Annotated in this window: 54 protein-coding genes, 1 tRNA gene and 2 riboswitches (2 of these 57 running past the window's edge); of the genes, 29 read left to right on the plus strand and 26 right to left on the minus strand. The window is 39.9% G+C overall.

Features of this window, described 5'->3' with window-relative positions:
• Together P162_RS16640 and P162_RS16645 are read right to left on the minus strand one after the other, a co-directional pair.
• On the minus strand, positions 1–206 hold the 5' portion of the coding sequence (locus tag P162_RS16640; RefSeq protein WP_051908128.1) for a hypothetical protein. Its footprint begins 715 nt before the window's first position; only the first 206 of its 921 coding nucleotides appear in the window; the start codon lies at positions 204–206; its stop codon lies off the left edge, out of view.
• 71 nt (positions 207–277) lie between these two features.
• The gene (locus tag P162_RS16645) at positions 278–1,489 is read right to left on the minus strand and encodes a patatin-like phospholipase family protein (RefSeq protein WP_031429013.1); all 1,212 of its coding nucleotides are present in this window, start codon (positions 1,487–1,489) and stop codon (positions 278–280) included.
• Positions 1,490–2,214: 725 nt separating this feature from the next.
• Positions 2,215–2,312: riboswitch (SAM-I-IV-variant riboswitch) on the plus strand.
• A gap of 48 nt (positions 2,313–2,360) precedes the next feature.
• Between P162_RS16645 and P162_RS16655 the strand changes: the two genes are divergently transcribed.
• Positions 2,361–3,662 (plus strand): Na+/H+ antiporter NhaC family protein, encoded by a 1,302-nt coding sequence (locus P162_RS16655; protein ID WP_031429017.1) that lies wholly within the window; start codon positions 2,361–2,363, stop codon positions 3,660–3,662.
• Between the two features lie 134 nt (positions 3,663–3,796).
• Here the strand turns inward: P162_RS16655 and P162_RS16660 are convergent, their stop codons facing one another.
• Entirely contained in the window at positions 3,797–4,396 is a 600-nt protein-coding gene (locus P162_RS16660; RefSeq protein ID WP_031429019.1) for a DUF6642 family protein, read from the minus strand.
• 359 nt (positions 4,397–4,755) lie between these two features.
• Here P162_RS16660 and P162_RS16665 point away from each other — a divergent pair, with 359 nt between their 5' ends.
• The 6 genes from P162_RS16665 (at position 4,756) to P162_RS16690 (ending at position 9,529) form a co-directional block, all read left to right on the plus strand.
• Positions 4,756–5,316 carry a DUF4494 domain-containing protein gene (locus P162_RS16665; protein ID WP_031429020.1) on the plus strand — a complete coding sequence of 187 codons (561 nt, stop codon included), beginning with the start codon at positions 4,756–4,758 and terminating at the stop codon, positions 5,314–5,316.
• A 504-nt stretch (positions 5,317–5,820) separates the two neighbouring features.
• Positions 5,821–6,432 carry a DEAD/DEAH box helicase gene (locus P162_RS16670; protein ID WP_031429021.1) on the plus strand — a complete coding sequence of 204 codons (612 nt, stop codon included), beginning with the start codon at positions 5,821–5,823 and terminating at the stop codon, positions 6,430–6,432.
• Positions 6,433–6,512: 80 nt separating this feature from the next.
• Complete coding sequence (locus tag P162_RS16675) at positions 6,513–7,157, plus strand: thiamine phosphate synthase (protein ID WP_035917591.1); 645 nt, start codon at positions 6,513–6,515, stop codon at positions 7,155–7,157.
• A gap of 290 nt (positions 7,158–7,447) precedes the next feature.
• A complete protein-coding gene (locus tag P162_RS16680) occupies positions 7,448–8,032 on the plus strand; it encodes a TetR/AcrR family transcriptional regulator (protein ID WP_031429025.1) in 585 nt (194 codons plus the stop codon).
• Between the two features lie 27 nt (positions 8,033–8,059).
• On the plus strand, positions 8,060–8,692 hold the full coding sequence (locus P162_RS16685; RefSeq protein WP_031429027.1) for an NAD(P)H-dependent oxidoreductase: 633 nt from the start codon (positions 8,060–8,062) through the stop codon (positions 8,690–8,692).
• Between the two features lie 159 nt (positions 8,693–8,851).
• The gene (locus P162_RS16690) at positions 8,852–9,529 is read left to right on the plus strand and encodes a type 1 glutamine amidotransferase domain-containing protein (protein ID WP_031429029.1); all 678 of its coding nucleotides are present in this window, start codon (positions 8,852–8,854) and stop codon (positions 9,527–9,529) included.
• Positions 9,530–9,619: 90 nt separating this feature from the next.
• On the opposite strand, the gene P162_RS16695 is transcribed toward P162_RS16690, so the two are convergent.
• The 3 genes from P162_RS16695 to P162_RS16705 all read right to left on the minus strand — a co-directional run bounded on the left by P162_RS16695 (position 9,620) and on the right by P162_RS16705 (position 12,004).
• The gene (locus P162_RS16695) at positions 9,620–10,165 is read right to left on the minus strand and encodes a 2'-5' RNA ligase family protein (protein WP_031429031.1); all 546 of its coding nucleotides are present in this window, start codon (positions 10,163–10,165) and stop codon (positions 9,620–9,622) included.
• Positions 10,166–10,303: 138 nt separating this feature from the next.
• Positions 10,304–11,041 carry an SDR family oxidoreductase gene (locus P162_RS16700; RefSeq protein WP_031429033.1) on the minus strand — a complete coding sequence of 246 codons (738 nt, stop codon included), beginning with the start codon at positions 11,039–11,041 and terminating at the stop codon, positions 10,304–10,306.
• 69 nt (positions 11,042–11,110) lie between these two features.
• Positions 11,111–12,004 (minus strand): AraC family transcriptional regulator, encoded by an 894-nt coding sequence (locus tag P162_RS16705; protein ID WP_031429035.1) that lies wholly within the window; start codon positions 12,002–12,004, stop codon positions 11,111–11,113.
• Between the two features lie 223 nt (positions 12,005–12,227).
• Between P162_RS16705 and P162_RS16710 the strand changes: the two genes are divergently transcribed.
• A complete protein-coding gene (locus tag P162_RS16710; protein WP_031429037.1) occupies positions 12,228–13,334 on the plus strand; it encodes a Gfo/Idh/MocA family protein in 1,107 nt (368 codons plus the stop codon).
• A gap of 113 nt (positions 13,335–13,447) precedes the next feature.
• Here the strand turns inward: P162_RS16710 and P162_RS16715 are convergent, their stop codons facing one another.
• The 3 genes from P162_RS16715 to P162_RS16725 form a co-directional block, all read right to left on the minus strand.
• Positions 13,448–14,125, minus strand: a complete 678-nt coding sequence (locus P162_RS16715) for a metal-dependent hydrolase (RefSeq protein ID WP_031429038.1) — start codon at positions 14,123–14,125, stop codon at positions 13,448–13,450.
• A gap of 115 nt (positions 14,126–14,240) precedes the next feature.
• Positions 14,241–14,726, minus strand: a complete 486-nt coding sequence (locus tag P162_RS16720) for an HAD domain-containing protein (protein ID WP_051908129.1) — start codon at positions 14,724–14,726, stop codon at positions 14,241–14,243.
• A gap of 36 nt (positions 14,727–14,762) precedes the next feature.
• Positions 14,763–15,107 (minus strand): hypothetical protein, encoded by a 345-nt coding sequence (locus tag P162_RS16725; protein WP_031429043.1) that lies wholly within the window; start codon positions 15,105–15,107, stop codon positions 14,763–14,765.
• A gap of 283 nt (positions 15,108–15,390) precedes the next feature.
• On the opposite strand from P162_RS16725, the gene P162_RS16730 reads away from it, so the two are divergent.
• The 5 genes from P162_RS16730 (at position 15,391) to P162_RS16750 (ending at position 20,059) form a co-directional block, all read left to right on the plus strand.
• Positions 15,391–15,633 carry a hypothetical protein gene (locus P162_RS16730; protein ID WP_031429045.1) on the plus strand — a complete coding sequence of 81 codons (243 nt, stop codon included), beginning with the start codon at positions 15,391–15,393 and terminating at the stop codon, positions 15,631–15,633.
• Positions 15,634–15,832: 199 nt separating this feature from the next.
• Entirely contained in the window at positions 15,833–16,438 is a 606-nt protein-coding gene (locus P162_RS16735; RefSeq protein WP_051908131.1) for an NTP transferase domain-containing protein, read from the plus strand.
• On the plus strand, positions 16,377–17,234 hold the full coding sequence (gene fdhD, locus P162_RS16740; protein WP_241077819.1) for a formate dehydrogenase accessory sulfurtransferase FdhD: 858 nt from the start codon (positions 16,377–16,379) through the stop codon (positions 17,232–17,234). The genes P162_RS16735 and fdhD overlap by 62 nt, the downstream gene beginning before the upstream one ends.
• Before the next feature lie 116 nt (positions 17,235–17,350).
• Positions 17,351–17,725, plus strand: a complete 375-nt coding sequence (locus P162_RS16745; protein ID WP_031429049.1) for a DUF7009 family protein — start codon at positions 17,351–17,353, stop codon at positions 17,723–17,725.
• A 9-nt stretch (positions 17,726–17,734) separates the two neighbouring features.
• The gene (locus P162_RS16750; RefSeq protein ID WP_031429050.1) at positions 17,735–20,059 is read left to right on the plus strand and encodes an FdhF/YdeP family oxidoreductase; all 2,325 of its coding nucleotides are present in this window, start codon (positions 17,735–17,737) and stop codon (positions 20,057–20,059) included.
• A 93-nt stretch (positions 20,060–20,152) separates the two neighbouring features.
• On the opposite strand, the gene P162_RS16755 is transcribed toward P162_RS16750, so the two are convergent.
• The 5 genes from P162_RS16755 to dapF all read right to left on the minus strand — a co-directional run bounded on the left by P162_RS16755 (position 20,153) and on the right by dapF (position 24,003).
• Positions 20,153–20,347 (minus strand): cold-shock protein, encoded by a 195-nt coding sequence (locus tag P162_RS16755; RefSeq protein ID WP_031429052.1) that lies wholly within the window; start codon positions 20,345–20,347, stop codon positions 20,153–20,155.
• Positions 20,348–20,858: 511 nt separating this feature from the next.
• Positions 20,859–21,503, minus strand: a complete 645-nt coding sequence (locus P162_RS16760; RefSeq protein WP_031429053.1) for a hypothetical protein — start codon at positions 21,501–21,503, stop codon at positions 20,859–20,861.
• A gap of 166 nt (positions 21,504–21,669) precedes the next feature.
• Entirely contained in the window at positions 21,670–22,713 is a 1,044-nt protein-coding gene (gene mltG, locus P162_RS16765; protein WP_031429055.1) for an endolytic transglycosylase MltG, read from the minus strand.
• Positions 22,703–23,242, minus strand: a complete 540-nt coding sequence (locus P162_RS16770; protein ID WP_031429057.1) for a GNAT family N-acetyltransferase — start codon at positions 23,240–23,242, stop codon at positions 22,703–22,705. The genes mltG and P162_RS16770 overlap by 11 nt, the downstream gene beginning before the upstream one ends.
• Complete coding sequence (gene dapF, locus P162_RS16775; RefSeq protein ID WP_031429058.1) at positions 23,233–24,003, minus strand: diaminopimelate epimerase; 771 nt, start codon at positions 24,001–24,003, stop codon at positions 23,233–23,235. Before dapF ends, P162_RS16770 begins: the two co-directional genes overlap by 10 nt.
• Positions 24,004–24,141: 138 nt before the next feature.
• Between dapF and P162_RS16780 the strand changes: the two genes are divergently transcribed.
• The 7 genes from P162_RS16780 (at position 24,142) to P162_RS16810 (ending at position 33,436) form a co-directional block, all read left to right on the plus strand.
• Positions 24,142–25,539, plus strand: a complete 1,398-nt coding sequence (locus tag P162_RS16780; RefSeq protein ID WP_031429060.1) for a trypsin-like peptidase domain-containing protein — start codon at positions 24,142–24,144, stop codon at positions 25,537–25,539.
• Between the two features lie 295 nt (positions 25,540–25,834).
• Positions 25,835–27,040, plus strand: coding sequence for a DUF748 domain-containing protein (locus tag P162_RS16785; protein WP_031429062.1), 1,206 nt, complete (start codon positions 25,835–25,837; stop codon positions 27,038–27,040).
• 105 nt (positions 27,041–27,145) lie between these two features.
• Positions 27,146–27,745 (plus strand): hypothetical protein, encoded by a 600-nt coding sequence (locus tag P162_RS16790; protein ID WP_031429064.1) that lies wholly within the window; start codon positions 27,146–27,148, stop codon positions 27,743–27,745.
• 158 nt (positions 27,746–27,903) lie between these two features.
• Entirely contained in the window at positions 27,904–28,578 is a 675-nt protein-coding gene (trmD, locus tag P162_RS16795; protein ID WP_031429066.1) for a tRNA (guanosine(37)-N1)-methyltransferase TrmD, read from the plus strand.
• Between the two features lie 217 nt (positions 28,579–28,795).
• Entirely contained in the window at positions 28,796–29,152 is a 357-nt protein-coding gene (gene rplS, locus P162_RS16800) for a 50S ribosomal protein L19 (protein ID WP_031429067.1), read from the plus strand.
• An 894-nt stretch (positions 29,153–30,046) separates the two neighbouring features.
• On the plus strand, positions 30,047–32,269 hold the full coding sequence (locus P162_RS16805) for an NADP-dependent isocitrate dehydrogenase (protein WP_031429069.1): 2,223 nt from the start codon (positions 30,047–30,049) through the stop codon (positions 32,267–32,269).
• A gap of 132 nt (positions 32,270–32,401) precedes the next feature.
• Complete coding sequence (locus P162_RS16810) at positions 32,402–33,436, plus strand: AI-2E family transporter (protein WP_031429071.1); 1,035 nt, start codon at positions 32,402–32,404, stop codon at positions 33,434–33,436.
• A 194-nt stretch (positions 33,437–33,630) separates the two neighbouring features.
• On the opposite strand, the gene P162_RS16815 is transcribed toward P162_RS16810, so the two are convergent.
• The 3 genes from P162_RS16815 to P162_RS16825 form a co-directional block, all read right to left on the minus strand.
• On the minus strand, positions 33,631–34,650 hold the full coding sequence (locus P162_RS16815) for an acyl-CoA dehydrogenase (protein WP_031429073.1): 1,020 nt from the start codon (positions 34,648–34,650) through the stop codon (positions 33,631–33,633).
• Positions 34,619–35,206 (minus strand): nicotinamide riboside transporter PnuC, encoded by a 588-nt coding sequence (gene pnuC / locus P162_RS16820; protein WP_031429074.1) that lies wholly within the window; start codon positions 35,204–35,206, stop codon positions 34,619–34,621. The genes P162_RS16815 and pnuC overlap by 32 nt, the downstream gene beginning before the upstream one ends.
• Before the next feature lie 71 nt (positions 35,207–35,277).
• A riboswitch (TPP riboswitch) is annotated at positions 35,278–35,391 on the minus strand.
• Between the two features lie 226 nt (positions 35,392–35,617).
• On the minus strand, positions 35,618–36,034 hold the full coding sequence (locus P162_RS16825; protein ID WP_031429076.1) for a BLUF domain-containing protein: 417 nt from the start codon (positions 36,032–36,034) through the stop codon (positions 35,618–35,620).
• Between the two features lie 803 nt (positions 36,035–36,837).
• On the opposite strand from P162_RS16825, the gene P162_RS16830 reads away from it, so the two are divergent.
• Positions 36,838–37,359, plus strand: coding sequence for a DUF421 domain-containing protein (locus tag P162_RS16830; protein ID WP_031429078.1), 522 nt, complete (start codon positions 36,838–36,840; stop codon positions 37,357–37,359).
• Between the two features lie 150 nt (positions 37,360–37,509).
• Entirely contained in the window at positions 37,510–37,671 is a 162-nt protein-coding gene (locus P162_RS16835; protein ID WP_031429080.1) for a DUF1328 family protein, read from the plus strand.
• A gap of 130 nt (positions 37,672–37,801) precedes the next feature.
• On the opposite strand, the gene P162_RS16840 is transcribed toward P162_RS16835, so the two are convergent.
• From P162_RS16840 to P162_RS16850, 3 genes are all read right to left on the minus strand, one after another.
• Entirely contained in the window at positions 37,802–38,956 is a 1,155-nt protein-coding gene (locus tag P162_RS16840; RefSeq protein ID WP_031429081.1) for a DUF2254 domain-containing protein, read from the minus strand.
• Positions 38,956–39,783 carry a bacteriorhodopsin gene (locus P162_RS16845; RefSeq protein WP_051908133.1) on the minus strand — a complete coding sequence of 276 codons (828 nt, stop codon included), beginning with the start codon at positions 39,781–39,783 and terminating at the stop codon, positions 38,956–38,958. The genes P162_RS16840 and P162_RS16845 overlap by 1 nt, the downstream gene beginning before the upstream one ends.
• 364 nt (positions 39,784–40,147) lie before the next feature.
• Positions 40,148–41,476, minus strand: coding sequence for a GIY-YIG nuclease family protein (locus P162_RS16850; RefSeq protein ID WP_051908134.1), 1,329 nt, complete (start codon positions 41,474–41,476; stop codon positions 40,148–40,150).
• Positions 41,477–41,535: 59 nt separating this feature from the next.
• On the opposite strand from P162_RS16850, the gene P162_RS16855 reads away from it, so the two are divergent.
• Positions 41,536–43,599 (plus strand): ATP-dependent helicase, encoded by a 2,064-nt coding sequence (locus tag P162_RS16855; RefSeq protein WP_081868484.1) that lies wholly within the window; start codon positions 41,536–41,538, stop codon positions 43,597–43,599.
• 426 nt (positions 43,600–44,025) lie between these two features.
• Here the strand turns inward: P162_RS16855 and P162_RS16860 are convergent.
• The 4 genes from P162_RS16860 to P162_RS16875 form a co-directional block, all read right to left on the minus strand.
• Positions 44,026–44,099 (minus strand) — tRNA-Arg (locus P162_RS16860).
• A 192-nt stretch (positions 44,100–44,291) separates the two neighbouring features.
• Complete coding sequence (locus P162_RS16865) at positions 44,292–45,674, minus strand: alanine/glycine:cation symporter family protein (RefSeq protein WP_031429089.1); 1,383 nt, start codon at positions 45,672–45,674, stop codon at positions 44,292–44,294.
• 95 nt (positions 45,675–45,769) lie between these two features.
• Entirely contained in the window at positions 45,770–46,720 is a 951-nt protein-coding gene (locus P162_RS16870) for a phosphoribosylaminoimidazolesuccinocarboxamide synthase (RefSeq protein WP_031429090.1), read from the minus strand.
• A 128-nt stretch (positions 46,721–46,848) separates the two neighbouring features.
• The gene (locus P162_RS16875) at positions 46,849–47,802 is read right to left on the minus strand and encodes a PhoH family protein (protein ID WP_031429092.1); all 954 of its coding nucleotides are present in this window, start codon (positions 47,800–47,802) and stop codon (positions 46,849–46,851) included.
• Positions 47,803–47,912: 110 nt separating this feature from the next.
• Between P162_RS16875 and P162_RS16880 the strand changes: the two genes are divergently transcribed.
• The 6 genes from P162_RS16880 (at position 47,913) to P162_RS16905 (ending at position 54,524) form a co-directional block, all read left to right on the plus strand.
• Positions 47,913–48,743 (plus strand): S-adenosyl-l-methionine hydroxide adenosyltransferase family protein, encoded by an 831-nt coding sequence (locus P162_RS16880; protein WP_031429093.1) that lies wholly within the window; start codon positions 47,913–47,915, stop codon positions 48,741–48,743.
• 27 nt (positions 48,744–48,770) lie between these two features.
• Positions 48,771–49,067, plus strand: a complete 297-nt coding sequence (locus P162_RS16885; RefSeq protein ID WP_031429095.1) for a putative quinol monooxygenase — start codon at positions 48,771–48,773, stop codon at positions 49,065–49,067.
• A gap of 30 nt (positions 49,068–49,097) precedes the next feature.
• Positions 49,098–49,805 carry a gliding motility-associated ABC transporter permease subunit GldF gene (gldF, locus tag P162_RS16890; protein WP_031429097.1) on the plus strand — a complete coding sequence of 236 codons (708 nt, stop codon included), beginning with the start codon at positions 49,098–49,100 and terminating at the stop codon, positions 49,803–49,805.
• The gene (gene gldG / locus P162_RS16895; RefSeq protein ID WP_031429098.1) at positions 49,806–51,488 is read left to right on the plus strand and encodes a gliding motility-associated ABC transporter substrate-binding protein GldG; all 1,683 of its coding nucleotides are present in this window, start codon (positions 49,806–49,808) and stop codon (positions 51,486–51,488) included. It abuts the gene before it with no gap.
• A gap of 189 nt (positions 51,489–51,677) precedes the next feature.
• Positions 51,678–52,796, plus strand: a complete 1,119-nt coding sequence (gene dnaN, locus P162_RS16900; RefSeq protein ID WP_031429100.1) for a DNA polymerase III subunit beta — start codon at positions 51,678–51,680, stop codon at positions 52,794–52,796.
• Between the two features lie 438 nt (positions 52,797–53,234).
• Positions 53,235–54,524 (plus strand): serine hydrolase domain-containing protein, encoded by a 1,290-nt coding sequence (locus tag P162_RS16905; protein WP_051908136.1) that lies wholly within the window; start codon positions 53,235–53,237, stop codon positions 54,522–54,524.
• 149 nt (positions 54,525–54,673) lie between these two features.
• On the opposite strand, the gene P162_RS16910 is transcribed toward P162_RS16905, so the two are convergent.
• Both P162_RS16910 and gltB read right to left on the minus strand, forming a co-directional pair.
• A complete protein-coding gene (locus P162_RS16910; RefSeq protein ID WP_031429103.1) occupies positions 54,674–56,140 on the minus strand; it encodes a glutamate synthase subunit beta in 1,467 nt (488 codons plus the stop codon).
• Position 56,141: 1 nt separating this feature from the next.
• Positions 56,142–57,671, minus strand: partial view of a glutamate synthase large subunit gene (gene gltB / locus P162_RS16915; RefSeq protein WP_031429104.1) — the 3' portion only. 2,979 nt of this gene lie beyond the right edge of the window; the window shows 1,530 of its 4,509 coding nt (coding positions 2,980–4,509); its start codon lies off the right edge, out of view; it ends in the stop codon at positions 56,142–56,144.

A 57,671-nucleotide genomic window follows, 5' to 3' on the forward strand; every position in this document is an offset into this window, starting at 1 on the left:
TATAATTCTTGTCCACTAATATCATTTTCTGGACAATAACACTGAAAAGCCTTACCTGAATTAAGAGTGAATCCTTCGATACCTAAATCACCATTTGCATCTGGCATTTTTTGATAATTTTCTTTCTTGTAAGAAATTTTAAAAGCCAGTTGACAAGTTTCCTCCCAAGTGTCTGGATTGAACTCACCGTAATTCGTTTTAAACATAGAATTGAATTCTTTTATATCTTTTTAACCTGGGAAAATATTTAAGGAATAGAAATTTTAAATTAATAGCGTCAATAATTATCCCAACCTATCCACCTATCCATTCCCTCCTGATACTGTAAATATCCTTCCAAGGCCACTACGTCATTATCTCGCTCTACTTTGAATTCTAATGGCTGGTTGTATATGTGACCGGCTTTCCAGGCTTTAAAACAGTCATGAAGGGCTTTTATGTCTTTATCTTCGGTCAAGTCCATATCAAGTGAGTATAATTGCTGTATCAATGGGATAATCTCTAATGCTGTACCGTTGTCGTAATGTATTAATGGCGAAAGTCTTAGTATATTATCCTGTGAATCCCGACCCGTAGTGGCTTTTAGGAACATCATTGCAATATAATTGGCCGTGTCTGGTGGTTGGTATAGGATGGTTTTGGCCTGATTGAGGACGGTATCTTTAAAGAAATTAAATTGTGAGGTCAATTTACCCAGGGCCCATTTCTTCCTCCTGAACCTAACCGCTGTTTGTTTCCTTTCCCAAAATTTTTTTTTGGTGTCGGCTGACATTAAAGAATTGCTGGTGCCGAGTGATACTACCCTAATATCCTTAAAATCTATCCCGAGCTTAAAGGCTTCTATGATTCCTGCTAAAACAGGATTATTGAAGCCGCCCAAAGCTCCATCCCAAAGTTCAAAGAAAATATCGCTTTTCTTAGCTTTAAAGCGCACAGGGAAATCGAAGTATTGTACCGGAGCATTAGAAGAGCCGTTGATGGCTTCCGTTAACTTAATCGAATCAAATTCCTTTTTGTTTGCACCGTACGACTTAAAGAATTTTGCGCGGTTGTTTAAGGCATCGTAGGTGCAGACCACAATTTTAAGGGACTCCTTACCTATCTTTGCCGGAATTTCGGTCATTTGTACCTCATGGATGTTTGGGAATAAATTTATAAAAGCTTCCTTTTTCTTTTTGCTACTGTATTTAGGCCCAAAGGGTATTCCTAATGCTCGTAAATAATCTATTGGAAAATATCTATCTTTAAAGCTATTCTTGTAGAATATACTTTCCCTGTTTGCCTTAACCTGAAATAAGTCCATCGCCTCATCCAGGGAATAATTTTCTGCCAGAGCAGCCAGGACAATGCTCCCGCCTGAGTTAGCAATGACCAGATCATACTTCTTAAGAATCTCGTGACCTGAGAGATTTCCATAGCGGTCTTTCAACGTAAGTAATTGGATAAGGGCCCAACTTCCACCGCCGTCAAGAGAAAGGATTTTATACATATTAAAGCGTTAAATTTTTCTATGGTCTTAATTTTTAAACTTCTTAAAAGTATAAACTTGTTGAGGATCAATGGTTAAAATTGACAGTTATATTTTAACAAAGTTGTTAACATTTGATGGGAAATTGGATAATCTACTTTGCTAAAATCAGTTATCAATCGGCATTAAATTAACTATTGACGGGGAATTTGAGATAAAAAATAGAAAATAATTGATCGGTTGAGAATAATGCTTTTGTAAAAATTATTGCGTTAGAATATATAAAGAATCTATTTTCTCCATTTCCGTCGATTCCTAAAAAGGCTCTACAGCAATTCCAGGAGCTAACTGCTCAAAAGGAATACTTCGTTTGGCATACGGTAATGTGATTTCTTTATAAATAAATGAATAGTAAAAACCAATGTTGGCCGCATCTGCCTGGCTACTTTTATAGTAAACTTTATCGTTTATGGTCAAGGATATAACCCCCAAAAGAAATCGTGCAGCCGTTAAGTTACAACGAATATAAGTTTCCTTAGGATTCTGAAGAGCAGTACCTTTCGCATTTACTCAATACCTATCAAAAAATAGCTCTAAAATTTTAAAAACTCACCCACTCCCCTAACCCTCCAAATCCAACATCAATTACCTATTTATCAAAAAACAACCCTCCCCCCACATTACAAAAAAATTAACCTTTAAATCCCCATAAATCCCACCTTCCTAAAGTACTTTTGCCGCCTTAAAATAATTATCCAGAATCTCATACGGGAGATAGCAACCTGCAGTAACGAGCAAGGTGCTACAATAGATACGCCAATTACCTGGAAACCTTGTTAACCACAGTGCTTTGTAATTTTTGCTATTTCCATTTTTGAGCATATAAAAAGCAATGGCACAAACGCAGCAGCAAACCCCAAAATTCTCGGCACTACTCCCCCTATTCGTTTTTGTGGGCATCTTCCTGGGCGTGGGCATCTATCAAAACGACTTTTACGCGCTTCCTGCACCCATCGCGGTTATCGCGGGGATCGTGGTCGCGTTTATACAATTCAGGCAGCCCATAAATACTAAGATAGACACGCTTTTAAAAGGCTGTGGGGATGATAAAATCCTGACCATGTGCCTTATTTATCTGCTTGCGGGTGCTTTTGCCGCGATTACAAACGCGACCGGCAGCGTAGATGCGATCGTAAATATGGGGCTGGATTATATTGCGTTGCAATATATTTATGTGGGTATTTTTGTGATTGCGGGATTCCTATCGGTTTCCACGGGGACGTCTGTGGGTGCGATCGTTGCCCTGGCGCCCATTGTGGTGAGTTTTGCGGCAAACAGCAGTGCAGAGTTGGCTATACTTTGCGGGGCGCTTTTGGGCGGTAGTATGTTTGGGGATAACTTATCGGTAATCTCCGATACGACCATTGCGGCGACCCAGTCGCTGGGGACTAAAATGAGTGATAAATTTCGGCAAAACATTAAAATCGCCATTCCCGCTGCGCTGGGTACGATCGCTATTTTGGTTTTTCAGGGAGTTGATCTTAACGCGACCACTGCCATGAATTACGAGTATGACGTACTTAAAATTATACCCTATGTTCTGGTGATCGTTCTTTCTATAATTGGTCTCAATGTGTTTATCACGCTTTTTCTGGGCGTGCTTGCCGCAGCGCTCTTGGGAATTGTTTATGGGGATTTTACGCTGCTGGAATCTACCAAGATTGCCTACGAGGGCTTTACCAATATGACCGAAATTTTTCTACTTTCCCTGCTAACCGGCGGACTCGCAGCGCTGGTAGCCAGTAATGGTGGGATTGAATTTATACTCGTAAACATCAAGAAACTGATCAAAAATAAGAAAACGGCAGAGCTGGGCGTTGCCAGCCTGGTAAGCAGCATCAACATGGCGATCGCAAACAACACGGTTTCCATTATTATTGCCGGGCCTATTGCCAAAACCATCAATGACGAGTATAGCCTGGACAATAAGAAAACGGCTTCTATTTTAGATGTTTTTGCCTGTATCACTCAGGGATTGTTGCCGTATGGCGCGCAGGTGCTGATGATCTTAAGTTTCTCAAACGGAACGATAGATTACGTGGACCTGGTTTCCAATACCTGGTATTTACTCTTATTATTGATCTATACGATACTCTTTATCCTATTGAATCCCATGCGTAAAGCGAAAGCGTAACGGATTTAATTATGGAAACCTTTTTATATGCTGATTTTAATTGAAATATGTTTCTAATCTAGAGGTTCTTTTCGTTCAACATTTATATGCTAAAAGTTGTCCAACCAGTTTCCGCAGAAAAAAAAGTCAAAACACTAATAATACATTCTAAAATCCAACAGTTTACAGGCCGTAAAGTGTTTCTGATGCAACTCCTCTACCACATTAAAGAGATCATCATCTTCATTAAACAGGTTAAAGAAGACCTTATCCAGGTTGGAACTGCTCAAACCGTCATAGGCATATCCATAACCAGAAACAGCCTTTGCATTGGTAATATCGAGGAAATACTGCGCTTCTTCTTCATCCAGATCCAGCACTTTGGCATTGGAAAAGTGAACGATTTTCCCTCTCAACTTTCCTTCAAACAGCTCGGCAATTTCCTGAAAACTGTAGTAGTAGTCATTTAAACAAATACTGTTGGCTTCCCCGGTCATTACAAGGTAAATAATCTCGTATTCCTTAAAATAATGATCGTCCATGATCAGGGTATTTAAGCTCGCTTCCATGCCCTCAATGGTATCGCAGGTTTGATAAATGCTCGCCACACCGTACTGAAGCGCCAGTGCTTCCAGGCTTTTTTGAACTTCGGTAATTTGGATTGTATCTACATCAGCAACCCCTTCCAGGCAATAAATGAATTTATCAGGATCTAAATCGTGTTTTTGGGGTACTTGCGTTCTTTTTTCTAGCACTTTTAAAATTTTTATTGGCACCGCCAAAGGGTATAATTCCCCGAGGCTTGTCTCGAAATTGAAAACTTGTTCCTAACAAAGGTCTCGAGGTCTTGCCCCGAGGTTGTTTAATGGAATACCCGCAAAGTTAAAATTTTGCGGTATTCTTTTTAAGCAACACTAGGATTAGCTGCCTAATTTAAAATACTTTTTGGCTGCCGTGAGTCTTCGGGAACCGAATGCTTTCTAAATCAAAACAGGTAACCTACTAAAAGCGAATAGAATAAAATCAAGCCCTTCAAATTGTGAATATCTATCCAGATTTTTTGGGATTTCCGCGCTGCCTATCCCCTATTTTTGAATTCCTAAAATCAAAAATTATGAGCGCAACCTGGTATGAATGTAAGGTAAAATATAGAAAACTGGATGAAGCGTCTGGTACTCAAAAGGTAAAAACCGAACCCTTTCTGGTGGATGCGATTTCCTATACGGAAGCAGAAAGCAGGATCACCGAAGAAATGACCGCATACCTTAAAGAGGGCGAGGAAATCTATATTACCAATATCAAAATAGCCAACTATGCCGAAATTCACCCATTTGAAAATGCTGATAGGTGGTTTAAGGCCAAAGTTGCGCTGATCGCCCTTGATGAAAACAGCGGAAAAGAACGCAAAACCAACATCTACCTGCTCGTACAGGCCAATGATGTGAAAGAAGCTTACGAAAACACGGAAACCATGATGAAGGACACTATGGGAGAATACAGCATACCGGCCATTTCAGAATCGCCCATTATGGATGTTTTCCCTTATTTCTCTGGCGACGAAGATGAATCTGAAAAACTCGAGGAATTCCTAAAAATCAAAGAATCGGTTCCCAGCTACGCTACAGATAATGAAGCTTTGGCGATGGAAGATTCCCTTACCGTTGATGCGGAATAATTTTCTTCCGAATAGATAACTGCAAAGCGGGTTTAAAACGCTAATTCCGGTTTAACTCTATTGGAAAAAAAGCTTAAAAAACCGCTTAAAATCGGTAGAAAAGCATCAAAAACCGACTGTTTTAGTCGGTTTTTTGGTTGTTTTCACGGTTTTTATATTCCGTCTAAAAAATACATTGAAAAATAAGTTAAACCATTCATTTATTGGGATTTAATCAATTCTCTAGTTGCGGGTGCGCTGCTGAAACACGTTCAGCATGACGAGAAACGCCTTTTTCGATAAACTGCGCGCTATCAATTCCGCATTCTTTTAGTTTCCCAAAAAACGTCAAGATGGCGATTTTACGCCCTGAAAATTGGTCAAAAAAACCACTAAAATTGTCTAAAAACGGACTGTTTTAGTCGGTTTTTGATGCGTAAAACGAGGTTCCTATAAGTGAAATATAGATAGTACCTTTACATCTGATATTTATACCGGCGATAAGCCGTCACTTCAATACAACTTATGCCCTTTAAAAAATTACACCCGCAGTTACAGGAACTACTTGCCGAACAGGAAATAGACACGCCCACCCCGTTGCAGCGCAAGGCGATCCCGGTCATTAAAAGCGGCGCCAATGTGTACTGCACGGCACCGGCGGCAAGTGGAAAAACCACTACCATGCTGCTTACCACGCTGCACGAACTCAATTGCGAGGCGGTGGGCGAAGCACCCAGGGCCATTGTACTGGTAGAGAACAAAGAAAAAGCGCTTGAGCTGTACGACACATTTTTACGCTATACCCGGCACACATCGCTACGCGTGTATGTGGGCTATGAACGTTTGCATGTGGATATCCAGAAATCTGAGATTTTTATGGGTATTGATATTTTGATTTCCACCCCAAAAGCGCTGAACAAACTTTTATTGGCAAACGGAATGGCTGTTTCCGAAGTAAAAATTTTTAGTGTGGACGATGCGGAATTCCTAACCAAACGCGACGTTTTTGCCGCCATGCTGTCGATTACCCAGCGCATCAAAAAAAGCCAGTATGTCCTTTACACCGAAGAAATGCACCCCATGCTGAAGCGTTTCAAAACCCATTTTATGGAATTTTCAAAAACGGTAAAGGTTTAGGCGTATTTAAAGAATAGCCTAGTTCGTATCAAACGAATAATAAACTTGAGCAGGACGAAAAAAATTTTAGGTCAGATTTTATGATGATACCCAAACTGCATTACCGGTCGCAGGGAAATTCCCCGGCAGAACATCTGGAAAACATTCAGAAGGCCTGTACTTCGGGTATTGAACTCGTTCGCCTGGACCTGCCGGAACGTTCCGAAAAGAAAGTTCTTAAAATCGCCCGGAAAGCACGGGAAATCACCGCGCATTTTCAGACCCGTTTACTTATTGATACGCATTACAAAGTAGCCAAAGAGATAAAGGCCGATGGCGTGCACCTTTCCTCAAAGTCGGTCTCCCCTGCCCTGGTTCGTAAACATTTATATCCCTGGCAAATGCTGGGCGCCACCGCACATACGCTTGAAGAATGCGAACTTCTGCTTGCGGAAGAAGTGGATTATATCAGTTTAGGTCCGTACCGGAATTCAGCAACCCAAAAAAGCGATCTCACGGAACTGGGAATTGCCGGCTATACACTTATAACGGAAGCCCTGAATACCGAAACGCCCCTACTTGCTTTTGGTGGCATTACTACAGAAGATGTAAAAGAACTTCTCGCGGCCGGTGTTTCCGGGATTGTGGTGGGTGATGCCATTACAAAAGACTTTAATTCCATACGCACCTTTAATCAACTCCTAAACGCTTCGGTCACCGAAGAGCAGCGCCATAGTTTTGAGTAGAAAGATCAAACAAACTTTCCGCAGGGGTTACCATTAAGGAAACATTTCAGTGCGATGAAAAAGAATCCTTCCATAATATTATCGAGCATTTTATCTGATTGAACCGCAACATAGCGATATCAAGTCGCTAAGCACGGGCAATTCCTATAATCTGAAATACTTTAATAATATACTGACCTTAAGTTAGTTAATGTAAGTCTTAAAGCATATTTCTTTCTACACAGTTAAGTGTTTCTTAAAAATGAATGAACATTCATTTTTATTGTATCTTTGTCCTTCAGAATTACTTGATGGCAGCACTTCAAAAAAGCATTGACAAACGTAACGCACTTATTCAGGCGACCATTGCATTGGTTAATAATAATGGTTTTCATGCAACACCCATGAGTAAAATCGCTAAAATGGCAAGTGTCTCCCCGGCTACCATTTACTTATATTTTGAAAACAAACAGGATCTTGTAAACCAGACCTATATTGAAGTAAAAGAAATATTTACACAATATGCGTTTGCGACCTATCATGCCGATATGCCGGTGGAAGAAGGATTTAAATTGATATGGAAATGCATTTCAGACTTTACACTTAATGATTGTAAACATGCGCTTTTTTTAGCGCAATGCGATAATACGCCTATAATTGATGAGGCGAGCAGAGATAAAGGCATAAAGCATTTACAACCCCTACTCGACTTATGGGATCGTGGTAAGCAGGAAGGAATTATAAAGCCGGTCTCTAATTATTTACTCTATGCCTATGCGATCAATCCCTTATCATTTTTGATGATTTCACAAAAGCGCGGCTCCTGCGTTATGCATAAAGCGCATCTGGAAGAAGCCTATGATGCGGCCTGGAGCAGTATTAAATGCAATAAATAAGAACAAATAAATATCAAAATTGAATATATGGAATTATTAGATAAATTAAACTGGAGATATGCGGCAAAGGCCATGAATGGCGAGACCGTATCAGAAGATAAAGTGGAGCGCATCCTTGAAGCGGCGCGCCTCGCCCCTACTTCAAGCGGACTCCAGCCTTTTGAGATTTTCGTGATCAAAAATCAGGAGATCAAAGAGAAAATCAAACCTGTGGCCTGGAACCAGTCCGTAATAACAGATTGTTCCCACCTGCTTGTTTTTGCGGCCTGGGATACGTATACCGCAGAGCGTATCAACTATATGTTTGACCTTACAAATGAAATACGTGGCTTTAAAAACGAGGGCTGGGAAAATTACCGCCAGCAGTTGCTTAGTTCCTATCCACAAAAAGATGAGGAAGTAAACTTCAATCATGCTGCCAAGCAGGCCTATATCGCGTTTTCACAAGCTATCACGGCAGCCGCGTATGAAGAAGTGGATGCCACGCCCATAGAAGGTTTTGATCCTGAAGCGGTAGATAAGATACTGGGGCTTCGTGAAAAAGGACTGCGCAGCGCGGTCTTGTTGCCTTTGGGGTACAGAAAAGAAGAGAATGACTGGTTGGCAAAACTGGTCAAGGTCAGAAAACCTATGGAAGAATTAGTGACCGTAATCAACTAACTAAAAAATTTAGTTGCCGTTGCTATTAAACAACAATGGCTTAAATAATAGTAAATAGCTCAAAAAGCCTAAGAAAGAGCCTTTTTTACTTGATAATGGATCATAAATACCTATAAATGAGCATTATAATCCAATAAGTACAAACTTAAATTGACGAACATGAAAATATTATTTGTATTAACATCGCATGACCAACTGGGAGATACCGGTAAAAAAACCGGATTCTGGATTGAAGAATTCGCCGCTCCCTATTACACTTTGCTTGATAAAGGCGCTGAAATTACCGTGGCCACCCCTCAAGGCGGTGCGGCCCCTGTTGACCCCATGAGCGATTCTGAAGATAACAGTACAGAAGATACCAAGCGGTACAAAAAAGATGAGGAAGCGCAACAAAAGATAAAGCATACATTAGTGCTGGGTGATCTTATCGCAGACGATTATGACGCTGTATTTTATCCTGGTGGGCACGGACCTCTATGGGATCTGGCCAATGACAAGAAATCCATTGCCTTGATAGAAAAATTCAATAAACAGGAAAAACCTATCGCTTTTGTTTGCCACGCTCCCGCTGCGTTAAAAAATGTGAAGACCGAAAATGGCGGACCACTTGTTAACGGTAAAAAAGTTACCGGTTTTACAAATTCTGAAGAAGAAGCGGTAGGCCTTACGGATATTGTTCCGTTTTTAGTAGAAGATATGCTCAAATCAAACGGTGGCGATTATTCGAAGACCGAAGATTGGGGCGTACATGTTGTTGAAGATGGCAATCTGATCACCGGTCAGAACCCAGCGTCTTCAAAACAAGTCGCAGAAAAATTGCTTGAAGCCCTAAAATAATAAGGAACGTTTTATTTATTGGTTAGCGCTTATCGGCAATTTGCCGGTAAGCGCTTTTTTGTATTTAATACATTATTCTATATTTAAAACTTATTCAAGGAGAATATTATAATTTGAATCCCATGTTTTATTTGCACGTCTAGAAACCAGTGTTAAATGCGTTACTTCAAAAGTTTTAATGTATTTTTTCTGCTGAAAATAAGCAAGGCTTTCCTGTAGCATTTTTGTTCCGGTGGTTTTAGAAATAGTGATATGAGCTGTTGTAGAAATGTTTATGGAAGATAACTTTCTGTGTAGTTCCCGTATCCATACAATTTTTAAAATTTGGCGAAGATGTTCCATCTCCTGAGAACGTTGAATGTTTAGGATTAACGTCTTCGAAGTATTTTCAAATATTCCAAAATCATTTATTTTTAATGGAAAGCATTTAGTATCTGATAATTGATGTAATGCGTTCAGCAGGAACTTTTCATACTCCATATCCATTTTAAACGCGGCAATCGTACAATGTGGTTTTGATCTGGAAAGTATTTGTCTTCCAAAAACGGTTTCAAATTGCTTTTTAAACGCAACTATTTCTGTAAAAACAGGTTCTGTCGGAACAATACGCAAGTTGTAAATTCTGATTTCAGCCATATCTAAAGTTATGCATTTTTACAACCTAATACACGTAGTTCGGCAATAACGGAGGTTTCAATTAATTTTTAACAATTAGTCTAAAAACACAAAAAAACCGACTAAAATAGCCGGTTTTTGAGCCTGTTTAGCTGTTTTTTACCACGGACTAATATGTGGTGCTTCTTCGATTTCATGGCTAAAATACGTTCCATTTGCACCGTCTTCAGGAAGATCAATATGCTCAAATAAAAAGTGTGCAGATTCTTCCACTGAAAAGGGCCCGCCGTGATTATTAAAGTCGGTCGCCGTATAACCGGGATCGATTACATTCACTTTAAAGTTTTCATCTTTCAGTTCGTAGGCCAGCACAATGCTGTACGCGTTGAGTGCCGATTTTGAAGGGCCGTATGCAGCGGTTTTTACCTCATTGTGTTCCCAATTGGGATCTGCCTGTAGGGTAAGCGAACCCAGACCGGAAGTGATATTGCCAATACGCGGCTGGTCAGATTTCCTTAAAAGCTCCAGGAAAGCCTGGGTTACATTGATGACGCCAAAAAAATTGGTGTCAAAAACCTCTTGCATGGTTTCAGGTTTTACGCTAACCGCTTTTTGATCGTAACCTCCCAGAATACCGGCATTATTTACCAGAATATCCAGTTTTCCGAATTTTTCAGAAACCGTTTTAACAGCCGTTTTTATAGAATTTAAATCGGTTACATCTAGTTGTACAAGAGCTACCTGATCTAAACCCTCACTTTTAAGGGTTTCAACAGCTTCTGCTCCACGTTCCTTTGAACGACTTCCCAGAAATACATAATAGTCGTTTTTAAGCATAATCCTGGCCAATTCAAAACCTAAACTTTTATTGGCCCCTGTTATCAATACTGATCTCATAATTTATTTTTAATGTTTGACACAAAGATAGCAACCTACCCTAGGTGAATAATGGAAGACTTTAAGGGATTAATGGTACATTTTCCGTATATGCTTTTTATAGGCCATTGGCGTAAATGCCGTATGTCTTTTAAAAAAGCGGTTAAAATACGATGCATCTTCAAAACCTAAACTAAAAGCAATCTCTTTCATAGATTCTTCCGTAAAATAAATAAGACGCTTGGCTTCAAGTACAATACGCTCTTGAATATGAGCAATTGCAGATTTACCACTTTGCTGTTTTACCGTATCGCCCAGATAGCCGGCAGAAATATTAAGATGCGCTGCGTAATGGGAAACCTCATGTTGCTCTCTGTACTTTTTATTAACCAAATCTAGAAATGTATGCAATACCAAAGATTCTGCCTGTTCTTTCAAATCATCATATTGTTCTGCATATAACCTACTACAATAAATAAGAAAAATACTTACATACGAATGTAACATACTGTGCTGCCAATCTTTTTGACTTTGATATTCTGTATTTATATTTTCAAGAATTTCTTCAAGGAATTTAAAATCCGCCTCCTTTAAATGAAGCATATGGCCGCGGTGCGGATTCTGGATAATAGGTAGGTCTTTTAAATGTTGCGTATCAAGAGACAAAAACTCTTTGGTAAAATTCATATTAAAAACATGTAGCGCACAACTTTCTTCCTTTAACTGAATTTGGGATGGTTCTGTAAAATATAATTTGTGCTTTTGTAATTGATAAGGCTTCATATCAATCCAGTGCCGGCTAAATTCATCAACATCCAGAATTAAGGCAAAGAAATAATAATCCTTTCTATGCGGAATCAAAAAATCTGAAGAAACAAGTTTTTCAATACTGTTATTTTTATGGATGCTGAAGATGTTATTACTCTTTTCAGGATCCGTTTTTAAAGTATAGTTGACAATTTTACGTTCTATATTGTATTCCATATTTTCTTTAAATTCTTACGCCTGATTAAATTTAAGATAGCATTTTTTAAAAATAAGGGTTTAATGAAAAAATCTGTGTCTGTTATTTACATTATAAAACTACCCGTTCCTACTTCTAAAATGGACTAAACGAGGGCCAGAATCTCAAAAGTTTTTTTATTGTTATATAAACTTGGATTTCAATCAATTTGCTTATTTTTAAATACCATCAAACCAAAAAACTATGAGCACGAGAAGGGATTTCCTAGAGAAGATTACGATTTCAGCCATTGGCTTACCTCTAATATACAATTCAACCAACTTATTTGCAGCAGCCACCCTCCATGAGGAGGGTGAAATCTTAAACGTCGCTATCCTGGGACTTGGTAGTTATGGAGAACGTGTTGCAGATGCCATGCAAGATTGTAAGCGGGCCAAGCTAGTGGGACTTATAAGTGGTACCCCGTCAAAACTGACCGAATGGGGCGCGAAATACAATATTCCGGAGAAAAATCGCTACAATTACGAGACATATGATCAAATCAAAGACAATCCTGATATTGATGCTGTGTATATCATAACGCCTAATGCATTGCACAAAGAAGCCGCATTGCGCGTTGCGAAAGCCAGCAAACATGTGATCTCAGAAAAGCCAATGGGCCTCAATGCCGAAGAAGGTCAGGCGATGATAGATGCCTGTAAAGCTGCCGGGGTACATTTACTCGTGGGTTACCGTCTCCATTTTGAGCCTAAAACGGTTGCGGTCATAAAAATGAGACAGGAGGGTGCCTTTGGGAAACTTAACTTTTTTCAGGGACAGACTGGTTTTGATATTGGCGATCCCACCCAGTGGCGCCTGGATAAAGACCTTGCCGGTGGCGGATCCTTGATGGATATAGGAATTTACTCGATCAATGGAGCGCGCTATATAACTGGTGAAGAACCTATCTGGGTCACCGCCCAGGAAACCAAAACAGAGCCGGAAAAATTTAAGGAAGGGGTAGATGAAACCATTCAGTTTCAATTGGGTTTCCCCAGTGGCATCGTGGCCTCTTGTCTTTCAACATACAACATGCGCTATTTAGACCGTTTTTACCTTGCCGGTGATGAAGGTTTTGCCGAAATGCAGCCCTCTACCGGTTACGGTCCTATAGAGGGTCGCACCCACAAAGGCAAACTGACTCAGCCTCATACTACCCACCAGACCTTACAAATGGACGGTATGGCAAGAATTATCTATGATAATGAGCAACCTATAGTTCCGGTTGATGGTGAGGAAGGCCTCAAGGATTTAAAAATCATTGATGCGATTTATAAAGCGGTGGAAACAGGCGAAAAAGTGGAGCTTTAGCCCTCAAAACTCCAGATTTTGATACAAAAAAGGCAGATAACGTGATTGTTATCTGCCTTTTCGCTTAAGTAAAATACTTGTGTATTATAATTGCTGTTTTACTTCCTGAAAATTTAAACTTCTAAGGTTGCCCCTATTTCCACAAGATGAAGTTGCTTGTTAGCTTTCTTGAATTTTTCCTTCACTTCCTTATGATCAATTTCTATAAAGGGCAGCGCATCGTAATGTACTCCCATAACACGATCGCATTGTACAAAATCACTTGCTATAATCGCGTCATCTGCTCCCATGGTCACAATATCGCCTATAGGTAAAATGGCAAGATCTATTTTTGCCCATTTAGGGATAAGCTGCATGTCCATTGTCAATGCGGTGTCACCGGCAACGTAGATGTTTTTTTCACCCATAAATATAAAGCCGCTGGCAATCCCGCCATAACTTCCGTCAGGGAAACTGCTGGTATGAATGGCATTTACACATTTTACTTTTCCAAATTCAAACTCCCGCTGGCCGCCAGGGTTGAGTGGCATCGCCTTTAGGTCCTTGTCTGTATAATGCTGGTAAATCTCAAAATTTGCCACAATGGTCGCCCCTGTATTTTTTGCGATCGCCTCAGCATCGAGGGTATGATCAAAATGCGCATGGGTAAGGAAGATATAATCCGCCTCCAGCTGCATGATATCTATCTTATCTTTTGAGAGTTCGTTCTGGGTGATAAAAGGATCAACAAGTATTTTCTTCCCTCCCATTTCAAGGGTGAAACTGTTTTGTCCGTAATAAGTAATTTTCATAGTTTTTTATATTTCCACGAGTTTAAGGATTTAAGCTGATCTTCACTGTTAATGGACTATCAAAAAATGGAAAGGCCAAACCCTAAATGGAATAATTATAACTGTTTACAACTACTTACCCCTCCAATGTTTCCGAAGGGATAAATTCAGGTCCGTTCAATATGTCAATCGCTGCTTCGGCCAGCTCTGGAGTAAGGCCAAGTGTGGCACTGGTCTGTACCAGCCTGGGCCGCAAGGATAAAGGCAAACTGTTCAATACTTTGTCATCGTCAATTATGACAAAACGTTTTTGCGTAGAATTTTGTGACAACCACCGCAGTACTTCCTCTTTTCTGTTTAAGCGGGTATCGTTAGGGGCCAACTTTTGAATGGCCAATTCTGAAAAACCGCGTACCGCAAACATTTGTTCCCATTGTGCAATGGTGTAGTTGTCCTTATGCGAAGTGGTAAGCACGATGCCTGCGGCTGTTTCGCTTAAAATTTGCTGCAGGCTTTTTGCCGCCCGTGGACTGAATTTCGGAAAACCGTCCGACTCAAATTCAGGTCGTTTCCAGGTGCTTGCAGGAACCATTACGCCGTCTATATCCAGTAAAATTACCATGATTTTAAGCTATGGGTTTGCACTATTCTGTTTTGATTATTTTTTGACATCGGTGGCTTTAAAATGTTCAACTTCTGCAGTGGTGTCCCAGTCCATGGTTTCTATGATCACTTCTTCCCAGGGATAATCTATGGCAGATCTCGCGATTTTCCATTCGGCTGTGCCTAAAGTAATATTGGTAAGGGCGGCACTCACATAGCGATGGTGACCATCTACAATACGATTGTCTTTAATATGTATCTCATCAAACTTCACGCCCGCTTTCATTTTAGCGCAAAGCCGTTGTAAAATGGGCAAACTCAGCTTTTCCTGTGTGGCAATAAGTTGCAAATTTCCTGAATTAAGTAGGTTTTCTATTGTTTTAAGGTCGATAATGGGCATTTTAAGATGATTTATATTGCTTATTTTTTAAATGAACTAAAATCTTGTTTATCACTACGGAACTAATTCCCGCCAAGATTCAGCTAGTTTGGGAAAGATAAAACAGCACCCAACTAAAGGCAGTTTTACTAAAAGTTATACCTATTGTCAAAAATGACCGAAACTAGCGGAAAATAGCCTAAAAAAGGCTAAAAATCGCTCATTACTATTAAATTTTTACTAAAACATATTCATCCTTATTAGAATATCACAACCTTTGATACTCATTTTAAAAAACAAAATTATGGCATCCAAGAACACAAAAACAGGATTATTAGCCTTGTTAGGTATTGCAGCAGGAAGCGTGGCTGCCTGGTGGGTATATAACAATGCAAGCCCAGAAGAAAAAGCACGTATCAAAAGTAAAATAAACGAAGCGGGCAACAAGATGAAAGATGCTTATGCCAGTGCGGAAGATGCAGTTGTTGAAAATTACGATAAAGCTAAAAATACTGTGGAGCGCGAAGCGCAAAAGGTTAATAGCTAAGCAGTATATACTACTTTGGCAGTCTCAGCCTGCCAGTAGAATACTAAAAACCTGTTTATGGATGCAAGACGCATCTGTAAACAGGTTTTTTTCATTTTCGTTTGATTGTTATTTTTCTGAACCTACTCAAAACCTTTTCAGTTTTTGAAGGCATGAAAACAATCCAGATATCGTACATTTAAATAAAAATTGACATAAAATGGACTCAGAAGAGCTCCGTGGACTCGTACTTGCCGGTGGGAAGTCGGAACGTATGGGGGTAGACAAAGCTAATATTTGCTATCATCAACTCCCCCAGCAATTTCATACCGCCAGCCAATTAGAAGATTTAGGAATAAAAGCTTTTATATCCATTCGGAAAGAGCAAGCGCAGAAAGCGGATTATAAGTACATTGTGGACCTGCATAAAAATATGGGCCCCATGACCGGTCTCCTGAGCGCTTTTGAAACTTATGAATGTTCCTGGCTTTGTATGGGTTGCGATTATCCAATGATTTCAAAAGTTCATATTCAAAAATTGCTAAAAGAACGTGATAAAACGGTTTTTGCAACCGTTTTTCAGGATAAAAATACTGGTTTTTTGATCCCTACCCTGGCTATTTATGAGTGCTCTTTTTTTTTATTACTGAAAGAAAACGTGCTGAAAAAACAGTTTTCGCTTCAGAAAATACTTAAGAACAATCCGTGTCATATAATTCCTGTGGATGGGGACGCGTACACGAGTGCAGATACAAAGAATGACTATGAAAGAATCACAAGAAAGCTCGGTTTTTCGGAAGGAAATCGTGAAGGTCAAAGCGAGTGAAATTCAATATACTACAGATACTCTTGCGGTGGAAGAACCTTTTGAGATCAGCATCAGTGTATTAAAGGCCACACCGCCCATTTTCAATAAAAACATATCGATCACAATGCGCACCCCCGGTCACGATGCAGATCTGGCAGTGGGATTTTTATTCACCGAAGGCATCCTATCAACTCCCGAACAGGTGGAGCAAGTGCTCGTTAGTGAAAACAAGGTCAACGTATTTTTGAGAAATTCAGAAACGCTGGACTTGAGCCAGTTGGAACGCCATTTTTACACCAGCAGCAGTTGCGGGGTATGTGGTAAATCCAGTATAGATGCGATCAAAACCGTGTGTCAGCTTGATTTGAACCCTAAACCGCTTAAGGTAGATCCTGAACTGATCAAAACCTTTCCCGCAATTTTAAGGGCACGTCAGGAGGTTTTTGATAAAACCGGAGGCTTACACGCAGCCGTACTTTTTGATATCCACGGGAATTTGCTGGATTTGCGTGAAGATGTGGGCCGTCACAATGCGCTTGATAAGCTACTGGGCGCATCGTTTAAAGCAAACAACCTGCCCCTTGATGACAAATTGCTGTTGCTCAGTGGGAGGGCAAGTTTTGAACTGATTCAAAAAGCATCCATGGCAGGAATACAGGTGGTAATGGCGGTGGGCGCGCCGTCCAGCCTGGCCGTAAAATTAGCAATGGAGTTCAACATGACCCTTATAGGTTTTCTATATGAGAACCGGTATAATATCTATTGCGGGCAGGAAAGGATTCTTGCAGAACACGCAGTTGAAATGGATCATTAATATAAATCACGCCGACTATTTTGTAGCGAAGTATTCAATAAATAACGGAATATCCGGGTAAGATTTCAGCAGAAGACTTGGCTAAAAATCTTGTAAAAGGGATTAAAACAGATACCATGAAAATTAGAATTAAACAAAATTCCATACGCTTTCGTTTAACCCGTTCTGAGGTCGAACAGGTTTGCAAACAGGGTCATTATGAAGAAGAAACCGATTTTAATTCAGGCCAGTTTCGCTATTCTGTTTGTACTAAAGAGGGAATAGAGAACTTAGAGGCATACTTTATTGAAAATAGGATAACCTTATATTTGCCAGATACTTATGCAACACAATGGTTGGATTCTGAGCAGGTTGGTTTTGAACATAATATGCCTTTAGAAAACGGAAAAGAATTATTGCTGCTACTGGAAAAAGACTTCGTGTGTATGGATGACAACCGGGAAGATCAATCTGACAATTACCCCAATCCCATGGCAGAAAAGTTGCGTTAAAAAAAAGATATGAAAAAAGAAGAAAAAGAATCCAGGGCGCTGACTTCAGAAGAGTTGACGGGTATTCATACCGGTACGCATAAAGAAACAGCAGCAGGCGCAAAAGCGGTATTGGTTTCCATGAAACATATACTTGACGCTATGGGACCTGTACGCGGTGGCAAAGCATTGCTCAACCTCAATCAAAAAGACGGTATAGACTGCCCCGGTTGCGCCTGGCCAGATCCCGATAATGAGCGTAGTAAAGTTGCAGAATACTGTGAAAACGGGGCAAAAGCAATCTCCGAAGAAGCCACGTCAAAAAAGGTTGAAGCTGATTTCTTTGCAAAGCACAGCGTTTACGATCTTTCGCTTCTTTCTGATTATGAAATAGGGAAAAATGGACGTATTGCCCAACCTATGTACCTTCCGGAAGGAGGAACGCACTATGAAGAAATAAGTTGGGACGCTGCCTTTACCCTTATCGCGAAACATTTAAATACACTTGAAAGTCCCGATGAAGCAATATTTTATACTTCGGGCCGTACCAGCAACGAAGCTGCTTTTCTTTATCAGCTATTCGTTCGTGAATACGGTACAAACAATTTGCCAGATTGTAGCAATATGTGCCATGAAAGTACCAGTACCGCGCTTAGCGAAAGCATTGGTATAGGTAAGGGAACGGTGAAATTAGAGGATTTTTATCAGGCAGAGGTCATTATGATCATGGGCCAGAATCCAGGTACCAACCATCCACGTATGCTCAGTGCGCTACAAAAAGGCAAACGCAATGGAGCGACTATCATTTCGGTAAATCCGATTGTAGAAACAGGGCTTATTTCCTTTAGCAACCCTCAGGAAGTCAAAGGGATGCTGGGCGCAAGCACAAAACTTACAGATGTTTACCTTCAGGTCAGGATAAACGGAGATCTGGCACTCTTGCAGGCGCTTGCCATATTAATGCTTGAAGAAGAAGATAAAAATCCGGGCAGTGTCTTTGATCAGGACTTTATAAATGAGAAGACAGATGGTTCAATGGCGTACATTGAACATTTGCGCACCATAAACATCGCAGATTTGCTTCCTATTTGCGGAATTCCACTGGAGCAGTTACGGGAAACGGCCGCTATTTTGTGCAAAAAGAAGAAAATAATTATCTGTTGGGCCATGGGCCTCACGCAGCATAAGAACGCTGTGTACACGATAAAAGAGGTTGTGAATATTCTCCTATTAAAAGGAAGTATAGGCAAGTTAGGTGCAGGCGCTTGCCCCGTACGCGGCCATAGCAATGTACAGGGAGATCGTACCGTAGGTATTTTTGACAGACCGTCAAAAGAATTGCTAGATAGCCTTGAAAAAGAGTTTGGCTTTAATCCGCCACGGGAAGATGGTTATGATGTCGTAAAAAGTGTAAAAGCAATGCACAAGGGCAAAGCGAAGGTATTCTTTGGAATGGGTGGTAATTTTAGTTTGGCTACACCAGATACTGCTTATACCGCAGAGGCATTGAGAAAATGTGATCTAACCGTTCAGGTTTCCACAAAATTAAACCGAAGTCATCTGGTACACGGTAAAGAAGCACTTATCCTACCCTGCTACGGTAGGACGGATAAGGATTTTATAGATGACGAACTTCAATTTTTATCAGTGGAGAATTCTACGGGAGTGGTGCACAGTACACGTGGTAGCCTCACCCCTATTTCAGATAAATTGCTTAGCGAACCGTATATCGTTTGTAAAATGGCAAAAGCAACCTTAAAAGATTCTGTGGTAGACTGGGATAGCTACTTAAATCATTATGACGCGATTAGGGAGAGCATTGCCGCCTGTATACCCGGATTTTCAGAATACAACAAAAAAGTACGCCAGCCGGGCGGATTCTATTTACCGAATGGAGCACGGCACAATACCTATGAAACAGATACGGGCAAGGCGCATTTCAATGTTAGAAAAGTGGAAGCTCATCCCATTAAAGAGGATGAATTCATGATGATGACCATACGTAGCCATGATCAATATAACACCACCATTTATGGTTTAAATGACCGCTATCGCGGTGTTTATAATGAACGTCGTGTAATCTTTATGAATGCCAAGGATATAGTGAAACTTGGTCTTAAGGAGAAAGATCTGGTAGATCTCTACAATTATAGTGACGGTAAGGAACGTATTGCTCCTAAGTTCGTCGTTGTTCCCTACAACATTCCACAGCAATCTGTAGCAACATATTTACCAGAGGCCAATGTACTTGTACCCATAGAATCCACTTCAGATAAGAGCAATCAGCCTACCTCAAAATCTGTTGTAATCAAAATAGTAAAACATGTTCGTGCTCAAGGAGAGAAACACGAGTAGCAGTTTTAACCGAATAGGCTTTTAAGAAAAGGGTATAAAAAAAGAAAGGCCGTCTTTACAGACGGCCTTTCTTTTAACTCTATAAAAAGAGTATTAGTCGATAAGTCTCACATTAACAGCGTTTAGGCCTTTTTTGCCCATTTCAGTCTCATATTCAACATGGTCATCCTCACGAATTTCGTCGATCAAACCAGTTGCATGTACAAAAATCTCTTCACCAGAATCACTTGGCTTTATAAATCCGAAACCTTTTGCGTTATTAAAAAATTTAACTTTGCCTTCTTTCATTGTAATATTTTTATTATTGGTTAATTTATTTAAAAATTTGGTTATAAAACTCATTTATTCAGTCAATTAAAAAATTTAAAGATGTTGAGTATTGATTTTATCTAAAACTTTTTAAAACGTTAGAGCTTTCAATAAAATACAAAATATCATTACCAAACCTTATTGTATTTACCGCAATATTACGGCAAATAATACAAACCACCTACAAATTAGTGTTAATCTATTCTTATGTTTAAAAGAATATTCAAATTGGAATACTTTTACCTAATGATCTATAGAAAAACGGAGATTTAAATTTATTTTAAAAATTTAATGACCACGAGATCAATAGATTCCCTTAAATAAAACTACTACGCTATTATAATTAATAAAAGTTAAAAAAAAACTGCGGTGTATAATTACCGCAGTTGAATACTATAGATTTTAATTCAAAATTAAATTAGTTTGATCTGGATGGGAAATTAGTTGAACAAGTCGTTTAATCTCAGATCTTTTTGATCAACTTTCACAATTAAATTTCGACTTTGGGATAATGATCTGCTTCTATGAAGGAAGTGTCATAACCGCCAAATTTTTTCATATAACTTTTTAGTGAAGTACCGAAAGCATCCCGAAATCCATCCACGCCGCCAGATCTTAAGTATCTTTTTACGCTGCCCGGTCCACCAAGATGGGCCGCTGCAAGAATACCAGATTCAGTAACCAGCACACCGTTGACCTCTTTACCGGCAAAACGCTTTATATCCTTGCGAAGCACCCACTTATTACGTGCTAAATTGGCTATAAATGCTTTATCCTGTAATACGGGATTGTTTATAAAATCTTCTGTATCGTTTATACCTAGTAAAAGGAGTGTGCTCCTGCCGAACTGATATCTCCCCAAATAACCAAACTTATTGATACGGGAATAATCATTGCGGGATTCCTTAAAACCCAGAGCTTCTTTAAATCCTGCAAATGAAGTTCCTACATTTGCAAAATTGGTGACATCAAGGTCATGGGGTTCTACATCGTCCTCTACTGGAACGGTGTAAGAAAGATCAAGACCATCCGTTGAATATTCTTTGAAATCCCCGGAATCCTTTACCGATAAACTCATGGACACAAGTCCAAATACGGAAGGTACTGCAGCTAATTTAAGTATATTTTTCGTCATAGATTTGTTTTCGGAAAGCCTGGCGATGCAAAATTGTTACCTTCCTATTTCACTATGCAAATATACTAAAAATTTTAAATATATGATTTACAAACCTTTATAGGTAAATCATATGGTACTATATACTACCGCTATAACAAATTTAAAACCCTCATAAAACAATACTTTAACGGTTTACACCCTGGGCGTTGATCCACCGTATATATTGCTGTCGGTTTGCATTGTGCTGGCTTAGCGTTTTTGCAAACATATGGTAACCAGGTTTGGAAACATCTGCGACAAAATAATAGAAATCGTGTTTTTCTGGGCTTAAAACGGCATTTATTGCAGAAAGATCTGGCATGGTAATGGGCCCAGGGGGCAAACCTTTGTACTTATAGGTATTGTAAGGTGAATCTGTTTCCAGGTCCTTATAAAGTACACGTTTGATAATTTGATCAAAATTGGCTGCATTTCTTTTTACAGCGTAAATGACGGTGGGGTCTGCGTCCAGTTTCCAGCCATTGTTGAACCGGTTTAGATATACTCCAGCTACGCGTGGCCGTTCATCTGCCTTAACGGTTTCCTTCTGAACGATGGAAGCCAGGGTATACACTTCTGTAAGGGTCAAACCCACGGTCTTTGCCGCCGCTATTTTTTGAGTATTCCAAAAACGTTTGTGCTCCTGTACCATTTTATCCCGGAAACCTTCCGCATCTGTATTCCAGTAAAATTCATAGGTATTGGGAAGATAAAGCGTAAGTGCCGTATTTTCATTGAGCCCCTGCTGTCTCAGGAATGTAGAGTCCCGCAAGACCTTTACAAGTGACAAACTATCTGCTTCCAACTGTTCTGCAATGCGACCAGCCAGGTTTTCTATCCGTTCTTGATTGTTAAAAGAAATGGTAATGGGAATATTACCACTGCGTATGGCATTTACGATCTCGTTGTTATTGCTCCCCTTTGTGATAATAAAATGACCTGCGGAAATATTATTTACATACCCCTTACGGCTGGCCACCTCGTCAAAAGATTCCATATCTTCAAGCAGTGGTTTCAACGCGTTCCTTACATCGTTATACGTAGCATTGGTTTTTATAAAAACATGCGCCTCGTCATTATTGAAGGTAGTGTTCGGAGAAAAAAGTGAGGTATAAATGGTATATGCAAAAATACCGGCACCCACTAATCCCAGTAAGGCAACGGCCAGTAGTATTTTTTTAATGTACATCAGTATTTATCAATTGGTATAAATGTTCGTTTTTATAGCTTCCGCGTATGCGTTTCCAGTCCTTTAGGACTCCCACGGACTTAAAATTCATTTTTTCAAACAGTTTTATGCTGCGGTCATTGCCATCCAGGATATTGGCATACAGTTGATGCATATCCAGGTGTGTAAAGCTGTAGGTAGTGATAAGCTGCAAGGCCTCTGCACCATAGCCCCTGCCCCGTTCTGCGCTGCTGGTGATTATAATACCCACGCCCGCGCGATGGTGTTTGGGATCATAATCATATAAATCAATCATACCCAGTACTTCCTGTGTATCAATCTTGCAAATGGCAAGGCGAAGTTGCTTGACTTCAAATATATCGCGATGCACATTTTTCAAATATTGTTTAATGATAAAACGGGAATACGGAGTAAGTGTAGTACTCAATTCCCATAGTTCTTCATCATTTTCGATCTGGTGTATAAACTCGAGATCTTCAGGCTCGAGAGCGCGCAAATAAAGTTGTTTTCCTTTTAGTGTTATGGCCATAATCCCTCAAATACAAAATTAGCGGCCCCTATAAGATAAATAGAATCATACCCTGTGGTAGATTTATGGAAAGAAATGGTCAATTTTCCGCCCTCAGCGTTGATTTTTACCTCATTTTTGTCGGTTTTTCCCAGATGGTGCATTGCCAGCGCCACCGCGGTAACCCCTGTACCACAGCTCAGTGTTTCATCTTCAACACCGCGTTCATAGGTGCGCACATTAAATTCTGAACCCTGCTGGGCGACAAAGTTTATATTACTACCGGCCTGACCATATAAGGAGGAATATCGAATCTCGCTTCCTTCTTTCTTTACATCCAGCGCACTAAGGTTCTCCCTAAATTCAATATGGTGTGGCGAACCCGTATTTATAAATATATAATTGTCCCGTTCTACTATCTGGTTTACATCATTCATTTTAAGGTGTACCTGCCCTTCTTTAATAAAGGCTTCATGCGGCCCATCTATGGCTTCAAAATGTGCCTTTTTTTCAATTATGCCAAGTTGGTGGGCGAAGGCGACTACACACCGGCCACCGTTGCCGCACATAGAGCTGGTCCCATCTGCATTGTAATAAACCATGGTAAAATCAAGCTCTTCATGATTCTCCAAAAGGATCAGGCCGTCTGCCCCTATTCCAAATTTGCGATCACAAAGCTTTTGAACAAGTTTGGTATCATTTTTGGAAAAGGATTCCATACGGTTATCGATCATTATAAAATCGTTACCCGTACCTTGATATTTGTAGAAAGGTAATGGCATTTTTTTATTTTGAATGAATTGCGAAAATACAATTTTTAATGGGTTTTCTTATTCGTTAAATATGCGTTAATCCTGCAACACCCTACACGATATCAAGTCTTTTAACTGTTATACTAAATAGAAACAACAATTTAGACTATGAAGAATTTTGCAAAAATGTTGTTCGTTGCCATTCTTGGCGGAGCAACTTCACTGGGCACCTATCATTATTTTGAAGATGGAAAAGTGCCTTTTACCACAATAGAATCCCAGCCCATTACAACCCTGCCCGTAACGTTTAAAGGCGGCCCCCTTAGCAGTACAAATGCAGATTTTACCGAAGCGGCAGACCGCACCGTACATGCCGTGGTACACGTAAAAAACGTTCAGGTAGCGCGCAGGCCCAGAAACATGCAGGAATATTTTCATGGTGGAGGGGAAATAGAAAAAGGATTGGCCGGTACTGGTAGCGGGGTTGTGATCTCCCAGGATGGTTATATTGTGACCAATAATCACGTCATAGATGGTGCCAGCGAACTTGAGGTAACCATGAACGACAACCAAACCTATACAGCTAAAGTAATAGGTGCTGATCCAAAAGCGGATATCGCATTACTTAAAATTGAGGCAGAAGAAGACCTACCCTACCTTCCCTTTGGCGATTCAGAAGCGACGCGCTTAGGCGAGTGGGTACTTGCAGTAGGAAATCCTTTTAATCTTACCAGTACGGTCACTGCGGGTATAATTTCCGCAAAAGCCAGGGATCTTGGTGAATTTAGCGGTAATCCATCATCTTTTATTCAAACAGATGCCGCGATCAATCCCGGTAACAGCGGTGGCGCATTGGTAAATATTAATGGCGAACTTATAGGTATCAACACCGCGATTACATCGCAGACCGGTAGTTATGTAGGGTATGCCTTTGCCGTTCCTTCTAACCTGGCGCGTAAAATCGTTGAGGACATTATGGAATATGGTAATGTGCAACGCGGTATTCTTGGAGTTTCTGGTACACAATTGAATCCTACCGTTGCAGAGCAGATTGAAATTTCTGAAAGCCAGGGCTTTTATGTCGGTGGTGTAGAACCGGGAAGTGGCGCAGAAAAAGCAGGCTTAAAAAAAGGGGATATCATTAAGAAAGTAGATGAGAAACAAATTACCAAATTTGCTGATTTATCAGGTTACCTCAATACAAAGCGGCCTGATGATAAGGTTCAGGTTGAATTTCTCCGCGATGGAAAATTGAAAACTTTACTAGTTACGCTTTATAAATTAAGCACATATAAAATAGAAAAACTGGGTGTTGAGGTCAAAGATATCGCACGCGAGCAACTTAAGGATTATGACGTTTCAAACGGCGTGGTGATCAATAATGTTACCCGCGAAGACCTGGCGCGTTATGACTTGAAAGGCGTTCTTATTAGTGAAATAGATGGTGAGTCGGTTAAAAATATCGAGCAGATTCAAAGATTTTTAAAAGAAAAAAGTGATTCTGAACCTATAAGCATCACATTTGTTTGGCCAGGAGGCGAACAAAAACAGATTATATTTCAATAGAATAGAAATAGATTTCTCTGTTTATAAGAAAAACCACACTAATTCTTTAGCGTGGTTTTTTTTGAATTTAATTGTTATGATCACGTTTTAGTTGATAACGATATAATACTATGCAATTCCGCAGAATCTCTTTAATATGACAAATGATTATTACTCTTTTTATAGGAAAAATAGGACATTTAAGCCTATTTTTGGAACTTTAGAAGCATTTTCTGTTCCTTTAATTTGCGGAATAATTTTAACTTTAAGCATTGAGAAAATTGCTTTGCTAATTTTTTGATTATAAAATCTAAATATGTCAGCATCTACCTCTGAAGGATCTAGAAAACACCGCGGTGCAAAGAAAAAAAGATATATACTACCAGTGGTCATACTTATCCTGCTGGTAGCTTTCAGGTTTTATTTGCCTACGCTGGTTAAAAATTATGTCAATGACGTACTGGCAGATATACCGGGATTCTATGGGCATGTGGATGATATTGATCTAGCCCTTTACCGTGGTGCTTATGTAATAAATGGGATGTACCTTAATAAAGTGAACGCATCTACTGAAGTTCCTTTTCTGGATTTTCCAAAGACGGATATTTCAATAGAATGGAAATCGCTCTTTAAAGGAAAAATCGTGAGTGAGATTACCATGTTTGATCCAGAGATTACCTATATTTTTGAAGACCAACAGAAAGAAGCTGCAGAAGGGGATGCAGATACAGACGACTGGACGAAAGCGCTTACAGATCTTGTTCCCATCAACATCAACCATTTTGAAATCCATAATGGAAAACTTGGTTTTGTAAAACTTCAGGAGGATCCCAATATCGATCTGTATCTCAACAATTTAGAGCTTTACGCAGACAATTTGCGCAATGTAAAAGGCCAGAGCGACAAACTGCCCTCCCCTATTGAAGCTTCCGCAGTGAGTATAGGTAAAGGAGAATTTAGGCTTGATGGCGGTCTGGACCTTATCAAAGAAATCCCGGATATGGATATCAATTTTTCACTACAAAAAGCAGATATTACCGCAATTAATGACCTCACCCAGGCCTATGGCGGTATTGACTTTAAAGAAGGTGAACTTGATATATACGGTGAGATCGCTATTGCAGATGCCTATCTTAAGGGATATGTAAAACCCATGCTCAAGGACACTAAACTGATAAGTAAAGAAGATAGCTTTCTTAGCGTCATATGGGAAGGTTTTGTGGGAATGTTCAAGTTTATCCTTAAAAACCAGGGCACAGATACCTTAGCAACCCGCGTACCGCTTGAGGGTAATTTAGACAACGTGAATGCCGGGGTCTGGACGACCGTTTTTAAGATTTTTGAAAATGCATGGTTCAATGCCTTTCAGGGCAAGGTGGACCAGGATATAGATTTTGAAGATGCTAAACAAGAGGCCAATTTAGACGAAATGAGCGGTAAAGAAAAAAGGATGTACCGCAGGGCCAAACGTGAAGCAGAAAAAGAAAAACGCAAGAAGGAAAATGATGATTCCCAACAGTAATAAATAGCGCGGCTAAGCTATTATTTTGTAAATTTGCCGCCTAATTTACAATACTGCCTTCAATGGGCCGTTTTTGCATCAAACGCAAAAAAAATTAAACATACTATGCGCATAAAATCCCACTTACTGGCATTTGCCCTTTTAGGAGGCCTGCACCTTGCGACCGCCCAGGAAACTCCCGAAACGGAGCAAAAACCGAACACCATCAATCAGCAATTTGAGGATATGAAGGAGAGTTCCAACAACTTTCAGGAATATAAAGTTGTTAAAAGAACCACCTTAGACCGCCTGCAAAGCAACACACAGGACAGCCTCAATGCATTTAAGGTTCAGGTAAGCACCTTTGACGATCAGTTGGAAGAACGCAATAACAACATAGCTTCGCTAAAAAGCTCCCTGAAAGAAACCAAGAATACCCTTGAGGAAACACGTGCGAACGTTGCTTCCATAAGCTTTTTGGGAATCCAGATGAGCAAAGCGGGTTACAAGACCTTAATGTGGGCCATTGTAGGTATTCTTGCCCTGGCACTCGTGTTTTTTATAATTCGCTACCGCGGAAGTAATGCGCATACGATCGCTGCCCGCAAAAAACTTGGCGAAGTGGAATATGAGTACGATGATTTCAGAAAAAAATCCCTTGAAAAGGAGCAGCGTCTTGGAAGACAATTGCAGGATGAACGCAATAAAGGGATCAAAAAGCCTTAAAAACAAGCTTTTAGGAGCATAAAAAGAATACTTCCGTGGCTTTCGCTACGGTTTTTTTTTGTGTACAGCAAACATCCGGAATACATGACGAACAATAATTGGCTACTTTTGCCGATAAATACTTCCGTGGCAACCCTTTTCAAAACATACACTTTCCTATGCGCATAGATATCATAACCGTAGTTCCAGATCTTTTGACCAGTCCCTTTGAAGCCTCTATTATGAAACGCTCTATAGAAAAAGGGCTCGTGGATATTCAATTGCACAACTTACGCGATTATTCCCTGGGAAATTACAATCAGGTAGATGACTACCAGTATGGTGGTGGTGCAGGTATGGTGATGATGATTGAACCCATAGATAAATGCATAAGCGCCCTAAAGGAGCAAAGGGATTATGATGAGGTAATTTATATGACGCCAGACGGTAAAACGCTGAATCAGGGAATGGCCAATCAAATTTCTACCCTTGAAAATATCATTATTTTATGTGGTCATTATAAAGGAGTAGATCAGCGCGTACGCGATCATTTTATCACGCGCGAAATTTCAATAGGTGATTATGTACTTAGCGGTGGCGAGCTGGGCGCTCTTATACTTTGTGATGCGATTATACGCCTCATTCCTGGTGTTTTAGGCAATGAGACCTCTGCCCTTACTGATTCTTTTCAGGATAATTTGCTGGCTCCCCCTATTTATACAAGACCTGCCGAATACAAAGGTTGGGAAGTACCCGAAATCCTAACTTCGGGGAACACCCCTAAAATTGAAGAATGGCGTGAGGACCAGGCCTACAAACACACGCAGGAAAGAAGGCCAGATTTATTGGAATAATGGCTGATTTTTGTTCTTTTATAGTCAATTAATTGACTAAAAAGGAGCATTTTTTGGGTATTCTGAACTTCAATTTCTGTGAAAATAATCTGAATTAAAAAAAAATAAGCATCATGTTGTGTACTAGGGAATAATATGTATATTTGCGCCCTTATAGAACCAACCTCTGGCGATAATCGCGAATGTTGCCTCTAGCAAACAATCAAAATCCTGTAAAATGGAAGATTTAATTAAGTTCGTCCAGGACGAATATGTTACTGAAAATTCAAAAGAATTTCCAGATTTTGGAGCTGGTGATACCATTACTGTGTATTACGAAATTAGTGAAGGTGAAAAAACACGTACCCAGTTTTTTAGGGGCGTTGTAATTCAATTGCGCGGTAGCGGTTCTACTAAAACCTTTACCATTCGCAAAATGTCTGGTACCGTGGGTGTAGAACGTATATTCCCTATCAACCTACCTGCACTTCAAAAAATTGAGATCAATAAAAAAGGTAAAGTACGTAGATCACGTATTTATTACTTTAGAGGCCTTACTGGTAAAAAAGCAAGGATCAAAGAAGTCAGAAAATAAGACTTTCGCAGAAGCGGAAATCAAAAACCTCTCCCTGGAGAGGTTTTTTTATGTCTTCTATCTAAGAATAGCCTTTTGAAAAAATTACAGTGCAAAACTTATACTTCTTCTAGAATCTATTGAATATTTACAATAGAATATTTTAACAATTAATATTGTAGTTCTATTTAAAAGTACTCATATCAATTTTGTAATAACGTAATTCAACGTTATAAATAACTCCTTGTCGATTTTTTTTATTTTCATCAATTATATTCGCCCTAACAAGTTTGATCCCAGTGTGTTAAATATATTCTAAAATCATTGCAAACGTTTGCGTTAAGTTTTAATTTAGTCTTATAATTATTAGCAATACATAATTAACGTTCTGATATTCCTGTCTTGAATTTTATGTATATAAGATCAAACCAGGAATATGTATACTTGACTTTTTGAAGAATCCACGTTCGTGGTAAAAAGCAACTTTTGATTTTTAATTTTAGTTAGGGGTCTTTCCTCTAGAAAACAATATAAAAATCAACCCATGTTACTTTCTTTCATAAAAGTCAAACTCAGGATGTTGCTGATCTTAAAAAAGTCAGTCATCCCAATGCTTTGATTTACGGTACGGGCAGTAATTTTCCCGTTTGAGAGAACTTTAGGGGTTCGCCGGTAAAAAATCAAACCATTAGAAGCCATATCAACGTACTTTGTACAGTGATATGGCTTTTTTTATGCATATAATAAAAATGCGTCGGTTTTATTGTAAAACGCACATAAACCGCATTAAGACTGCAAATTTACATCGAAATAACCTTAAAAATCCTATATTTGCGATTCTGAATTAACAATGATTGAAACGATCTTGAGTCTCGTTATTGTTGCATTAATTTACTCCTTAAGAACAATTTATTTATGTCTACAACATCAAAAATAGCATATACATTAACAGATGAGGCGCCTGCCCTGGCTACTCATTCTTTTCTTCCCATCGTCAGGAAATTTGCCAAAGCAGCTAATATTGAGCTAGAAACCAAAAATATCTCCCTGGCTGCGAGAATTCTTGCTAATTTCCCAGAGAAGCTCAACGAAGATCAAAAAATGACCGATGCCTTAGGTGAACTGGGCGAACTGGTTACCAAACCGGAAGCCAATATTATTAAATTACCAAACATTAGTGCTTCTATTCCCCAGCTGATCGCGGCGATCAAAGAACTTCAGGAAAAAGGATATGATATTCCCGGTTATCCTGAAAATGCGAATACCGAGGAGGAAAAGGAACTTAAAAAGCGCTACGCAAAAGTTCTGGGAAGTGCTGTAAATCCGGTTTTACGAGAAGGAAATTCAGATCGTAGGGCACCAAAGCCGGTTAAAGAATATGCACGAAAGAACCCGCATAGTATGGGTGAATGGTCGCCTAGCAGCAAATCGCATGTGGCAACAATGAGCAGCGGCGATTTTAGGGCGAATGAGAAATCAGTGACCCTGGACCATGCCACCACTGTGGATATTGTGCTTGAGGATGCTTCCGGTAAGGAAACAATACTTAAAAATGATCTGAAACTACAGGAAGGGGAAGTTATAGATGCTACTGTCTTAAGTAAAAGCGCCCTTCTTCACTTCTTAAAAGAACAGCTGGAAGATGCCAAGGAAAAAAACATTCTCTTTTCGGTTCACCTGAAGGCGACTATGATGAAGATCTCAGACCCTATTATTTTTGGTCATGTGGTGCGCGTCTTCTTTGCTGATGTTTTTGAAAAATACGGTGAAGATCTAAAAAGTGTAGGTGTTGATGCCAAGAATGGACTGGCTGATCTTCTCAATGATATTGAAAAACTTCCCGCGGATAAGAAAAGTGAAGTTGAAAAAGCAATACAGGATACTATAAATAGCAAGGCAGATCTTGCTATGGTAAATTCTGATCAGGGAATAACAAATCTTCATGTTCCCAGTGATGTGATCATAGATGCCTCTATGCCAGCGATGATACGCAATAGCGGACAAATGTGGAATGCGAAGGGCAATTCTCAGGATACTAAAGCGGTTATACCAGATAGCAGTTATGCAGGTATTTATCAGGAAACCATTGATTTTTGTAAAGAAAACGGGGCTTTTGATCCCACTACCATGGGAACGGTTCCCAATGTGGGTCTGATGGCAAAAAAAGCCGAAGAATATGGTTCTCACGACAAAACATTTGAAATAGCACAGGCAGGTACCGTGCGTGTAAAAGATGCTGATGGTAATACCCTTCTGGAACACACTGTAGAACAGGGGGATATATGGAGAATGTGCCAGACCAAAGATGCACCTATTCAAGACTGGGTAAAACTGGCTGTCGCCCGTGCACGCGCAACTGGAGATCCCGCTATTTTCTGGTTAGATGAAGAACGCGGGCATGACGTTGAAGTTATTAAAAAAGTAAATACATATCTCAAAGATCACAACACCGAAGGTCTGGATATTCAGATCATGTCCCCCGTGAAAGCGACCCGCTTTACACTGGAGCGCGTGAAAGACGGTAAGGACACAATTTCTGTAACCGGTAACGTGCTAAGGGATTACAATACAGACCTCTTCCCTATTCTGGAAGTTGGGACGAGTGCAAAGATGCTTTCCATAGTACCTTTAATGCAAGGCGGCGGACTTTTTGAAACAGGCGCGGGAGGTTCTGCTCCTAAACACGTACAACAGTTCACAAAAGAAGGTCATTTGCGCTGGGATTCTTTAGGTGAGTTTTTGGCGCTGGCCGTATCTTTAGAGCATGCCGGGGAGAAGAATGACAACGAAAAAGCTATCATCTTAGGCGAAACGCTGGATGCTGCAACGATCAAGTTCCTGAACAATAAGAAATCACCTTCCCGTGAGGTCAACGAACTAGATAACCGCGGTAGTCATTTTTACTTAGCGCTTTACTGGGCGCAAGCACTAGCGGAACAAGATAAAGATAAACAGCTACGGGTAGAATTTGCCGAAATCGCAAGCGAAATGGAAACCAATAGGGAGAAAATCCTTCAGGAGCTTTTAGACGCTCAGGGTCATGAGGTAGATCTAGGGGGTTATTATCTTCCCGATGCCGCAAAAGTGAGCGCAGCCATGAGGCCAAGTGCGACTTTTAATGCCATGATGGGTTCGTAAATTATAAAGCAATAATATTCAATTAGTGACAAACCGCCTGCACCACAGGCGGTTTTTGTTTTTTTATATCCCTGATATTATCAGACTAGGTTTAATATCTTTATATCAAATTATTTCTAAGCTTTACGTCAAATGCAAACAAGAAAAATAGAAGTTTCCAGTATAAATCTCCTAAAAACACTGGTATTGCTTTCCCTTATCTGGGTAATCTTTTATTATGGAGCCACGTTGCTTTTGCCGCTGCTGGTTTCGGCGATGGTTGCGACATTGCTTGACAGACCAAAAAAAAAGTTGATGAGTTGGGGATTTCCAAATTGGCTGGCCATCACGGTATGTCTATTATTGCTGATCATTACTATTTTATTATTGAGCTGGTTGATCTCCTCTCAAATCAGCAATATGGCAAACGATTGGTCTACGATCAAAACAAGGGGAATGGAAAAATATACCCTCTTTAGCAGTTGGATGGAAGATACTTTTGGGATCAACCCAGGAAAAATGGCCGACGAGAATTTTGATTTTATGAACAAATTAAAAAGTGCAGCTACCGTTTTTATATCCTCCCTTTCCAACCTGCTTTCCCAATCCTTTATCATTTTAGTATATATCATTTTGTTCTTGATGCAGAAAAAAATGTTTATCGGTTTTTTTCAGAAATTGGGGAGTGATGCATACGCTTCAGGAACAATATTGAAAGAATCTTCGCAAATCATTACAGACTACCTCTTTGGTAAGAGCAAGATCATGTTCTTTTTGTTCGTTATTTATTATGTGGGCTTTCTTATAGGAAAAGTGCCTTATGCCCTATTCCTAGCACTCTTTGCTTCGTTATTTTCAATAATACCTTATGTGGGGAATTTAATAGGTGGCGGTGTTGCCATAGTGCTTGCGTATTTATACGAAGGTACTACCCCGGCACTCATTGTTATTGGCGTGATCAGCGCTGCCCAACTTATAGAAAACTACATATTGACCCCCTGGATTATTGGCGATGAAATAGATCTTAATCCTTTTATCACAGTTTTTGGTGTAATTGTACTTTCGGTGCTGGGTGGGATTGTGGGCGCTATTATTGCCCTCCCGGTTCTGGGTGTGCTCAAGGTTTTCTTTGAACATACAAAAGGAATGGAAGCTTATGCCTTTCTCCTAAAAAAACATTCGGATTAGAACTGTAGGTTAAATACTGGAAATTTTGCCTGTCGATATGGTTTTTAGGGTATTATCTTGGTAAATTATAAAATTTTCGCTGCGCTCAAAGATGAATTATCTACTGAGAAAACATCATAAACAGGCTAAAAATGGGTCGAAAATTGCCATCTTTATACCCTAAAAAGTAGTTTTTTAACCGTAATTTTTTTATCCTACACTCCTTTGAAATTATGGTGCTGGGTCGCGGTAAAATAATCCCTGAAAATTTGGTTCAACTGGTTGTTTGTAGAACTTCCCTTTATACCCAGAAGCGGATAAATTTTAATAAGAGCCATCGAAATTCCCCTCAAACATTCAACTCCTGACTGATGTACTTCTTCTTGAAACGAGTCCGAGATTTGTGATTCGTTAAGGAGCAGGGTATCTACCTTTTCGGTAAAGTTGGTTATGTAGGAGTTGGCTTGTAAAACCTTTCTCTTCAGTTCAGCCAGTTGTTCTTTAGATAACATGGAAGTGGTAGCCTCGATAAAATGTTCGGCCATACCAATATAGTTTACCCAAAGCGTCAAATCTGCGAAAAGCTTAAATGGAATTTTGTAAATAGGATACGCAAGATGCTGCTCATTATAGCTGAAACTGAATCTTTTATCAATACGTACCTCCTCTATCGCAAATGAATTGGTCGAAGAAGCCCGAAGACCCATGCTGTCCCAATCTTTGATCAACGTTACCTTTTCCTGAGGAATGATAAAGGACCGTATTACAGGAGAACCATCGCTATTTGTGAGTGGTTTTTTATTCTCAAAAAGGCGCGCGTTTAAAGTATAATGCGTAAGGTAAGCAGCACCCGTAGCGTAAGGCCAGCGTCCCGAAACAATATAAAACTCACCTTCTTTAGAAGCGGTCCCACCTACCGCCCCGCTCCCACCCATACAGGTAGCTTCTTCTGTGTCAATAAAAAGTTCATGTGCCACCTCATGCTCCAGGTTACCTATAAAATAATTGGCCCCACTGCACAAAGTCACCGTCCAGCCCAGACTGCCATCTATTTTTGCCAATTTTCGTAAAGTATCCAGTCCTTCCGAAAGGGTCTGTTCTTTGCCTCCGTAAGCTTTGGGTACCCAGATATTCCACAAGTTCTTACTTGCTATCCACTCCAGGATTTCGATGGGAAATATTTCGGCATTAAAACATTTTTCCCTAAGCTCTTTTAAGTCGTTTGCTGTGGTCATCTTTTAATAGTTTTTTCCATTTAAAAAAGCCCGATGTCCCTACGAGAAACAAAAACACAGTCAGGCCCGCATAGATATAAAGTTCTTTGTGAATCAATAAAGGGATCGAAATGAGGTTACTTATATTAAGATAGATCCAGTTTTCTATCTTCCGCTTGGCCATTAGCCACATTCCCGCCCATGCAAAGGCGCTCACGGCTGCATCCCATACGGCCACGTCAGAATCGGTATGGTATAGAAGCCAGTAGCTCATCATAAGGAAGCAGGAGAATACTATGGCGGCCGCTTTGAAATGTTCGTTTTTACCTGACCAGGATATGGTTGCCTCTTTTTTATCTCCGCCAAAATTCCAATAGTACCAACCATAAATGCTCATCACCAGATAATAAAGATGGAGCAAAATATCTGCGTACAAACGGGACTGATAAAGAACCCACATACCTATCAAAATTGAAACAATACCGAAGAGGTAATTGTGGACACTATTTTTGCGCGAAAGTAATACCTGCGCGACGCCAAAGATGGTCCCTATAATTTGTAACCAAGTAAAATGCATAGAAAAACCTCTTTCACAATTATTAAAACCAGGTGAAATGAGGAGAACACTATCGCAAAAGAAATTGCAAAGGATCGTGGTAATCATATCCCTACGCCAGCATTATCTGGATCAGGTCTAGAACTTGACAGCTCTTGGGTATTATCTCAGCCTGCCCTTTGTGGCAAGCACCCCATTTCAAGAGTAAATCTATAACATAATAGAGATGTTGACAAGTTTACTAACGTTAATTGAATACTATTTTTAATTATAATCCCTAGAACATAGATTTCCGCGCAAACTCAATTTAGGTAAAAGAGTTCAGAAATTAGGAATACACTTACCGGAATTGTATACGATTGGTTTTGACTAAAAAATCTGTATTTGCGCTAATTCTCTCTTAAATGATTTTCTACGGTAACCTGAAAACAATTAATCGAAAAACATGAAAGGGCCTAAAAGTCGCTCAATTTTATCATTTGTGGTTGAAAGGGAGTGCTTTTTTAGGTATTTACGTATATGTTCTAAATCAATATTTGTCGTAGGTGTCAAAAATGTCGAACTGTATTCTGTAAAAACAGGTTTTGAAGAAGGCTTATTAAATACTTCAAATACATCGTAATGCCTTGGGTCTTGTTTTATACGATCATATAGTAAATTGATCTGTTCTTTTTCTCCTTCAAGTACCTGAAAGAAATTACCAAAAGAATGTAGAAGAACGCCATTGATACCGCGTTTGCTATTGGCTTTAAGAGTACTTGCGAGCAAGTCGTCAATAGATTCTTCTGTAAGCGTTGATATGGATCTGCTTTTATAGCATATAGTATGTAAAGATGGTATAGTATTCATTAAAATAGCGCTCTTTCTTGATTTATTCAAAGCTTAAGAATATCCAATACCTACTTATTTGAAAAAGGAAAAAGACATGTTTAAACTATATTATGTTTTAGGTTCTTATTATTCAAACTTATGAATGCATAGTATCATAAGAAATAATTTAAGAAACAGAGACCATATATGTGCCTGTAAAACCGAAGTAGGGTAAAGTAATCAGTATACCAAATACGGTAATCAAAGTATGTAGGTTATAAAATTTCTTTGATACGAATAGCCGTCTCATTTCATACCTTTCTTAAATAAAACAAAAATCTATAAAACTGATTTAATTATTGGGCGTTTTTAATGATAGAATGTGCGTTTTTACCTTATACATGTGTAAGAGTGTGCAAATTTGAATGTCATAAGCTTATTTAATCTGGACAAGTGCCCAACGTTAAGACCTTTTCAGCTTAGAACGAAAATAGTAAAATACTGAAGATACCTTTTTAATTATTTGTATTTGATTCGTTTGACCAAATCAAATAACTGGGCAAATTGCTCAAAATCGCTTTTTTGAAATATTTATTATTTTATAACATACTAAATTATTGCTAAACCAATATTCATTCTTCAATAGACATGGTAAATTGCAGGTATATTACAGGGTATTGCCCTTTATTAATTTAAAATAGATATTATGAAAAAAAAGACACGCAAAGTAATAAGTAGAATTTTTACAGTAACAACAATAGCTCAGGTGGCATTTTACACCTACACGTATCTTACTAAAAAAAAGTAAATCAATTTTAATAACCAACTACTAAAATAATTTTATGGAAAATTGGATCTATGCGGCTTTTCCTATTCTCGTCAAGGTACTTGTATCCATTCTGGTCATATTTTCTATTATTATAATTATAACCCGTATTTCAGGACTGAGAACTTTTGCTAAAATGTCAAGTTTTGATTTCGCTTCTACAATAGCTATTGGATCAATACTTGCTGCGGTAGTAATGAACACAGGGCAATCTATGGTAAAGGGAGCTATTGCTTTAGGAGGCATTGTAGCCTTTCAATCGATATTTTCACTGGCCATACGAAAGTCTGAAAAATTGAAGCAGCTTTTTACGAATACGCCAATGCTTCTAATGAAGGATGGAGTAATTATTTATAAAAACCTTGAGAAAACGAACGTAGGGGAAGATGACCTGATCGCAAAGTTAAGAGAGGCGAATGTAACCGATTTTAGTCAGGTGCTTGCAGTGGTTCTCGAATCAACGGGAGATATGTCAGTATTGCATTCTGACAGTGAGAAACTTATGCCCAAAATATTACAGGGCGTAAGAGAAGAATAAAGGGAACTTAGTTTCTATATATTCTTAGCGTTTTCCCGGTTACGATATACAATTGAAAATACAGAAGCATCTATACTTTTATGCTATAAGTTGATCTCTTTGAAACCAATACATTTTTAAACAATAACCTTTCACTTTAAAACTACAACTATGTTAAAATGGACTATTATTTTTGTAATTATTGCTATAGTAGCGGCAATTTTTGGCTTTGGTGGCATCTCTGATGCAGCCGCTGGTATCGCCAAAGTTATCTTTTTTATATTTATAGTACTTATCATTATCTCTTTGGTAATGGCTAAGAAAATATTTTAAATATATCCAGAGTTAACTAAAACTCTGATTACAATCACAAGAAATTGTTATTTCCATATTAAAAAAAAGCCTGCATTTAGTGCAGGCTTTTTGTATTTAAACAGGACTAAACGTTCGATTTGTTATGGAATTAATCGATCTTTTTACCTTCGGAATAAGAATCAATCTCACGTGAATGGCCATTTATAATATCTTGCATGCGCTTTAAATATTCCACAAGCATAGGATCTTCCTTCAAGTAATTTTCCAACTCCATAAAGCAATAATGGTATAATGTATCAAAGGCAACGATCTTAAAAAAGAATCGATGCTTCCCTACCCCATAAGAATTGAAGTCAGCAATTTGTTTTCTTTCCAGAAAAAGTTGTGTTAGATAATCCAAAGCCGTGAGTGCTGTTCCAGGATCGTTAATCGCCGGGGACATCGCCTTGACCGCTATCTCAACAAGATGTTTGAAGCCTGTTTCCGGGACTTCCAGGGGTACGTTATGATCTACTGGTAAAATAGTCCTTAAACGTAAAGGAGTAGCTTTATCAAATGATCCCCACACTAATGCAAGCGCCTCCCCTTTTAAAACAAAAGTGCCTGGAAGCTTTAATAATTTGACGGATACTTCCTTTTTTAGACAAAAATGATTGATCTGATTGAGATTCGGCATTTTTAGATAACCCGCTTTGTCAGCCCTTACTATATTCGCCTTTGAAGCATCAGGGTCTTCCATTACTTTAAGGGCATTCTGCTTCTTTTTTAGATCATCAAGAATCCCCATAGATTCTATAAAAGCCTCTTTTACGATATAATTGATATGTATACTTTGTGAAACGCTGTGAATAAAGTAGATAAAAAGTATTACGCATACAATGCCGAAAATAATTCCCAGAGGTGCTCCTATTCCCGGAAAATAGTCAAGTTTTTCCGCATTAATACCTATAGAAAGTACCATACAATAAATGATGGTACCACTGGTAATCCCAAGGATCAGCTGATGGTGCTTTTCCCCCAGGATCATAGGGATCAACCGCGGCGAATAATTATTTATGTTCCGGTTGAGAACGTTCATTACCATCGTATAACTAAAAACGGTCAGCGTGAACACGCCACCTATCAGGAAAGCGAGTACGGACTGCACGTCTTCTTTAGTGCTAAAACTTATCTTTTCAAGAACAGGTGCGTTTTCAAAATCAATTCCACAATACAATAGAATTATAGCAAGGAGCAAAAAAGATAGCGCCAGTACCGAAGGTACCAGCGCTATACTGTTTAAAATGCGTTTAATGTATTTCATTAAATTTCACTCTCTACTACCGTGGCGATAGGTGCACGTCCCAGTACTTTTAAAGCTGGTAAATGACCTGCATTGGCACTTTGGTCTAATGCAATATAAGTTATCATGAGTCCGTAGATCACTTTACTTGAAATATCTGCGATGGTAAAAAGAAGTTGACGTAATACAACGCCGTCTGCGGAATTCATAAATACGGGAACAAGGTAGGCAATAGGATATAGCGTCCATGCAAACATCATCAACCAGAACACTTTCATAATTGTCTTTGGTCCTTTGCCGGTCATTGTTTTTTTACCTTCAGCAATAGATTTTCCCACGATAAAGTTCATGATAACGAAGAAAACGGTACTAATTGCGCCCCATAGCATAAGATTGCCGGTATCGCTAACTTCATAAAGTTGGCCCACATATCCTGTAAGGATCATTCCCCATGCTGAAAGTATAAGCCATACCGCTTTAGATTTCAAAACACTACTCGATAAGTTAAGCACAATAAGAAGTTGTACTAAAAGACATGGTATGGTAACCATCCAATTGACGTAGCGATAGCCATTGCTAAAAGTCAGCTTCTCCAGACTGTAAACTGTGCCATTAAATTTAAATGCATCTGTCCACATACCTGCCTGGCTTACCAGTATAAGACCGGCAGAAACCATTACGATGCAAGAAAGAGCTGTTGCAACCCGATATTTAGGAGCGACAAATTGGGACATTACAAGGAAGAAGACCAGCGCCGCTAAATGGGCACCCACCCCCATTGTTAATAAATGATCGATGGCCTCAAACTGGCCAACGGTGTAATCAAATAAATTCTCGATATTTTTCATAGTTTTGTTAGTTAGAATTGTTAAATATATTTCTTTAAACACCGTCCAATTGTTAATGACTTCTGAATTGGGATTTTATTTAGTTCTACGTCATAAAATATGAAAGATAATTAACATTTATAATTTTTTTTAAATTGTAAATCTCTGAAAATAGGTTACTTAAGATATGATTTAAAACCAAAGATTCAAGTATCAAATCAGGGGGTTTTTAAATTTAATAACCGGATTGGGTGCCTTTTACAGCGGTTTATTACTCCTAAAAGAATGGTAAATTGCTTAATTGCTACAAACACAATTAGGAAGAAATTCCGCTTTTCTATCGTAAATTTAGGTAATCGAAAAAGGTGCGATATATTATCTTATGTTAGTCGAGATCATATTTCACAATTCCTCTTTTATTTAGATATTGCGAAATACTTCTATTTGTGAAATAGGTATTCTCCTTTCTTTCAAGAAACGCTTCAAAATCTTCTACGGAAGTAACGGGATATTCCATTGGGATAAATCCAAATCCCATATAAATTCCGTCCCGTACGAGTACAAATGCCTCTTCTGAACTGGCGCGCCCTTTCAGTTTTATAAAATAGGATTCCTTTTTAGCCTGAATAGAGTCAAAAGCTTTCTGTGAACGTTCATTATAAGTATCCTTATTTTCCAATCCCCGGCATACTCCCCTGCACAATACACTGGAACATGCGCCGGAAGTTCGCTCTAATCCCGCATATCTGTGGCAAAGACTAAATTGGAGGGAAAGGTTTTTTAGTTTGGAAAGAACCGAATCACGATTAAAAGCGATGCTATGCATGTTGTCTGAATAGTTCTTTTCAATAGGGAATAACCTAAAAATACCAGAACCGTCCTTTCGCGCCTCAATGGTCCATTGACTGATATTATCTAGTTGCTGCGTATTGAATTTCGGCTGAAGGCGTGAGATATCCGCAGACTCCAGAAGCAGGGAAATAAGTTCATTGCCCGTTTCTTTATATTCAACAGAAAAGGTTGCGCTGCAAAGGTCATATTCAAAGGGTGCTTTACTGGCAAAATGTGATTTTACCCGCTCTTTGATCCTGACCGCTTTACCTACGTAAATAACCTCATTTTCTTTTCCTATAAAATAATAAACCCCGGGGGAATCTGGCAGGGAGTCTATACCTTCAACAGATAGCACACTATCTGTCACAGGATTTGAACGGTCCGGAAAATCAAACGGTTGACCGTGTAGAAGGGATTGATATACCTTTGCTATAGCCTGGGCGTCTTTTCCGAATCCTTCACAGGTGACGTCCATATTAAAATCCTTTACCAGCGCTTGCAGATCTTTTTTTACCGCGATCAATTTTTGTTGCAAAAGCATTTCTTGAAGTATGGTTCCTTTCGGGATACGCAGCCCTATCTCGCGGAGCGATTTACGCCAAATCATCTCTGAAAATTTATCGTAAAAAATAACCTCCATACCCTCTAAAACTTCGATGATTTCGGGAAGATGCTCTGCCAAACAAGGCTGATCTCTTAAAACTTCATTTGTTACCCCACAGAAAATTTCTTCCCTTGGGCTTAAGATTTCCGAAGGTTTAACGAGGATTTTGAGTGCTTTTATGAGGTTTTCATCATCAAAAACGGCAATGGAAACACTGATTATATTGGCTATTTTGTAATTATTGGAACTTGCCTGTACGTCCAGAAATGCTTTCATTATATATGCTATCTATCGGAAAAATTCCAAATTTATGAATTAATTCCTACATTTGCGGTGTGATTGAGGAAAGCAAAAATTTAAGCGGGTATAATAAAAAACAGCAGGAAGCAATAACTTTTTCCGGCAGGCATTTATTATTGCTAGCCGGTGCCGGCACCGGAAAGACAAAAACCATTGTGGGCCGCGCAGAATACCTACTTCGCAACGGTTCCCATCCTGATAAAATCCAGATACTTACCTTTACAAAAAGGGCGGCAAGCGAGATTGTAGAGCGTGTAAAAGCCGGGATAAATGGACAGGATGTGCGTTCACTTAACGGTTCGACCTTTCACAGCTGGTGCAATCAGCTTATTGTTAAATTCCCGAACCTTTTTGGAGCCGCAAATTATACGGTAATTGATCCTGACGATCAATTAAGCCTTATGAAAATGGCTTGTGGAACCGCAAGCGAAGACTATGGTAAGACAAGGCTTAAACCCCAACAGATTCTTGATATTTTCTCATTTGCCCGCAATACCCGCATCAGTCTTACCGAAACCATTCGCAAAGTTATCTATAAAGGAAAACATGATGCGCAAACTGATGAGGATATAGCTCTTATAAATCCCCAGGTTGCGCTGCTCATCAAAGAATATCAGGCACAAAAATCACGGCAGCAGTATTTGGATTATGATGATCTTCTTTTAGTTGTTGCCAATAGGCTCAACAAGGACGAAGAAGCCAGAAAAATCCTTAGTAAATCTTATGATCATATCTTAATAGATGAAATGCAGGATACAAATCCCCTGCAATGGTATTTGTTACAACCTTTTGAGAACATATGCAGTTTATTTTGTGTGGGCGATGATGCGCAGTCCATCTACAGTTTTAGGGGTGCAGATTTTAAGAACGTCCATCTTTTTTCAGAGCGTGTAGCAAATGCCGAGGTTAAAGTGCTGGATAAAAATTACAGATCTACACAAGAAATCCTTGATGTTTCAAATTGGTTACTGGACACCTCCCCTATCCAGTACAATAAAAAATTAACAGCGAGCAGAGGTACGGGAAAAGTACCGACTATCTTAAATGTTGCGAACCAATTTGAAGAAGCCAACTACATTGCAAATACAATTTTGGAAGGTTTTTCCGAAGGTGGCAATTCCTTTTCAGATTTCTTGATATTGAGCAGGTCCCAATACTACACCAGACCATTACAGGCGGTGTTTTTACAGAAAAAGATTCCGTATCAAACCTTCGGCGGAAGAAAATTTCTGGAGGCGGCGCATATAAAAGACCTGGTATCTATTTTGCGCGTGATCAACAATCCACTTGACGAGATCGCATGGATTCGTTTTTTTACCTTTATTCACGGTATAGGTGCGGTACGGGCAACAAATTATATGTCAGAAGTCATGCGTATGGCTCCGTTAGATGAGGAACCTCTGGATCTTACCAGCATAATACCGGGAAAAGAAGGTATTAAAGCTAAAAGTTATTATGATGCTGCGTACCAAAACCGGGGCAGTGTGAAACACGCCGTTCAGGACCTCTATAAAACCATGGAGTTTGATCTTGCCATGAAATACAGTAAAGACTGGTACGAAAAGCGAAAAGGCGACTTTCCCGTTCTGGAGATCCTATCTGAAAATTATGGCACGCTTGGCGAATTTATTTCAGAAGGTATACTTGACAATTCAGCGAATGTCGCGGGAAGCAATACCCTGGGCGGTTCTAAGATAAATACTTCAGAATTAAAAGATCATGTTACCATTTCTACCGTACATTCTGCTAAAGGCCTGGAAGCTGACGTTTGCTTTGTACTCAATGTTTCTCCTAAAACCTATCCCTCAGCGTATAGTCTGGGCAATATTGATGAAATAGAGGAAGATCGCCGTGTGCTTTATGTGGCGCTTACCCGTGCGAAAAATGACCTGATTATTACCCGTTCTAAAGAGTCTATTAATGCGTACCACCAGCCAAAAAACGAAAGTGATTCCGGCGATGGAGGAAGTGCGTATTTTTTAGAAGGTTTACCAGAAGACCTGGCAGTGCAGAAATCTCCCAGGTCATTTTCGGCAAATGTTCAGGATGCCAAAACCGCAAATAAAATTGACCTGGATCTGGGTATGGATTTTAGTTAATATTCTACTGAAATGTAGTTTTTAATTTTTTCAGGGCGAAACTAATCTTACGTGCTGAAAGAAAATTGACCCATCGTACCGAGCATTAATCTGCTAGGAATATTTAATGGTAACTTATCAAAACATTTTGATGAATCTCAGTTAAGGTTACCAACCGTAAAAAACCTTTCAGACGTTTTGAATATTTCGCCAAAAGATTTGAGTAATTTGCTGCTTACGATTACAGTTCAACATACGAGACAGCGTAATCATGCTAAACTCACCCAAAAAGCAGTGGAATATTTAATGACCACTTCAAAATCTATCTGAGAAATTGAGTTTTATGGCATACAGCCGATAGTCCATTTCTATAAAAGTCACTAAAACAAAAAACCCTGTAAATCATAGCGTTTACAGGGTTTTGATATCATTTGAACAATGAATTTGTGATCGCACTAGGATTCGAACCTAGGACCGCCTGCTTAGAAGGCAGGTGCTCTATCCAGCTGAGCTATGCGACCTTTTGACTTTATGCAGCAAAAATAAATGGTTTCTACCTTATTTTTGCGGCTGCAAATATACATTTTTTAATAAAAATCCGGTGGTTTATACTGAAAAATGACCGTTTTTAATGCAAAATCGCAACTCTACACTTTTTAACACCTATAACTTTCTAGCAATTATCCATTTACGGTTAAAACACATGTCATGGGTTAATTCTGATCGATAAGTTTTAAATCGTTAAAATAGTTGCGCGCCCGCTGCATAACTTTTGGTGCTAACCATAAGGTCGCGGTCATTGTGGGAATTGCCATTAGTGCGAAAAAGGTATCTATAAGGTTGATCATCGCACTCAAGGATGTTGTTGCACCTATAAGGATACTGGCGATATAAAAATAATTGTAGTAATGTTTGTTCTTTGCTCCCAGTAAAAAAGAAAGGCATTTCGTACCATAATAAGAATAGGAAAACAACGATGATACCCCAAAAATAACGATGCACAGCAGTAACACATAAGGTCCTATAACGGGAATGGCGTCTGCAAAAGCGGCAGCGGTCAATGTGACACCATCCGCATCGCTGGTCTTCCAAACACCGGTAACCAAAATAGTCAGCGCGGTAAGTGTACAAACGATTATTGTATCTATAAAAGGCCCCAGCATTGCAACAAGTCCTTCGCGAATAGGTTCACCAGTTTTTGCCGCACCGTGGGCCATTGGTGCTGTTCCCACACCTGCTTCATTGGAAAAAGCACCCCTACGGATTCCCAAGATGATCAGTCCCCCCACTACTCCACCTAAAAACGGATCTCCCAGATAATAGTTTGCAGAGAACGCTTCGGTGAAAATGAGCTTGAAATATATGGGCACCTGAGATGCGTTGACAAATAATATGATGACTACGGAAATAAAATAAAGCAGTACCATCGCTGGTACAAGCCGGGAAGCGGTTTTGCTTATGCGATTGAGGCCGCCCAGAATAACAACACCGGTCACCAATGCCAGAAAAATTCCTATGCCCAGGTTAGATGCAAAACCAACTTCAACGCCGTTGGGCTCAAGCAGAATATCAGAGATGGCCTGAGTGAGTTGGTTTACGTTGAATACGGGAAGTGCCCCTATCAATCCAGCAATACTGAATAAAATAGCGAGCGGCTTCCAGCTTTTGCCCAGTCCTTCCATAATGAAGTACATAGGTCCACCCTGTATCTCCCCAGCGGTATCTTTACCGCGGTACATTATGGCTAGCGAACAGGTAAAAAATTTAGTTCCCATGCCTACAAGCGCACTTATCCACATCCAGAATACAGCGCCCGGTCCTCCTATGGCGATCGCTACTGCCACCCCGGCAATATTTCCCATCCCCACGGTAGCACTTAATGCAGTGGTCAATGCCTGAAAATGGCTTATTTCGCCGGGATCATCTGGATTATCATATTTACCACGCAATACGTTGATGGCGTGCCCCAGGTACCTAAATGGTAAAAAACGAGAGTAAATAAGAAGGTAGAGTCCGCCGCCTATAAGTAAAATCAAAAGTGGCAATCCCCAAACAAATGAAGCCAAATCAGCCAAAAAGGTATCAATAGTATGCATCCAGGGATTTTGCTAGTTTGAGAATGTATATAAAGTTTTAAGTGTGTAATTCTGAATTTAAAAAACTAAAAAAACCACTGATTTTTGACTTAAAATCAACGGTTTTTTAGCCAGTTTAGGACATTTTCCTCGATACGCAATTCAATATTTTCTGTTTCTGATTTTTTAAAAGCGCTGTCGGTTATATGTTCAAAAAGCTCAATATAGCGATCAGATACCGTACCTATGTAATCATCGCTCATTTGAGGTACTTTCTGGCCTGGCTTTCCTTGAAAACCTTCTGCGATTAGCCACTGTCGTACAAACTCTTTAGAAAGCTGCTTTTGCTGCTCTCCCTTTTTCTGACGTTCTTCGTAGCCTTCCGCATAGAAATAACGGGAAGAATCTGGTGTATGAATTTCATCTATAAGTAGAATGTTGCCCTCCTTATCTTTTCCAAATTCATATTTCGTATCTACGAGTATAAGTCCGCGTTCTTTTGCTATTTCACTGCCTCGCGCGAATAGCTTTTGCGTATATTCTTCAAGTACCGCATAATCTTCGGCAGAGACAATGTTTTTTGAAATTATATCTTCTTTGGAAATATCTTCATCGTGATCACCCATTTCCGCTTTAGTGGCCGGGGTGATGATAGGTTCGGGAAATTTATCATTTTCCTGCATGCCTTCGGGCATCTGTACACCGCAGAGTGTTCTTTTTCCTTCTTTATATTCCCGTGCTGCATGCCCTGCCAAGTATCCCCGAATGACCATTTCCACTTTAAAGGGTTCGCACTTTTTGCCTACCGCAACATTAGGATCTGGAGTGGCCAGAAGCCAGTTAGGGACCAAATCCTGCGTATCGTGCATCATTTTGGTAGCGATCTGGTTGAGTATTTGACCTTTGTAGGGAATTCCTTTAGGCATAACGACATCAAACGCACTCAGACGGTCTGTAGCGATCATAACAAGGAGGTCGTCTTGAAGGGTATAAACTTCCCGTACTTTGCCTTTGTAAACCTGTTGCTGACCGGGAAAATTATAATTGGTTTCGGTTATGGTATGCATAATATGATGGGTTTATAACATCCCATTGGTATGGAATTATTATATGTATTTTTATAAGAATGATTTCTGCTTAATTAGACTTGAAAATTCAGTTTCAGAATAAAAGAATTTTGAATTATAAAAAATTCTTAGTTCTGATTTTCAATTCCTCTATAGGCGGCGATCACTTCTTTGACCAGTTTATGACGTATCACATCTTTATCATCCAGATACACCATGCCGACACCTTTCACATCTTTGAGGATGAGAATAGCTTCTTTGAGTCCGCTGATGCTTCTTCGCGGAAGGTCTACCTGACCTGGATCACCGGTAATTAGGAATTTGGCATTTTTACCCATACGCGTCAGGAACATTTTCATCTGCGCATGCGTGGTATTCTGGGCTTCATCAAGAATAACAAAGGCATTATCCAGCGTGCGGCCACGCATAAAGGCCATAGGTGCTATTTGAATCACACCTTTCTCTATATATGATTCCAGCTTTTCATGAGGTATCATATCCCTTAGACCGTCGTACAGCGGCTGCATATAAGGATCTAATTTTTCTTTGAGATCTCCCGGAAGAAAACCCAGGTTTTCACCGGCTTCTACTGCGGGACGGGTAAGGATGATGCGCTTAACTTCTTTGTCTTTAAGTGCTTTTACGGCCAGGGCAACACCTGTGTAGGTTTTACCTGTTCCGGCAGGTCCTACCACAAAGACCATATCGTTTTTACGGGCAAGGTCAACGATCTTGCGCTGGTTTGCCGTCTGGGCTTTTATTAATTTACCGCTCACTCCATGTACAAGCACGTCACCACTGGTTGCAGACGTTTCATATTCGTTCCTGTCCACACTGGTAAGTACGCGCTCTATGGAATTCTCATCAAGTTTGTTGTATTTGCTAAAATGTTCGAGCAACATGGCCATTCTACGGTCAAATTCCTCTAACATATCTTCATCGCCGTACGCCTTAATGTAATTGCCACGCGCAACGATTTTCAGTTTGGGGTAATATTTTTTGATTAGTTCAATGTTCACATTGCGCTGCCCAAAGAATTCCCTTGGGGTTATTTCAGAAAGCTCCAGGATAAGTTCGTTCAAAAGCCGATAGATTTTATAGTAGTAACTATTTAATTATATTTAATTTTGTCCCTAACAAATGTAACTATTTTAAATTACCTACCTTCCAAAAAGTAGCAACAAAACCCCGAATGGCGATTATCACTCTTACAACAGACTTTGGCCTGAAAGATCACTTTACGGGCGCGGTAAAAGGCGCCATTCTCAGTGAGCTTGAAAATGCCCGGATTGTGGATATTTCGCACAATGTTTCCCCCTTTCATATTACTGAAGCCGCGTATATAATACAGAATGCTTATGAAAGCTTTCCAAAAGGAACCATCCATATCATTGGTATTGATTCTGAACGCCATGCCGAAAATGAACATATTGCCGTGAAACTTGATGGTCACTTTTTTATCTGTGCAAATAATGGCATCATCTCTATGATGACCCGTAACATGGTGCCCGAAGAAATGGTGAAAATCAATATTCACGATCGGCTGAGCACTAATTTTACGGTACTCGACGTCTTTGTAAAAGTGGCCTGTCATATCGCTCGTGGCGGTACATTGGGAGTTATAGGCAAAAGCATTTCTGAAATAAAGGAAATTACCGGTATCATGCCCGTAATACATAACGATGGACGGCAGATTATGGGCAATGTAATTTATGTTGACAATTATGGCAATGTCATCACGAATATTACCCGAAAATTGTTTGAAAGCGTCGCTAAAGGCAGGGCTTTTAAGATCGCGGCACGCACGGCTACCTTTACTAAAATTTACAACCGCTACAGCGAAGCGATTAATTTCAACGTAGAGAAGGAAAAACGCGATGAAGATGGCAAAAAGCTGGCGCTTTTCAATTCTTCGGGGTATTTAGAGCTTGCCATTTATAAAAGCAATCCCAGCACGGTGGGCAGTGCCTCTACCCTATTTGGCCTTGATTATAGGGATGCCGTAAGTGTTTATTTTGAATAAAGATTATTGACAAACCTTGTTTTTTTTATGCTTATAAGAATCGTTAAAATGGAATTTGAGGAAGACAAAATAGAGGATTTCAAAGCTTTGTTCGCTCTGGCTGCGCCAAAAATAAAGGCTTCTGAAGGTTGTCACTTTGTTGAATTATATCAGGATAAAACAAAACCAAATATATTCTTCACTTATAGCCAATGGAATGATGCAGATGCGCTCGAAAACTATCGGCATAGCGACTTTTTCAAAACTACCTGGAAAAACACGAAACAATTATTCAGCAATAAACCCGAAGCCTGGAGCGTTGACAAAGTCAATTCAGCACATTAGTTCTCAAATTCTAACCACAACCCATCTCCATTGCTTGCTATTTTTAAAAAAGAAATAAACAGTTTTTTTGCAACCCTAACAGGCTACCTGGTCATTGGTGTTTTTTTACTGATGACGGGGCTCTTTTTATGGGTTTTTGAAGGGGAATTCAACGTTTTTGATTATGGTTATGCTGATCTAACGCCGTTTTTTCAGCTTTGCCCGTGGATTTTTATGTTTCTGATCCCAGCGGTTACCATGCGCAGCCTTAGTGACGAGCGCCGTTCTGGCACATTGGAACTGCTGCTAACAAAGCCGCTGGGCGAGACCGCGCTGGTAATGGGTAAATTTCTTGCGGCTTCTGTCCTTTTGTGTATCGCGCTCCTTCCCACACTTGTTTATGTCTATGCAATTGATCAGTTAGGGAATCCTGTTGGCAATTATGATGCAGGGGTTGTCCTGGGTTCTTATGTGGGACTTCTTTTTCTGGCCATGGCGTATACGGCTATCGGCATTTTTGCCTCCTCCCTTGCACAGAATCAGATCGTCGCCTTTATTATTGCGGTTTTGATCAGTTTTATGCTCTATTATGGTTTGGCCCTTTTGGGAAATTTCGAAATTCTTCAACAATGGAGCTTGCGCGGTCATTTTGATAGCGTTGCCCGTGGGGTCCTGGACACGCGCGATCTGCTCTATTTTATAAGTATAACAGCACTCTTTCTATTTTTTACCGTGCTCCAGTTAAAATCCAGAAGATAATTGAAAGCACCGCAAAACATAAAAGCACTTGCATTAGGCCTAATACTATTTGTGGGCATCAACTGGCTTGCCAGCTATTTTTATACACGCTGGGACCTTACGCAAGATGGGCGCTATACCCTTTCGGAAACTTCTGAAAATATCCTCAAAAAGGCCGAAAAACCACTGATTATCGACGTTTTTCTTGCCGGTGAATTCCCACCTGCATTTAGAAAATTACAATCCGAAACCCGTCAATTGCTCGAAGAATACGCTGCCGTTAATCCTAATGTGCGGTTTGAGTTTATAGATCCCGTTCCAGAAAATACTTCAGCAGAAAAGGTTGCGCAGCAATTCAATCAACGCGGTATGCGGCCAGAGCAGGTGCAGGTGCGGGAAAATGGAAAAGTATCCCAGGAACTGGTATTTCCATGGGCAACCGCTTCCTATGAAGGTAAGTCGGTTAAAATTCCGTTATTAAAAAAAGCACTTGGCGCTTCGCCTGACGAACTCGTGAGCCGCTCTACCCAAAATCTTGAATACGAGCTCAGCAATGCCTTCTATAAGTTATTGAACCCAAAGAGCAAACGCATCGCCGTATTAAAAGGCAATGGAGAACTGGACGACCGTTATATAGCTGATTTTTTTTCCACTTTGCGGGAGCGTTATTTCTTAGCGCCCTTTCCTTTGGATTCCATTGAAAGCGCACCTGATGATACCTTTAAGGCGCTGCAAAAATTTGATCTTGTCGTGGTCGCAAAACCTACAGAAGCCTTTACCGATGTGCAGAAATACGCGCTGGACCAGTATACCATGAGTGGCGGCAAAAGCTTATGGTTGCTGGATAATGTCGCTATGGAAACGGATAGTCTTTATAAAAACAATGGTACCGCAGTGGCACTCAACCGTAATCTCAACCTGAGCGATATGTTCTTTAAGTATGGGATTCGTATAAATCCCGTACTGGTTGAAGATCTTTATGCTGCACCTATCGTATTGGCAACCGGCGATGGTAATAATTCCAATTATCAGCAATTGCCCTGGTTTTATTTTCCGCTGGTTACCAGTGATGAGCAGCATCCCATCAATTCAAATCTTGATAATCCCATTCGTTTTGAATACGCAAATCAGATTGATCTTCTTGATAATGGAATTGCTAAAACGGTCCTGCTACACAGCTCGAACTTAACAAAGTTAAAAGGTACGCCAACGCCCATTTCCTTAGAGGAAGTCAGTCTGGAACCCAACCCTGCCGAATATACTGCCGGACCACAAAATATGGCCGTTTTGCTGGAAGGGAATTTTGTTTCCGCATTTCAAAACCGCGTGCTTCCACTTGAAATAAATGGGGAACCTTTCCGCGAAAGCGCTGCAAAACGCACCAAAATGATCATTATCGCAGACGGTGATCTTATAAAAAATGACCTGGACCAGCAAGGGCGGCCGCTTGAGTTGGGCTTTAACAAATTCACCTACGATACGTATGGCAATAAAGAATTTTTGCTGAATGCTGCCAACTATCTTCTGGACGATAATGGGCTTATTAACATTAGGAGCAAAACGGTTCTCCTTCCCGCGCTTGATATGCAACGGGCAATCAATGAGCGTAGCACGTGGCAGGTGTTGGTTTTAGTGCTTCCGCTGGTAATTTTAGGGCTTTTTGCAGCGGTTTTCCTGTTCCTTAGAAAACGTAGCTACCGCTAGAAGATGTTGATAAGTTTGTTTCTGCGCCTAGGGGCTAAACAATATCTTTGTGCACCCGTGATTTTTCGGGTATAATTGTATATTTTTAACCCTGAATAACGCATTTATATGGATAATTACCACGGCGTTATCCTTGTTGATTTAGACTATTATAAGTTGGCAACCTACATTTAAAAACCTTACCATCTGATGAAATTTATCGTATCAAGTTCATACCTTCTTAAGCAATTACAAGTATTGGGCGGCGTGTTTTCCAATAGCAATACACTACCTATCCTGGATAACTTCCTTTTTGAACTGGAAGGTAACCAGCTTAAGGTTTCGGTTTCGGACCTGGAGACCACGATGATCGCAACCCTGGACGTAGAATCTGAGGACAGCGGCAATATCGCGGTACCGGGACGTTTGCTTCTGGACACGTTAAAGACTTTCCCAGAGCAACCGCTTACTTTTGTTGCAGAAGACAACAACACGGTAGAGATAAGTTCTAATCATGGTAAATATGCTCTTGCTTATGCCAGTGGTGAAGAATTTCCCAGTGCAGTAGAGCTTGAAGATCCCAGTAAAGTAACTATCCCGGCCGCTGTGCTCGCTACCGCGGTGAGCAACACCATTTTTGCCGCTGGTAATGATGATCTGCGTCCCGTAATGAGCGGTGTGTTCTTTCAATTTGATACAGAAGGATTGACTTTTGTGGCAACAGACGCCCATAAACTGGTCAAATATTCAAGAACCGATGTGCAGGCTTCGCAAACTGCTGAATTCATTATGCCGAAGAAACCTTTAAATCTTCTAAAGGGAATCCTTGCTGCAAGCGATGATGATATTCTTGTAGAATACAACGAATCCAATGCAAAATTCTCTTTTGACAACGTACAATTGCTTTGTAGGTTAATCGATGGGAAATATCCTAATTATGAAGCGGTAATTCCTAAGGAGAATCCTAACGAACTCACGATAGACCGCAACCAGTTTTTAAATTCTGTTCGCAGGGTATCCATATTTTCAAACAAAACCACGCACCAGATTCGATTAAAGGTAGCGGGGGCAGAACTTAATATTTCTGCAGAAGATGTAGATTACAGCAACAAAGCAGAAGAGCGTCTTACCTGTGATTATCAAGGGGACGACATGCAAATAGGTTTCAACTCCCGCTTTCTGGTAGAAATGCTGAATAATCTGAATGCGAATGATGTTTCCTTAAAAATGTCATTGCCTAACCGTGCAGGTATCCTTACCCCGGTTGACGGTCAGGATGAGGGCGAACAAGTTATGATGCTGGTTATGCCCGTTATGCTTAATAATTAAGCAGAAAACCCGATAAAACTTTAAAAAAATGGTCATTTTTCAACGAAAAATGACCATTTTTTTTGGATTATAGTTACTTTATTCGAAGGATGGAATAACTATTTTAAAATATAGTTGATATTCCTATATTTAAACATCTTCCTTTAAATTCAAATAGACAAAATCAAATCGTGTATTGATTGATTTTTAAATCTTTTATACTACATAAATTAAACCAACTCTTTGTTGAATCATATGAAATACTAGATTACACTTCGAAAAAAAAGGATCAATAAGTAGGAAAAAAGCTTCGTATACATGTAGATATCTTAATGATACATCCAAATTGGCGTTTTTAAACGTTAAAATCAGTTAAAATTTGGTTGTAAGGAGTAAATTCATTAGGTTAACGAAAATTTAAGAAAACTTTTTTATCGTAGAACCCCAAATTTCAAATTTATGCATCGTTTAAAATTTTTACTAGGTACTGTATTCCTACTTATAGTGCTTACCTTTTCAATAGCTGGTGCCGTTAAGCCGGAACCAGCTACTTTACACCATAGTGAAGCCATTGAAATTAAACCTAAAGTACCTACTAAAGAAGATCGCATTTTTGCGATAAAGAAAAAAGAAGTTGAAAAAGCAATAACTTCTTATTTTAATAACGCTATGAGAAATGATGTTATTTCTGGTGCAGGTGTAAGTATTGTAAAGGGGGATTCCATTCTTTTTTCAAACGGCTTTGGCAAACGGAAGGCAAAATTAAAAGACAGTATAAATGCAGAGACCGTTTTTAGATTGGGCTCGCTCTCCAAAGGTTTTACAGGAGTTCTCGCCGGACTATTCGTTAAAGATGGTTTGTTGGAATGGGATTCTAAGGTTGAAGATTATATAGACGATTTTCAATTGGGCCCCATTGCAAACACTTCAAAAGTAACATTTGCAAACCTACTCTCCCATACCTCTGGCGCTTCCTATCACAGCTATACTAATCTTGTTGAAGCTGGCCTGGACCTTGAGGATATTTCTAAGCGCTTCAAAAATATCAATCCCATTGCGCAGCCTGGTGAGCTATACAGTTATCAAAACGCTATTTTTGCATTATCGGGTACCATGATGGAAAAAGCTGCTGGAAAGTCAATAAACACGTTATTTAAAGAGCATCTTTTTCTTCCATTGGGAATGAAAAATACGTCCACAGATTATAAAACCTTTTCAGAGAATAAGAATATCGCTTTTCCACACAGGAAATTAAAATATGGATGGACGTCAAAGTCGATCAATCAAAAATACTACAACGCGGTAACTGCCGGTGGAATAAATGCCAGCGCTCAAGATATGTCAAAATGGATGCGTTTCCTTTTAGGTCATAATTCAGAAATTGCCAATAAAGCGGTTTTAAATGCCATTTTTAAGTTAGAAATTGAGATCAAGGGATCCGCTAAATATTATCAGCGCTGGCCCGGTCATATTTCTTCGCATTATGCACATGGCTGGCGTTTGCATGAATACCGGGACAAGGCAACTGGCGAAACTGAAATTATGAGACATCACGGTGGTGCAGTAAGTGGATTTAGAAATGAGATCGCACTATATCCCACAGAAGATCTAGGTATTTGTGTACTCTTTAATACGAACACGCCCCTTGCAAAAACGGTAATTCCAGAATTGCATAAACTTGTACAGGAAATTCTGGCTAAACCCATAACTATTCCAGATACGAACTTAATTGCCAGCACCAATCACTAAAATTAACCGAATAGATTCTTGTTTTAATTTGTAATTATAGGAGAGCTTTCAATGAATTACGTTTTGATACGTTTGTGATTAAAAAGAAAAATAAAAGCATAAAAAAAGCGATGAAATTATCATCGCTTTTTTTATGCTTTACTTATTGATTATACCCTTGGAAGGTCTCCATCACCTTTAAGCGGCAAATTAGAGCTTCCCATAAGATAGGCATCAATATGGTGTGCTGCCTGTCTACCTTCAGAAATTGCCCATACGATAAGCGATTGTCCCCTACGGGTATCACCAGCGGCAAATACTCCGGGTACGTTAGTCATATAATTCTGATTGTCTGCTTTGATATTGGTTCGTGCGTCCATCTGTAATCCCAATTGATCTGCGATCGTGGGCTCGCTACCTGTAAATCCTAGCGCCAAAAGTACCATATCACAGTCCCAGGTTTTTTCGGTACCGGGAACTTCAGAAAGTTGTGGGCGCTCCCCTGGCTTATTGGTCCATTCTACTTCCGCAGTAACAAGGCCTGTAAGATTTCCGTTATCATCCCCCACAAACTTCTTTGTGGATATAGCAAAGTGACGCTCCGCCCCTTCTTTGTGTGACGAACTCGTACGCAAGCGCATAGGCCAGTAAGGCCATGGTTGATGTTCGGGACGGTCTTCGGTACCTTTTGACATAATTTCAAAATTAACCACGCTTTCGGCACCTTGCCGTATAGAAGTACCTATACAATCACTTCCGGTGTCCCCACCTCCTATTACGATTACCTTTTTATCCGTTGCCTTGATATCGTCACCGTTATACTTCAAACCATCTACGCGCCTGTTATTCTGCGGAAGGAAATCCATCGCCTGAAACACCCCATGAAGATCAGATCCATCAATATTCAGGTTACGTCTCAGCGTTGCCCCACCACATAAAACAATGGCATCATGTTCTTTCTGAACCTCTTGTACAGGTATTGTGGTTCCCACATGAGCATTTGTCTTAAATGTGATGCCTTCTTCCTCTAAAATGGCCAGTCTACGGTCAATAACCGACTTTTCCATCTTAAAATCAGGAATGCCGTAACGCAGGAGTCCGCCAATTTTTTCATCCCGTTCAAATACCGTCACTTCATGCCCGGCGCGATTAAGCTGTTGCGCAGCTGCCATTCCCGCGGGTCCAGAACCTACAACGGCGACTTTTTTACCGGTTCTGTGCTTAGGTGGATTGGCTTTGACCCATCCGTTGTCAAAAGCTCTTTCGGCGATGTTTTTTTCGATATTCTCGATCGTTACGGGATCTTCGTTTATTCCCAGAACACAAGCTTCTTCACAGGGAGCAGGACATAAACGCCCGGTAAATTCAGGGAAATTATTGGTTCCGTGCAAAATACGGGCTGCATCTTCCCATCGCCCTTTATATACCGCATCATTAAAATCTGGTATAAGGTTGCCCAGTGGGCAGCCACTGTGGCAAAACGGTATACCGCAATCCATACAGCGCGCGCCTTGCGTTTTTATATCTTTTTCCTCAAGCGGAACCGTAAATTCTTCGTATTTCTTTATGCGTTCTTCTACGGGTTTATACGATTCGTCTTTTCTTTTATATTCTAAAAATCCGGTTGTTTTACCCATTTTATTCTGTTAAATCTGTTAATTTTTCTTCTTCTTCAAGGCGTATTAAAGCCTTACGGTATTCTTCTGGAAGCACTTTGATAAACTTGGGCAGGTGCTCTTCCCATTTCTCAAGGATACTTTGTGCCAGTTGACTCTGCGTATAATTGTAATGATTGGTAATAAGCGTTTGCAGTTGCTCTTTATCTTCAGCTTCTGTAACCGGATCGAGATTAAGATCCAGCGAATTGCAATTTTTACGGAAAGTACCTGCATCATCATAAATATATGCGATACCACCGCTCATACCAGCCCCAAAATTCCTTCCGGTAGCACCTAGGATTACGGCTACACCGCCGGTCATATACTCACAACCGTGATCACCTATTCCTTCTACAACCGCGTGCGCTCCACTATTTCTAACACAGAAACGTTCACCGGCAATACCGTTGAAATAAGCTTCTCCGGTGGTCGCACCATAAAGCGCTACGTTACCAATGATAACATTTTTATGCGCTTCAAAGGTTGATTCTTCCGGTACTTTTACGATAAGACGTGCTCCAGAAAGCCCTTTACCTATATAATCATTTGCATTTCCATCAATCTTAAGCGTAAGGCCTCGCGTGGCGAAAGCACCAAAACTTTGTCCGGCAGATCCCTTAAAGTTCACCTTTAACGTATTGTCCGGTAAGCCCTGTTCCCCATAAATTTTAGAGATTTCATTGCTCAAAATTGCACCTACTGCACGATCTGTATTGTGAATTTCCATATCAAGCACCGTCTTTTCTTTACGGAAAAGTGCGGTATGGGCCAATTCTATAATTTCAAAATCAATTGATTTCTCTAAATGATGGTTTTGCGTTGCGGTATTATAAACCTCCACACCTTCTGGCCTCGCAATGGAATGCAGAATTGGTGAAAGATCGATTCCATTGGATTTGAAATGCTCAATAGCTTTATTCCTATCCAGTTTCTGTACTTGTCCCACCATCTCATCTACGGTCCTAAATCCTAGTTTTGCCATGATTTCCCGAAGTTCTTCGGCGATGAAATACATGTAGTTCACCACATGTTCTGGTTTTCCCTTAAATTTTTTCCGAAGTTCAGGATTTTGTGTTGCAATCCCTACGGGACAGGTATTTAAGTGACAAACCCGCATCATGATACAACCGGAAGCGACTAATGGCGCGGTTGCAAAACCAAATTCTTCTGCACCCAGCAAACAGGCTACGGCAACATCCCGACCCGTTTTGAGCTGGCCATCACATTCTAAACGTATCCTGCTACGCAGGTCATTCATGACCAGTGTTTGCTGGGCTTCGGCGATACCTAATTCCCACGGCAAACCGCAGTGACGCAACGATGTTAAAGGTGAAGCACCGGTTCCCCCGTCATATCCAGAGATCAAAATCACATCTGCTTTCGCTTTTGCCACACCGGCAGCCACTGTACCTACACCAACTTCTGAAACCAATTTTACATTGATTTTTGCTTCGCGGTTCGCAGATTTTAAATCGTATATAAGTTGGGCTAAATCTTCAATAGAATAAAT

Source organism: Flavimarina sp. Hel_I_48 (assembly GCF_000733945.1).
In the GTDB taxonomy this organism is placed as follows: domain Bacteria; phylum Bacteroidota; class Bacteroidia; order Flavobacteriales; family Flavobacteriaceae; genus Leeuwenhoekiella.

Bases quoted from the DNA above. Each gene is read 5' to 3' on its own strand.
- P162_RS16805 (WP_031429069.1), top strand. From the start codon at position 30,047: ATGTCTACAACATCAAAAATAGCATATACATTAACAGATGAGGCGCCT.
- P162_RS16870 (WP_031429090.1), bottom strand. From the start codon at position 46,720: ATGCATACCATAACCGAAACCAATTATAATTTTCCCGGTCAGCAACAG.
- P162_RS16755 (WP_031429052.1), bottom strand. From the start codon at position 20,347: ATGAAAGAAGGCAAAGTTAAATTTTTTAATAACGCAAAAGGTTTCGGA.
- rplS (WP_031429067.1), top strand. From the start codon at position 28,796: ATGGAAGATTTAATTAAGTTCGTCCAGGACGAATATGTTACTGAAAAT.
- P162_RS16745 (WP_031429049.1), top strand. From the start codon at position 17,351: ATGAAAATTAGAATTAAACAAAATTCCATACGCTTTCGTTTAACCCGT.
- P162_RS16675 (WP_035917591.1), top strand. From the start codon at position 6,513: ATGATGATACCCAAACTGCATTACCGGTCGCAGGGAAATTCCCCGGCA.
- P162_RS16905 (WP_051908136.1), top strand. From the start codon at position 53,235: ATGCATCGTTTAAAATTTTTACTAGGTACTGTATTCCTACTTATAGTG.
- pnuC (WP_031429074.1), bottom strand. From the start codon at position 35,206: ATGCATTTTACTTGGTTACAAATTATAGGGACCATCTTTGGCGTCGCG.
- P162_RS16780 (WP_031429060.1), top strand. From the start codon at position 24,142: ATGAAGAATTTTGCAAAAATGTTGTTCGTTGCCATTCTTGGCGGAGCA.
- P162_RS16840 (WP_031429081.1), bottom strand. From the start codon at position 38,956: ATGAAATACATTAAACGCATTTTAAACAGTATAGCGCTGGTACCTTCG.
- P162_RS16690 (WP_031429029.1), top strand. From the start codon at position 8,852: ATGAAAATATTATTTGTATTAACATCGCATGACCAACTGGGAGATACC.
- P162_RS16885 (WP_031429095.1), top strand. From the start codon at position 48,771: ATGCTTATAAGAATCGTTAAAATGGAATTTGAGGAAGACAAAATAGAG.
- P162_RS16710 (WP_031429037.1), top strand. From the start codon at position 12,228: ATGAGCACGAGAAGGGATTTCCTAGAGAAGATTACGATTTCAGCCATT.
- mltG (WP_031429055.1), bottom strand. From the start codon at position 22,713: ATGTACATTAAAAAAATACTACTGGCCGTTGCCTTACTGGGATTAGTG.
- P162_RS16700 (WP_031429033.1), bottom strand. From the start codon at position 11,041: ATGAGATCAGTATTGATAACAGGGGCCAATAAAAGTTTAGGTTTTGAA.
- P162_RS16735 (WP_051908131.1), top strand. From the start codon at position 15,833: ATGGACTCAGAAGAGCTCCGTGGACTCGTACTTGCCGGTGGGAAGTCG.
- P162_RS16850 (WP_051908134.1), bottom strand. From the start codon at position 41,476: ATGAAAGCATTTCTGGACGTACAGGCAAGTTCCAATAATTACAAAATA.
- P162_RS16790 (WP_031429064.1), top strand. From the start codon at position 27,146: ATGCGCATAAAATCCCACTTACTGGCATTTGCCCTTTTAGGAGGCCTG.
- P162_RS16685 (WP_031429027.1), top strand. From the start codon at position 8,060: ATGGAATTATTAGATAAATTAAACTGGAGATATGCGGCAAAGGCCATG.
- P162_RS16730 (WP_031429045.1), top strand. From the start codon at position 15,391: ATGGCATCCAAGAACACAAAAACAGGATTATTAGCCTTGTTAGGTATT.
- P162_RS16705 (WP_031429035.1), bottom strand. From the start codon at position 12,004: ATGGAATACAATATAGAACGTAAAATTGTCAACTATACTTTAAAAACG.
- P162_RS16750 (WP_031429050.1), top strand. From the start codon at position 17,735: ATGAAAAAAGAAGAAAAAGAATCCAGGGCGCTGACTTCAGAAGAGTTG.
- P162_RS16665 (WP_031429020.1), top strand. From the start codon at position 4,756: ATGAGCGCAACCTGGTATGAATGTAAGGTAAAATATAGAAAACTGGAT.
- P162_RS16810 (WP_031429071.1), top strand. From the start codon at position 32,402: ATGCAAACAAGAAAAATAGAAGTTTCCAGTATAAATCTCCTAAAAACA.
- P162_RS16715 (WP_031429038.1), bottom strand. From the start codon at position 14,125: ATGAAAATTACTTATTACGGACAAAACAGTTTCACCCTTGAAATGGGA.
- P162_RS16845 (WP_051908133.1), bottom strand. From the start codon at position 39,783: ATGAAAAATATCGAGAATTTATTTGATTACACCGTTGGCCAGTTTGAG.
- P162_RS16695 (WP_031429031.1), bottom strand. From the start codon at position 10,165: ATGGCTGAAATCAGAATTTACAACTTGCGTATTGTTCCGACAGAACCT.
- dapF (WP_031429058.1), bottom strand. From the start codon at position 24,003: ATGCCATTACCTTTCTACAAATATCAAGGTACGGGTAACGATTTTATA.
- fdhD (WP_241077819.1), top strand. From the start codon at position 16,377: ATGAAAGAATCACAAGAAAGCTCGGTTTTTCGGAAGGAAATCGTGAAG.
- P162_RS16725 (WP_031429043.1), bottom strand. From the start codon at position 15,107: ATGCCCATTATCGACCTTAAAACAATAGAAAACCTACTTAATTCAGGA.
- P162_RS16830 (WP_031429078.1), top strand. From the start codon at position 36,838: ATGGAAAATTGGATCTATGCGGCTTTTCCTATTCTCGTCAAGGTACTT.
- dnaN (WP_031429100.1), top strand. From the start codon at position 51,678: ATGAAATTTATCGTATCAAGTTCATACCTTCTTAAGCAATTACAAGTA.
- P162_RS16760 (WP_031429053.1), bottom strand. From the start codon at position 21,503: ATGACGAAAAATATACTTAAATTAGCTGCAGTACCTTCCGTATTTGGA.
- P162_RS16770 (WP_031429057.1), bottom strand. From the start codon at position 23,242: ATGGCCATAACACTAAAAGGAAAACAACTTTATTTGCGCGCTCTCGAG.
- P162_RS16825 (WP_031429076.1), bottom strand. From the start codon at position 36,034: ATGAATACTATACCATCTTTACATACTATATGCTATAAAAGCAGATCC.
- trmD (WP_031429066.1), top strand. From the start codon at position 27,904: ATGCGCATAGATATCATAACCGTAGTTCCAGATCTTTTGACCAGTCCC.
- P162_RS16720 (WP_051908129.1), bottom strand. From the start codon at position 14,726: ATGGTAATTTTACTGGATATAGACGGCGTAATGGTTCCTGCAAGCACC.
- P162_RS16680 (WP_031429025.1), top strand. From the start codon at position 7,448: ATGGCAGCACTTCAAAAAAGCATTGACAAACGTAACGCACTTATTCAG.
- P162_RS16670 (WP_031429021.1), top strand. From the start codon at position 5,821: ATGCCCTTTAAAAAATTACACCCGCAGTTACAGGAACTACTTGCCGAA.
- P162_RS16865 (WP_031429089.1), bottom strand. From the start codon at position 45,674: ATGCATACTATTGATACCTTTTTGGCTGATTTGGCTTCATTTGTTTGG.
- P162_RS16835 (WP_031429080.1), top strand. From the start codon at position 37,510: ATGTTAAAATGGACTATTATTTTTGTAATTATTGCTATAGTAGCGGCA.
- P162_RS16815 (WP_031429073.1), bottom strand. From the start codon at position 34,650: ATGACCACAGCAAACGACTTAAAAGAGCTTAGGGAAAAATGTTTTAAT.
- P162_RS16655 (WP_031429017.1), top strand. From the start codon at position 2,361: ATGGCACAAACGCAGCAGCAAACCCCAAAATTCTCGGCACTACTCCCC.
- P162_RS16880 (WP_031429093.1), top strand. From the start codon at position 47,913: ATGGCGATTATCACTCTTACAACAGACTTTGGCCTGAAAGATCACTTT.
- P162_RS16910 (WP_031429103.1), bottom strand. From the start codon at position 56,140: ATGGGTAAAACAACCGGATTTTTAGAATATAAAAGAAAAGACGAATCG.
- P162_RS16645 (WP_031429013.1), bottom strand. From the start codon at position 1,489: ATGTATAAAATCCTTTCTCTTGACGGCGGTGGAAGTTGGGCCCTTATC.
- P162_RS16785 (WP_031429062.1), top strand. From the start codon at position 25,835: ATGTCAGCATCTACCTCTGAAGGATCTAGAAAACACCGCGGTGCAAAG.